The sequence below is a fragment of the Sphingomonas sp. CARO-RG-8B-R24-01 genome, from assembly GCF_022662295.1.
Classification (GTDB): domain Bacteria; phylum Pseudomonadota; class Alphaproteobacteria; order Sphingomonadales; family Sphingomonadaceae; genus Sphingomonas.
Genome location: NZ_JAKNQI010000002.1, coordinates 172,716 through 227,301, shown reverse-complemented (window position 1 = coordinate 227,301; position 54,586 = coordinate 172,716). Strand labels below are relative to the sequence as shown.

The 54,586-nt window shown below is 64.0% G+C and carries 62 protein-coding genes and 2 tRNA genes (2 of these 64 only partly in view); 37 read left to right on the top strand and 27 right to left on the bottom strand.

What is annotated here, in order from left to right; all coding sequences use genetic code 11:
• Positions 1 to 151 carry the 5' portion of a BrnT family toxin gene (locus L8G49_RS05815; protein ID WP_242183184.1) on the bottom strand. Its footprint begins 107 nt before the window's first position, so 151 of the gene's 258 nt are visible here — the first part of the coding sequence; it begins with the start codon at positions 149 to 151; its stop codon lies off the left edge, out of view.
• 220 nt (positions 152 to 371) lie between these two features.
• Here L8G49_RS05815 and L8G49_RS05810 point away from each other — a divergent pair, with 220 nt between their 5' ends.
• Complete coding sequence (locus L8G49_RS05810) at positions 372 to 1,178, top strand: DNA adenine methylase (RefSeq protein WP_242183759.1); 807 nt, start codon at positions 372 to 374, stop codon at positions 1,176 to 1,178.
• Here the strand turns inward: L8G49_RS05810 and L8G49_RS05805 are convergent.
• Positions 1,168 to 1,365, bottom strand: coding sequence for a helix-turn-helix transcriptional regulator (locus L8G49_RS05805; RefSeq protein ID WP_242183182.1), 198 nt, complete (start codon positions 1,363 to 1,365; stop codon positions 1,168 to 1,170). The two genes, L8G49_RS05810 and L8G49_RS05805, sit on opposite strands and share 11 nt — an antisense overlap.
• 376 nt (positions 1,366 to 1,741) lie before the next feature.
• On the opposite strand from L8G49_RS05805, the gene L8G49_RS05800 reads away from it, so the two are divergent.
• Both L8G49_RS05800 and L8G49_RS05795 read left to right on the top strand, forming a co-directional pair.
• On the top strand, positions 1,742 to 2,488 hold the full coding sequence (locus tag L8G49_RS05800; RefSeq protein WP_242183180.1) for a hypothetical protein: 747 nt from the start codon (positions 1,742 to 1,744) through the stop codon (positions 2,486 to 2,488).
• Positions 2,485 to 3,015 carry a hypothetical protein gene (locus tag L8G49_RS05795; protein ID WP_242183178.1) on the top strand — a complete coding sequence of 177 codons (531 nt, stop codon included), beginning with the start codon at positions 2,485 to 2,487 and terminating at the stop codon, positions 3,013 to 3,015. The genes L8G49_RS05800 and L8G49_RS05795 overlap by 4 nt, the downstream gene beginning before the upstream one ends.
• Positions 3,016 to 3,066: 51 nt before the next feature.
• Here L8G49_RS05795 and L8G49_RS05790 read toward each other — a convergent pair whose 3' ends face one another.
• The 9 genes from L8G49_RS05790 to L8G49_RS05750 form a co-directional block, all read right to left on the bottom strand.
• Positions 3,067 to 4,749 (bottom strand): DEAD/DEAH box helicase, encoded by a 1,683-nt coding sequence (locus L8G49_RS05790; protein WP_242183177.1) that lies wholly within the window; start codon positions 4,747 to 4,749, stop codon positions 3,067 to 3,069.
• Positions 4,746 to 5,093 (bottom strand): hypothetical protein, encoded by a 348-nt coding sequence (locus tag L8G49_RS05785; protein ID WP_242183175.1) that lies wholly within the window; start codon positions 5,091 to 5,093, stop codon positions 4,746 to 4,748. Before L8G49_RS05785 ends, L8G49_RS05790 begins: the two co-directional genes overlap by 4 nt.
• Positions 5,090 to 5,536: a hypothetical protein gene (locus L8G49_RS05780; RefSeq protein ID WP_242183173.1), complete on the bottom strand. Its 447-nt coding sequence runs from the start codon at positions 5,534 to 5,536 to the stop codon at positions 5,090 to 5,092. The genes L8G49_RS05785 and L8G49_RS05780 overlap by 4 nt, the downstream gene beginning before the upstream one ends.
• Positions 5,533 to 6,309, bottom strand: a complete 777-nt coding sequence (locus L8G49_RS05775; protein ID WP_242183171.1) for a PGDYG domain-containing protein — start codon at positions 6,307 to 6,309, stop codon at positions 5,533 to 5,535. The genes L8G49_RS05780 and L8G49_RS05775 overlap by 4 nt, the downstream gene beginning before the upstream one ends.
• Complete coding sequence (locus tag L8G49_RS05770) at positions 6,306 to 6,554, bottom strand: hypothetical protein (RefSeq protein ID WP_242183169.1); 249 nt, start codon at positions 6,552 to 6,554, stop codon at positions 6,306 to 6,308. The genes L8G49_RS05775 and L8G49_RS05770 overlap by 4 nt, the downstream gene beginning before the upstream one ends.
• Complete coding sequence (locus L8G49_RS05765; protein ID WP_242183167.1) at positions 6,551 to 7,294, bottom strand: hypothetical protein; 744 nt, start codon at positions 7,292 to 7,294, stop codon at positions 6,551 to 6,553. The genes L8G49_RS05770 and L8G49_RS05765 overlap by 4 nt, the downstream gene beginning before the upstream one ends.
• Complete coding sequence (locus L8G49_RS05760; protein ID WP_242183165.1) at positions 7,291 to 8,055, bottom strand: hypothetical protein; 765 nt, start codon at positions 8,053 to 8,055, stop codon at positions 7,291 to 7,293. Before L8G49_RS05760 ends, L8G49_RS05765 begins: the two co-directional genes overlap by 4 nt.
• Before the next feature lie 274 nt (positions 8,056 to 8,329).
• The gene (locus tag L8G49_RS05755) at positions 8,330 to 9,598 is read right to left on the bottom strand and encodes an integrase arm-type DNA-binding domain-containing protein (RefSeq protein ID WP_242183163.1); all 1,269 of its coding nucleotides are present in this window, start codon (positions 9,596 to 9,598) and stop codon (positions 8,330 to 8,332) included.
• A gap of 169 nt (positions 9,599 to 9,767) precedes the next feature.
• Positions 9,768 to 9,853 (bottom strand) — tRNA-Tyr (locus L8G49_RS05750).
• A gap of 188 nt (positions 9,854 to 10,041) precedes the next feature.
• Between L8G49_RS05750 and L8G49_RS05745 the strand changes: the two genes are divergently transcribed.
• Together L8G49_RS05745 and rlmB are read left to right on the top strand one after the other, a co-directional pair.
• Positions 10,042 to 11,652 (top strand): M20/M25/M40 family metallo-hydrolase, encoded by a 1,611-nt coding sequence (locus tag L8G49_RS05745; protein ID WP_242183161.1) that lies wholly within the window; start codon positions 10,042 to 10,044, stop codon positions 11,650 to 11,652.
• A gap of 42 nt (positions 11,653 to 11,694) precedes the next feature.
• On the top strand, positions 11,695 to 12,441 hold the full coding sequence (rlmB, locus tag L8G49_RS05740; RefSeq protein ID WP_242183159.1) for a 23S rRNA (guanosine(2251)-2'-O)-methyltransferase RlmB: 747 nt from the start codon (positions 11,695 to 11,697) through the stop codon (positions 12,439 to 12,441).
• Between the two features lie 155 nt (positions 12,442 to 12,596).
• Here the strand turns inward: rlmB and L8G49_RS05735 are convergent, their stop codons facing one another.
• Positions 12,597 to 12,914 carry a 2Fe-2S iron-sulfur cluster-binding protein gene (locus tag L8G49_RS05735; protein ID WP_242139418.1) on the bottom strand — a complete coding sequence of 106 codons (318 nt, stop codon included), beginning with the start codon at positions 12,912 to 12,914 and terminating at the stop codon, positions 12,597 to 12,599.
• Positions 12,915 to 12,995: 81 nt separating this feature from the next.
• On the opposite strand from L8G49_RS05735, the gene L8G49_RS05730 reads away from it, so the two are divergent.
• Genes L8G49_RS05730 through mtnP form a run of 3 tightly spaced genes read left to right on the top strand, consistent with a single transcriptional unit; the run spans position 12,996 to position 14,838 of the window.
• Positions 12,996 to 13,619, top strand: coding sequence for a DNA-3-methyladenine glycosylase 2 family protein (locus tag L8G49_RS05730; RefSeq protein ID WP_242183157.1), 624 nt, complete (start codon positions 12,996 to 12,998; stop codon positions 13,617 to 13,619).
• A complete protein-coding gene (locus L8G49_RS05725) occupies positions 13,619 to 13,972 on the top strand; it encodes a hypothetical protein (protein WP_242183155.1) in 354 nt (117 codons plus the stop codon). The genes L8G49_RS05730 and L8G49_RS05725 overlap by 1 nt, the downstream gene beginning before the upstream one ends.
• Positions 13,969 to 14,838 carry an S-methyl-5'-thioadenosine phosphorylase gene (mtnP, locus tag L8G49_RS05720; RefSeq protein WP_242183153.1) on the top strand — a complete coding sequence of 290 codons (870 nt, stop codon included), beginning with the start codon at positions 13,969 to 13,971 and terminating at the stop codon, positions 14,836 to 14,838. The genes L8G49_RS05725 and mtnP overlap by 4 nt, the downstream gene beginning before the upstream one ends.
• A gap of 167 nt (positions 14,839 to 15,005) precedes the next feature.
• Here the strand turns inward: mtnP and L8G49_RS05715 are convergent, their stop codons facing one another.
• The 3 genes from L8G49_RS05715 to L8G49_RS05705 form a co-directional block, all read right to left on the bottom strand.
• On the bottom strand, positions 15,006 to 15,845 hold the full coding sequence (locus tag L8G49_RS05715; protein WP_242183150.1) for a CoA ester lyase: 840 nt from the start codon (positions 15,843 to 15,845) through the stop codon (positions 15,006 to 15,008).
• Complete coding sequence (locus L8G49_RS05710) at positions 15,842 to 16,099, bottom strand: hypothetical protein (protein WP_242183149.1); 258 nt, start codon at positions 16,097 to 16,099, stop codon at positions 15,842 to 15,844. The genes L8G49_RS05715 and L8G49_RS05710 overlap by 4 nt, the downstream gene beginning before the upstream one ends.
• A 307-nt stretch (positions 16,100 to 16,406) precedes the next feature.
• Positions 16,407 to 17,657 (bottom strand): amidohydrolase family protein, encoded by a 1,251-nt coding sequence (locus tag L8G49_RS05705; RefSeq protein WP_242183147.1) that lies wholly within the window; start codon positions 17,655 to 17,657, stop codon positions 16,407 to 16,409.
• 52 nt (positions 17,658 to 17,709) lie between these two features.
• Between L8G49_RS05705 and L8G49_RS05700 the strand changes: the two genes are divergently transcribed.
• The 4 genes from L8G49_RS05700 to L8G49_RS05685 all read left to right on the top strand — a co-directional run bounded on the left by L8G49_RS05700 (position 17,710) and on the right by L8G49_RS05685 (position 25,887).
• Positions 17,710 to 19,926 carry a penicillin acylase family protein gene (locus tag L8G49_RS05700; protein WP_242183757.1) on the top strand — a complete coding sequence of 739 codons (2,217 nt, stop codon included), beginning with the start codon at positions 17,710 to 17,712 and terminating at the stop codon, positions 19,924 to 19,926.
• 241 nt (positions 19,927 to 20,167) lie between these two features.
• Complete coding sequence (locus tag L8G49_RS05695; RefSeq protein ID WP_242139612.1) at positions 20,168 to 21,352, top strand: efflux RND transporter periplasmic adaptor subunit; 1,185 nt, start codon at positions 20,168 to 20,170, stop codon at positions 21,350 to 21,352.
• Positions 21,353 to 21,356: 4 nt separating this feature from the next.
• The gene (locus tag L8G49_RS05690) at positions 21,357 to 24,524 is read left to right on the top strand and encodes an efflux RND transporter permease subunit (protein ID WP_242139411.1); all 3,168 of its coding nucleotides are present in this window, start codon (positions 21,357 to 21,359) and stop codon (positions 24,522 to 24,524) included.
• Positions 24,525 to 24,612: 88 nt separating this feature from the next.
• Entirely contained in the window at positions 24,613 to 25,887 is a 1,275-nt protein-coding gene (locus tag L8G49_RS05685) for a DUF445 domain-containing protein (protein ID WP_242183145.1), read from the top strand.
• A 46-nt stretch (positions 25,888 to 25,933) separates the two neighbouring features.
• On the opposite strand, the gene L8G49_RS05680 is transcribed toward L8G49_RS05685, so the two are convergent.
• Entirely contained in the window at positions 25,934 to 26,605 is a 672-nt protein-coding gene (locus tag L8G49_RS05680) for an HAD-IB family phosphatase (protein ID WP_242183143.1), read from the bottom strand.
• A 62-nt stretch (positions 26,606 to 26,667) separates the two neighbouring features.
• Between L8G49_RS05680 and L8G49_RS05675 the strand changes: the two genes are divergently transcribed.
• From L8G49_RS05675 to L8G49_RS05660, 4 genes are read left to right on the top strand one after another with little or no spacing between them, the layout of a single operon-like run.
• Positions 26,668 to 27,765, top strand: coding sequence for an ABC transporter permease (locus L8G49_RS05675; RefSeq protein ID WP_242139408.1), 1,098 nt, complete (start codon positions 26,668 to 26,670; stop codon positions 27,763 to 27,765).
• Positions 27,765 to 28,598: an ABC transporter ATP-binding protein gene (locus tag L8G49_RS05670; RefSeq protein WP_242139407.1), complete on the top strand. Its 834-nt coding sequence runs from the start codon at positions 27,765 to 27,767 to the stop codon at positions 28,596 to 28,598. The genes L8G49_RS05675 and L8G49_RS05670 overlap by 1 nt, the downstream gene beginning before the upstream one ends.
• A gap of 3 nt (positions 28,599 to 28,601) precedes the next feature.
• Positions 28,602 to 29,573 (top strand): MlaD family protein, encoded by a 972-nt coding sequence (locus L8G49_RS05665; protein WP_242139406.1) that lies wholly within the window; start codon positions 28,602 to 28,604, stop codon positions 29,571 to 29,573.
• Positions 29,570 to 30,169 (top strand): ABC-type transport auxiliary lipoprotein family protein, encoded by a 600-nt coding sequence (locus tag L8G49_RS05660; RefSeq protein ID WP_242139405.1) that lies wholly within the window; start codon positions 29,570 to 29,572, stop codon positions 30,167 to 30,169. The genes L8G49_RS05665 and L8G49_RS05660 overlap by 4 nt, the downstream gene beginning before the upstream one ends.
• A 53-nt stretch (positions 30,170 to 30,222) precedes the next feature.
• Here the strand turns inward: L8G49_RS05660 and L8G49_RS05655 are convergent, their stop codons facing one another.
• Positions 30,223 to 31,122 carry a peptidylprolyl isomerase gene (locus tag L8G49_RS05655; RefSeq protein ID WP_242183141.1) on the bottom strand — a complete coding sequence of 300 codons (900 nt, stop codon included), beginning with the start codon at positions 31,120 to 31,122 and terminating at the stop codon, positions 30,223 to 30,225.
• A 112-nt stretch (positions 31,123 to 31,234) separates the two neighbouring features.
• On the opposite strand from L8G49_RS05655, the gene L8G49_RS05650 reads away from it, so the two are divergent.
• Positions 31,235 to 31,325 (top strand) — tRNA-Ser (locus L8G49_RS05650).
• A gap of 147 nt (positions 31,326 to 31,472) precedes the next feature.
• Positions 31,473 to 32,852 carry an integrase arm-type DNA-binding domain-containing protein gene (locus L8G49_RS05645; RefSeq protein ID WP_347272042.1) on the top strand — a complete coding sequence of 460 codons (1,380 nt, stop codon included), beginning with the start codon at positions 31,473 to 31,475 and terminating at the stop codon, positions 32,850 to 32,852.
• Here L8G49_RS05645 and L8G49_RS05640 read toward each other — a convergent pair.
• The 10 genes from L8G49_RS05640 to L8G49_RS05595 form a co-directional block, all read right to left on the bottom strand.
• Positions 32,830 to 33,099, bottom strand: coding sequence for an AlpA family phage regulatory protein (locus L8G49_RS05640; RefSeq protein ID WP_242183139.1), 270 nt, complete (start codon positions 33,097 to 33,099; stop codon positions 32,830 to 32,832). The two genes, L8G49_RS05645 and L8G49_RS05640, sit on opposite strands and share 23 nt — an antisense overlap.
• Positions 33,092 to 33,346 (bottom strand): hypothetical protein, encoded by a 255-nt coding sequence (locus L8G49_RS05635; protein ID WP_242183137.1) that lies wholly within the window; start codon positions 33,344 to 33,346, stop codon positions 33,092 to 33,094. The genes L8G49_RS05640 and L8G49_RS05635 overlap by 8 nt, the downstream gene beginning before the upstream one ends.
• On the bottom strand, positions 33,343 to 33,525 hold the full coding sequence (locus L8G49_RS05630; protein ID WP_242183135.1) for a hypothetical protein: 183 nt from the start codon (positions 33,523 to 33,525) through the stop codon (positions 33,343 to 33,345). The genes L8G49_RS05635 and L8G49_RS05630 overlap by 4 nt, the downstream gene beginning before the upstream one ends.
• Positions 33,522 to 33,845 (bottom strand): hypothetical protein, encoded by a 324-nt coding sequence (locus tag L8G49_RS05625; protein WP_242183133.1) that lies wholly within the window; start codon positions 33,843 to 33,845, stop codon positions 33,522 to 33,524. The genes L8G49_RS05630 and L8G49_RS05625 overlap by 4 nt, the downstream gene beginning before the upstream one ends.
• A 276-nt stretch (positions 33,846 to 34,121) precedes the next feature.
• Complete coding sequence (locus tag L8G49_RS05620; RefSeq protein ID WP_242183131.1) at positions 34,122 to 35,108, bottom strand: hypothetical protein; 987 nt, start codon at positions 35,106 to 35,108, stop codon at positions 34,122 to 34,124.
• Positions 35,105 to 35,383, bottom strand: coding sequence for a hypothetical protein (locus tag L8G49_RS05615; RefSeq protein ID WP_242183129.1), 279 nt, complete (start codon positions 35,381 to 35,383; stop codon positions 35,105 to 35,107). Before L8G49_RS05615 ends, L8G49_RS05620 begins: the two co-directional genes overlap by 4 nt.
• Positions 35,380 to 36,330, bottom strand: coding sequence for a hypothetical protein (locus L8G49_RS05610; RefSeq protein WP_242183127.1), 951 nt, complete (start codon positions 36,328 to 36,330; stop codon positions 35,380 to 35,382). Before L8G49_RS05610 ends, L8G49_RS05615 begins: the two co-directional genes overlap by 4 nt.
• Positions 36,327 to 37,115, bottom strand: coding sequence for a hypothetical protein (locus L8G49_RS05605; protein WP_242183126.1), 789 nt, complete (start codon positions 37,113 to 37,115; stop codon positions 36,327 to 36,329). The genes L8G49_RS05610 and L8G49_RS05605 overlap by 4 nt, the downstream gene beginning before the upstream one ends.
• The gene (locus tag L8G49_RS05600; protein WP_242183124.1) at positions 37,112 to 37,441 is read right to left on the bottom strand and encodes a hypothetical protein; all 330 of its coding nucleotides are present in this window, start codon (positions 37,439 to 37,441) and stop codon (positions 37,112 to 37,114) included. The genes L8G49_RS05605 and L8G49_RS05600 overlap by 4 nt, the downstream gene beginning before the upstream one ends.
• Positions 37,442 to 37,648: 207 nt before the next feature.
• Entirely contained in the window at positions 37,649 to 38,335 is a 687-nt protein-coding gene (locus L8G49_RS05595; protein WP_242183122.1) for a S24 family peptidase, read from the bottom strand.
• A 320-nt stretch (positions 38,336 to 38,655) separates the two neighbouring features.
• Here L8G49_RS05595 and L8G49_RS05590 point away from each other — a divergent pair, with 320 nt between their 5' ends.
• The 19 genes from L8G49_RS05590 to L8G49_RS05500 form a co-directional block, all read left to right on the top strand.
• On the top strand, positions 38,656 to 39,654 hold the full coding sequence (locus L8G49_RS05590; RefSeq protein ID WP_242183120.1) for a CHC2 zinc finger domain-containing protein: 999 nt from the start codon (positions 38,656 to 38,658) through the stop codon (positions 39,652 to 39,654).
• Positions 39,651 to 41,177 (top strand): YfjI family protein, encoded by a 1,527-nt coding sequence (locus L8G49_RS05585; protein ID WP_242183118.1) that lies wholly within the window; start codon positions 39,651 to 39,653, stop codon positions 41,175 to 41,177. The genes L8G49_RS05590 and L8G49_RS05585 overlap by 4 nt, the downstream gene beginning before the upstream one ends.
• Positions 41,178 to 41,482: 305 nt before the next feature.
• Entirely contained in the window at positions 41,483 to 41,920 is a 438-nt protein-coding gene (locus L8G49_RS05580; RefSeq protein WP_242183116.1) for a hypothetical protein, read from the top strand.
• A 322-nt stretch (positions 41,921 to 42,242) separates the two neighbouring features.
• Positions 42,243 to 42,896: a hypothetical protein gene (locus tag L8G49_RS05575; protein WP_242183114.1), complete on the top strand. Its 654-nt coding sequence runs from the start codon at positions 42,243 to 42,245 to the stop codon at positions 42,894 to 42,896.
• Between the two features lie 235 nt (positions 42,897 to 43,131).
• A complete protein-coding gene (locus L8G49_RS05570; protein ID WP_242183112.1) occupies positions 43,132 to 43,818 on the top strand; it encodes a hypothetical protein in 687 nt (228 codons plus the stop codon).
• Between the two features lie 8 nt (positions 43,819 to 43,826).
• Entirely contained in the window at positions 43,827 to 44,006 is a 180-nt protein-coding gene (locus tag L8G49_RS05565; RefSeq protein WP_242183110.1) for a hypothetical protein, read from the top strand.
• A 95-nt stretch (positions 44,007 to 44,101) separates the two neighbouring features.
• Entirely contained in the window at positions 44,102 to 44,695 is a 594-nt protein-coding gene (locus L8G49_RS05560) for a hypothetical protein (protein WP_242183108.1), read from the top strand.
• Positions 44,676 to 46,703: a phage terminase large subunit family protein gene (locus L8G49_RS05555; RefSeq protein WP_242183106.1), complete on the top strand. Its 2,028-nt coding sequence runs from the start codon at positions 44,676 to 44,678 to the stop codon at positions 46,701 to 46,703. Before L8G49_RS05560 ends, L8G49_RS05555 begins: the two co-directional genes overlap by 20 nt.
• Positions 46,700 to 46,945, top strand: a complete 246-nt coding sequence (gene gpW / locus L8G49_RS05550) for a gpW family head-tail joining protein (protein WP_242183104.1) — start codon at positions 46,700 to 46,702, stop codon at positions 46,943 to 46,945. The genes L8G49_RS05555 and gpW overlap by 4 nt, the downstream gene beginning before the upstream one ends.
• The gene (locus tag L8G49_RS05545) at positions 46,942 to 48,597 is read left to right on the top strand and encodes a phage portal protein (protein ID WP_242183103.1); all 1,656 of its coding nucleotides are present in this window, start codon (positions 46,942 to 46,944) and stop codon (positions 48,595 to 48,597) included. The genes gpW and L8G49_RS05545 overlap by 4 nt, the downstream gene beginning before the upstream one ends.
• Positions 48,597 to 49,499 (top strand): S49 family peptidase, encoded by a 903-nt coding sequence (locus L8G49_RS05540; RefSeq protein WP_242183101.1) that lies wholly within the window; start codon positions 48,597 to 48,599, stop codon positions 49,497 to 49,499. The genes L8G49_RS05545 and L8G49_RS05540 overlap by 1 nt, the downstream gene beginning before the upstream one ends.
• A 19-nt stretch (positions 49,500 to 49,518) precedes the next feature.
• The gene (locus tag L8G49_RS05535) at positions 49,519 to 50,148 is read left to right on the top strand and encodes a hypothetical protein (RefSeq protein WP_242183099.1); all 630 of its coding nucleotides are present in this window, start codon (positions 49,519 to 49,521) and stop codon (positions 50,146 to 50,148) included.
• Between the two features lie 25 nt (positions 50,149 to 50,173).
• Positions 50,174 to 50,599, top strand: coding sequence for a head decoration protein (locus tag L8G49_RS05530; protein ID WP_242183097.1), 426 nt, complete (start codon positions 50,174 to 50,176; stop codon positions 50,597 to 50,599).
• 75 nt (positions 50,600 to 50,674) lie between these two features.
• Positions 50,675 to 51,748 (top strand): major capsid protein, encoded by a 1,074-nt coding sequence (locus tag L8G49_RS05525; RefSeq protein WP_242183095.1) that lies wholly within the window; start codon positions 50,675 to 50,677, stop codon positions 51,746 to 51,748.
• Positions 51,749 to 51,804: 56 nt separating this feature from the next.
• Positions 51,805 to 52,113 carry a hypothetical protein gene (locus L8G49_RS05520; protein ID WP_242183094.1) on the top strand — a complete coding sequence of 103 codons (309 nt, stop codon included), beginning with the start codon at positions 51,805 to 51,807 and terminating at the stop codon, positions 52,111 to 52,113.
• 3 nt (positions 52,114 to 52,116) lie between these two features.
• Positions 52,117 to 52,470, top strand: a complete 354-nt coding sequence (locus L8G49_RS05515; RefSeq protein WP_242183092.1) for a hypothetical protein — start codon at positions 52,117 to 52,119, stop codon at positions 52,468 to 52,470.
• On the top strand, positions 52,467 to 53,018 hold the full coding sequence (locus tag L8G49_RS05510) for a hypothetical protein (protein WP_242183090.1): 552 nt from the start codon (positions 52,467 to 52,469) through the stop codon (positions 53,016 to 53,018). The genes L8G49_RS05515 and L8G49_RS05510 overlap by 4 nt, the downstream gene beginning before the upstream one ends.
• A gap of 9 nt (positions 53,019 to 53,027) precedes the next feature.
• Entirely contained in the window at positions 53,028 to 53,234 is a 207-nt protein-coding gene (locus tag L8G49_RS05505) for a DUF2635 domain-containing protein (protein WP_242183088.1), read from the top strand.
• A protein-coding gene (locus tag L8G49_RS05500) for a phage tail sheath subtilisin-like domain-containing protein (RefSeq protein ID WP_242183086.1) crosses the window boundary here: on the top strand, positions 53,234 to 54,586 show its 5' portion. Its footprint extends 138 nt past the window's final position; 1,353 of the gene's 1,491 nt are visible here — the first part of the coding sequence; its start codon is at positions 53,234 to 53,236; its stop codon lies off the right edge, out of view. The genes L8G49_RS05505 and L8G49_RS05500 overlap by 1 nt, the downstream gene beginning before the upstream one ends.

Here is a 54,586-nt window from a genome sequence, read left to right as displayed (position 1 = left end):
GACCGCGAGCCTGATAGCGAGTTTCGCCGTATTCGAACCGATCGTCGACGACGATATTTGGTTCGTCGTCGAACCCGGTGAATTCTCCTAGCGACACACCGTGCTTCGAGCGGTTCGCTGCGTCTTTCGCCGGATCAAACTCGTTTGCCATGCAGTTTATGTAACTACATAAACCCATCCCGTCAAATGGTTTTTGTAGTTACAAGAAGAACACGTCCGCTTCCGCGATGGCTCAACCATCTGCGGGCAAGCGGGGGTGCCGTGTGTCACCACGGCAACCGACGGACCTCAGATCCGTCACGCGCGGCCAGCTTCGCCGCAACGCCCCGCACCTGCGCAACAGGCCGGGCTTCTCTGGAACCGAAAACCTTATGGAATCGTCAACGACTGCAATTCGTCCCGTCACTCCGCCTGCACCGTACATCGGCGGCAAGCGCAATCTTTCCAAGCGCCTTTGCGCTTTGATCGATGCGACACCGCACGACACCTATGTCGAGCCGTTCGTCGGCATGGGCGGGGTCTTCCTGAAGCGCACGCGCCAGCCCCGGGCCGAGGTGATCAACGATATCTCCGCAGACGTCACCACCCTCTTCCGGATCCTTCAACGGCACTATCCCCAGTTCATGGACGTGCTGAAATGGCAAATCACCAGCCGGGCCGAGTTTGACCGGCTGCGCGCGGCCGCTCCGGATACGCTGACCGACCTCGAGCGGGCGGCACGCTTCCTCTACCTCCAGCGGCTCTCATTTGGCGGAAAAGTCGATGGGCGTAATTTTGGCGTGAAGCGCGAAGCCTCAGCTCGGTTCGACGTGACCAAGCTCGGACCAATGCTCGACGAGCTCCACACGCGCCTGACCGGTGTCGTGATCGAGCGCCTGCCCTATGCCGACCTGATCCGCCGCTATGACGCCCCGAGCACGCTGTTCTTCCTCGATCCTCCCTACTGGGGCTGCGAGGGTGACTATGGCCCGGGCGTATTCGAGCGAGCCGACTTCGAACTCCTAGCCGAGCAGCTGTCGACGATCACCGGGCAGTTCATCTTGACGATCAACGCCACTGGCGGAGCGCGAGACGTCTTCCGGCGGTTCTCGATTGACGAGGTGGACACGACGTACTCAATCGGCGCGTCTGCGGCGGGCGTAGGCAAAGCGGTCAAAGAGTTCATCGTCAGGAACTAGCGCCGGCGCGTTCTCGGCCGCCTACCAGTTCCAGATACCGAGCCGCGAGCTCGGTCCGCTTCTCCAGCGGCGCATCCCCGCGCTCCATCATCCCGACGAACTTTGCGGTCAATCCGAGGGCATCGGCAAACGCCGCTTGGCTCATCCCCAGAGTCTTGCGGATCGCTTTGAGTTCGGAACCTTGCATCGCTGTCACCCCTGCCGTATCTCTCACCCTATCCCCGCCCCGGTTTGCAGACCGGGGCGGGGGGCTTCTAGGCTCGGATCGTGAACTCGAAGGTCACTTTCCAAATCCGAAGCCGGATTGTGAGGTTCATGCTCACTTTCCTTTCGGGTTGTCAGCGGGCTGGGTGGGATACCGTCGCCATCTGACAAGGCCATTAATAGGGAACTCACTTCCCTTAGTCAAGCGATTTTGGGAAGTGAGTTCTTTTACCCGAGGAAGCTTTTCGCTGATTTTATTTGCTAAACTGTCGATTATTAAGCTCTTCCGCTGCACCCTTGCCGCATATAGGGTGCGATAGTCGCAAGGTCGCGGCGGAGGTGAACGCGAGGAGGCAGCCGTGAAGCCGGTCGAATATGTCTTCCGCATCGACGTCTTCCAGCCCGAAACAATGCCGATGGCGCGTCTTGCCGAGTATATGGCGGCGCTTGCGAAGATGTTTGGCCATACCGAGCACACACACTTCGTAGGCGTCGAGAAGGGCAGTGCCAAGCTGCGCACCGCAGTCGATCCGGTCGATGCACCTAAGGTCGAGGCGCGCCTCAACGGCGTGCGTATCGGCGACGCGCCCAAGGACGCGATCGCTGGCAAACTCGCGCTCGAAGACCTGTTGGCCAACGACAACGCGGTCGCCACGCTGACCGAGGGTGACACTGATCGCGTCGTCATACCGTTCATCGGTCGCAACCGACCGAAGGCGCTGACCTTCCCCCCGTTCCGGGAGGACACGTCGATCGACGGCGTTCTGGTCAAGATTGGCGGCAAGGACCCGAGCGCCCACGCCACGTTACAAGACGGGGACTTATTCCACGTCGGGGTGACCATGCGTCGTGAGATCGCACGCGAACTCGCCCCGCTGCTCTATGGACCAACTGTCCGCATGTTCGGCAACGGGCGGTTCGAGCGCCTGGCGGACGGGGTATGGAGAATGAGCGACTTTCGGGTCGATCGCTATGAACGGCTCGATGAGCGGCCCATCGGCGAGGCGCTCGCCGTTATGCGCGCGGTGCCTGGTAACCGCTTGATGGACGCCGATAGCTACCGCGATGTCGCTGCCATGCGTAACGAGGACGGCGCAGTAGAATGATATTGGCAGTCGACAGTTCGGCTCTAGCGCTGCTCATAAACCCAGCTGCCAATCCGCCAGACGACCCGAAGACCGGTGCTCCCGTCGACCGCGCCCGTGAACGCGTTGAACACTTCATCGCGGAACTATCGTCAACCGACAGCATGATCATCCCGACACCAGTGTTGGCCGAGGTTCTGGTCCGAGCAGATGAAGGTGGGCCGGGTCTGCTGGCTGCGCTTGGGGGCCTTGCCCGCATGAAGGTCCGGCCGTTTGGCGAGCGGGCCGCAGTCGAGACCGCGCATATGACACGCGAAGCAATCTTCTTGGGCGACAAGAAAGGCGGTTCCACCGAGGCCTGGCAGAAAGTGAAGGTCGATCGCCAAGTAATAGCGGTCGCGCGAGTGGAGGGTGCAACGCGCATTTACGCCGACGACCACGGATTGATTTCGTTCGCGCAGCGGCTCGGCATGGACGTTATCAGCACTTGGGATCTACCGTATCCGCCACCCCAGCAGCGGACTCTCTTCAGCGAAGAGCAGCCCTGACGCCTCCCTGTTGGATTGCCCCGCGCAATAGGCGGGGGAGACTTCGCGGCGTCACGCGGCAAGACACAATGCACCGCCCGGGGCTGTGGCGAGCACATGCTGCGCCAGGCGCTTGATCCGGCTGTCGTCTGACACCTTCGCCGCCTGCACGACGCCGGGATCGTTGATACCGCGCGACTGGTCGGACTTGATCCCGAGCGTCTCGAGCAAGACCGGATCGCTGCCCTCGTTGGTGTGGAGATAGTGGGCGGTGACCTGATCCAGCTGCCCCGGGCGGCGCAGACGGCCGACGACCTGATAGTGGACCTGCGGCGACCAATCGAGTTCGCCGAACACGACATCGCGGCAATGCTGCTGGAGCCCGTCGAGGCCCGCGCCGGACCGCAGCGAGATCATCATCACCCGGCTGCTGCCGGTGGTAAACGCCTCCTTGCTGCGCTCCTTCCCTGCCCCGCTCTCCGATCCGGTATAGAGGACAGGCTCGAATTCGCGCAGCTCCTCCTTCCAGATCTCGTAGACCTCGCGGTGCCATCCCGCGAGCAGCACCCGCGGCGACTCGCGCAGCAGCAGCTTGACGTAGGCGGCGACCGACCGCGCCTTGGCGATGCCGGTCATCTGCCGCATCTTGAGATCGAGCTCGCGAGCGGCGGCGCCCGCCTCGACAAAGCTGCCGCGCAGCACGGTCATCGCCAGCGTCCGGGTCAACGCCTCCTCGTCGGCTACCGCGCCAGCATCCCACTTGACCTGCCAGTCGATGATGTTCGGTGGCGGCATCGATGCGTCGACGGTGGCATCGTCTTCCGTCCGGCGGAGGAAATATCCGCTCTCGCGCAGAAAGGACCCCAAGGCGTCGGGGTTCTTGACGATTTTGTCCCCTCCGCACCATTCGCGGGTGAACTCCTCGACGCGGCCGAGCAGGTTCGGTCGGACGTATTCCATCACCTGATGGATCTCGCTGCCGTAGTTGTAGATCGGGGTAGCGGTCAGCCCGAGCCGCAACTCGGCGCGGCCGGACAGGATCGAGGCCGCCCGGCCCTTGTCCGTCGCGACGCCATGCCGAAGCTCCTGCACCTCGTCATAGACGACAGTCTTGAACAGGCCGTCCTTGATCACGTCGACCCAGCCCGCGACGTTCGAATAGCGGAACAGGTACACGTCGGCGGCCGGGAGGTCGTACGGCTTGGTCCCGGCAATGATATGCACTCGGAGGTTGGTGAAGCGCTCGAGCTGCTTGCGCCACTGCGCGGTCAGGTGGGCCTGCACCACGACGGCGGCGGGCAACGGCGCGCCCATCGTCAGTGTCGCGGCAGCGGAGATCGTCTTGCCCAGCCCGACGTCGTCGCCGATCAGCAGCCCGCCATTGTTGATCGCGATGCGCGCAGCCTGCGCTTGATAGAGATAGGGCTGCATTCCGATTCGGAAGCCCGGGACTTCGCCTGGCTGCCAGCTGGGCAACAGGATGGCATCGCGTTCGGCGATCCGGTCGATCACGCGTTGCGCCCCCTCATCGATCGCGCGCTGCTGGTCGTGCGCGAGCGGGTAGCGAAGCATGAACCATTGCAGGTCCGAGCGGATCTCGTCGGTGTCGCTCAGGTGTAAGGTGGTGGCCGTCGTCGGCACGCGCGGGAACAGGCGCTTGAACGCGATCGCGACATGCGGCGCGAGATCGTCGATCGACCACCGCGGCGTGCCGTAGGGATCGATTCCGAGGGTCAGGGTGCCATAGGTCTTCACAGCGATGCTCTCCCCGTGGATACGAGATAGACCGGCTTACCGCCGATCGTGGGCGGCAGGCCCATAGCGGTTCCGGTGACTAGGATCAGCGCGCTGATCGCGTCGTGCGCGGCGTAGCGCTCCAGCTGGCGGTAGATGACGCGCTTGTTGCAGCGGGTCTTCGCCTCGAGTCCGACCGAACCGAGCAGGAAGTCGATCCGGTCGGCGGCGCTCAGCCGATGCTCGCGCTCGAAGCCCGCGCCGACGGCGGTCAGCGCCTCCTCGATCGAGAGTTGCAGCGCGGCCTCTTCACCCACCCGCAGCCGCGTCCGGCGCAGCAGCGTGACGATCTCTACAGGCGTCATGCGGCACGCCGATCGCGGCGGCCGCGCAGCTTGACCGGATGCCCATCCCGATCGACGTAGCGCCGCTCCGAATAATCCTCATCGAACCCCTCTGGCTCGTTGAAATTGAGGATCAGCCCCCGATCATCGACGGTGTATGTCCCGGCCGGGGGCTCGTCGAAGATGGCGGTGCGGAGATACGAGCCCGCGCCGAACGCCTCGGACCGCTTGCCCTGCCGCTTCCACAGCATAATGCAGCGCCAGAACGGCGATCCCTCCGGCGGGTACGGGTTCTCCCTGATCTCGCCATTCCCGTTCGTCAGGCTGGAGCCGAACTGATCGCTCCAGTCGAACAGCCAAACCCGATCGCCAACGGTGATCCGGTAATCGTGGGCATCGCTGAAGGTGGATATGATGGCCCCGCTGCGCGCGAGGCTGCTGTTCCCGATGTGAATGCAGGTCATGCCGCCCCCGGCACAGACGCGGCGGCGGCCAGCGCAGCGTCCTTCGCATCAAGCCGGAAAGGCAGAAGCGCGCGGGCCCGCTGGGCAAGCGGCTCATACCGACAGGTGCAGCCCATGCCGCATGTGGCCTCATGACGCATCAGCGACCACATGCCTTCCATGACGTCGACGAGTTCCGCAACCCGCTCGACATCCTCATTCCCGGCGTCGGGGCGGGCGGTATTGGCTATGTACCGGGCAAATACGTGATACTGGACCCAGCTTTCAGGTGCGGCGATCCACACGTCGATATTCGCATAATTCGGTTTAACTCCGAGGTGTGCGCAGCGTTCATCCTCCACGCGCTCAAACGCCCAGCGCGGAATTTGCGTAGGTCGCGGCGTCCCGGCGTCGGGGCGGGCGGTGTGGGCGAGGCGGTGGCGGGCAGTGTGCCGATGGTTGTGCGAAGCGTTGGGATCGATCGCATCCCCGAACGGCATTACCTCATTGGCCGGCTCATAGGTCGCGGCGAACACGTCTGGCTTGATGCACCAATGCTCGCCTTTCACACCTGTAGCGATCCAGTCGCCGGGCTGCACGATGTTGCCGCCTTCCAACGTGTCGAGGAACGGTAGCGGCGTCTCGTCGGTCGCGCCGGTCACATCGCTGGCCATCACAACGGCAGGATGATCGCCGTCCTTGAACCACTGGCTTGCCTCAATCAGCGCCGTCTTACGGAACTTGCGAGCCTGCGTAACATCCTCGCGCATCGGCGCGGCTTTGGCGGGGGTCATGCGGGGTCCTTTTGGTTGGATGCTTGGGCGTTTAGCCGGTCGGCGCTATCGTTCGGCCAATCGCCGTCAGGATCTTCGCACTGCCGGTCCCACATCGGATGACACGGCGCGACAGGGCGGACGCGGTTGGGTTCGTGACCCTCATACCATTCGTCGATGTCGATCAGGACGCCGTTGACGCATTCGACATCTTGGCCAAACCGCCCGTCGAGGAACCCGTTGCGGCAATGTTTACACACGCTCACGCCGCCCCCTCCCGTCCGGAAGCAATCGCCGCGGGGGCGAGGGCTGCGCGAACAACCTGCCACTGGCTCGCGAACAGCCAGATGCCTTCGGTATTACCGTGGCGCTTGGCCCGCTCGATCGCTTGGTCAATCCACCGGACAATGCGCGCGCTCTCCGCGCTATCCTCCCCCTGCGGTGCGGCGGGGTGGGCGAGCGTCAACTCACCTTCCGCAAAAGGTTCGTGCGACCACTTGCGAATGTTGCCGTTATCAGCCCACCAGACGTAGATTTGGCGCGGCTCTTCTGCGGCGGGGTGGGCGAGCGGGAGGGCGGTCGAGCTGGCTTTGCGCGTGTAGCCGATGATGTCGCCGCCAGAACCGGTATGGTCCCAGCGATAGACACCCATGACTGTGCCTAGACCGCCATCCCGGAACACGATGGCAGCATCGTCGGCAAGATCCCCCGGCGCTTCATCCCCGCCGAACCACGGCACCATCCCCCGCTCCAGTGCGAGATAGACGAAATCGTAGCGCGGGACTTCGAGGCGTATCGCTTCGAGGACATCCCAGACTTTGATGTCTTGAGCAGCGTAGGGGGCCGACCACATGCGGCTATGACCGTCTAAGTCATCGCCCGAACATGGCCAAACCATCACGCCCTCTGACAACCAGCGTGGCTTGCCATCCGTCAGCGCGATCTCATCACCCCAACGCACCCCGCCAACTTCGATCGCAGCGCCAAACTCGGGGGGCGCGGTCATAATGCAGCCTTCCGAACAACGATCAGCCGAGTTGCCACGGACGTTCCAGACTCCCGGAAAGCTCCGGCCGGAATGCGCTCAATGTAAGCGTCGAGATCGTTCAGCCAGTTGCGCCATTCGACGCACTCGCGCTCGTTGCCGAGGAAGCTGTGTTCACTGACGATCGCCGCCAAGCGGCCGCCAGGCGTGAGGCAATTGAATGCGTGACGGACGTGTCGGATATCTTGGTTGCGGGTAAACGGGGGGTTCATAGCGATCGCCGTAGCTGTCAAACCGTCAGGTGCTTGCTGCAGGAAGTCGTCGACGATGACCGTCACCGGGTACTCGCACCCCCTCAACTTGCTCGCGTTGTCGCTGTCGATCTCGACCGCGATGATGGCTCCCGGCGAACGTTCGACCATGGCGTGAACAATGCGGCCAAGACCGGCACTTGGCTCGAGGCAAATGTCGCTCGGCCCAACATCGATGAGATCGCAAAGCCGATCGGCGAGGCTGGCCGGGGTCTCGAACAGCTGCAGGGTCTGTTGCCGAGACACCACCTTACCCCCGCCCAACGCGTCGGCGATCTTGGGGGTCGGATCAAATGGGAAGTTATGCCCCCCTGCCCGCCGATCCCATTTCCCGCCAAGCGCCTTCAGCACCTTGTCAGTCGACGCATACAGCGTTCGATCGAGCTGACCGTCCGGAAGCTTGAGGAGCGTTCCAACGATGGTCGACCGTGCGAGAACGTCCGCGACACCCGGTGATATCTGAACTGCCATGATTGCCTCCGTAGCGTATATACGCTATCTATATCGTATATACGCAACTGAGATCAAGCGAGTATATACGAATTGGCACAAGCAGCTCGCACGGCTACAGCCCCGCCGATGGGACGGAAGCCACTCGGCGGTGATGGTGAGAAGACAGTAATGGTGCCCATGCGATGGGCACCCGCGCTGCTCGCGCGCGTCGACGAGGCCCGCGACGACATGGCTCGGTCCGCCTTCATCCGTGAGGCAGTCGAACGCGAGCTACAGCGTCGCGGGAAGTAACCTAGTTCCTCGGCCCCTCAAGCAGCGACGATGCCGGCGGCATTCCATCCATGATCATATCCGCCCAGATCTGGGCGAGTTCTCGGCGGCGCTCTGAATGAGCGGCTCGGTTGTAAGCCCCCTCGACCTTGTCCTCGACGACGTGCGCCAGCATAAGGTTGATCACCTCGCGATCATCCGGTCTTCCGTCCCGGCGTCGCCATTCGTTCATGAGGGTGGCGAACGAGGACCGCCAGCCATGCGGGCAGTGCCGATAGTGGTAGATGCCGCCCGCGGCGCGAATGATCAACGACCGCACAGCATTCTCCGACATCGGCCGGTGCGCGTGGCGGTCGTTCGGGAATAGATACGGAAGATGCCCAGTCAGGTCGCGCATGGCCTCGATCGCCTCGACCGCCTGAGTCGACAGCGGCACGATATGCTCGAACTGGATGTCGTCTTTCAGCTTCAGCTTGAGTTTCATCGCCGCCGGCGGGATGCGCCAGACCGGCGATGCACCCTCGAGCTCCATTTCGGTCCACTTCGCCTGGCGTTGCACGGCGGACCGCACGGCGGTCAGGGCGAGCAGTCGGTGCGCCAGCTTGGTGATCGGACTCGCAGCTTCGGCTTCGACGTCCCGCAACATCTGGCGGACTTCCGCAAGCGTGGTCAGCGCTGGTTGTTTCGACGAGATCGGCTTCGGCTTGAGCAGCGACTTCACAACCGCAGCAGGATCACCGGTGCGCAGTCCGGCCGCGGCTGCATAGGCGAAGACGCCGCTCGCGCGCTGGCGGATCCGGTGCGCCGTCTCGATCGCGCCTCGGTTCTCGATTTTGCGGAGAGCGTCGAGCAGCAGCGCCTCGGTCACGTCTCGAATCGGCATAGCGCCGATGTGCGGGAAAAGGTCGGCGTCGAGACTGTCGATCACGTTCCCGGCGTGGACCTCGCCCCAGCGCGGCTTGTTCAATTCGTGCCAGCTGCGTGCGCAGGCCTCGAAGGTGTTGCTGGCGCTGATCGCGCGGGCGGCAGCGGCCTGTTTCTTCTCCGCGCCCGGATCGCGCCCGGCGCGCAGCGCTGCCTTGGCGGTGTCCCGCGCCGCGCGCGCGGCGATCAGCGACACGTCGGGATAGGTCCCGATCGTCAGCAGCTTCTCCTTGCTGGCGTAGCGATACTTGAGCCGCCACGACCGATTGCCAGTAGTCGAGACCAGCAGGAACAGCCCGCCTGAATCGGCGAGCTTGTACGGCTTCTCCGCTGCTTTCGCTTTACGTGCCTGGGTGTCGGTCAACATCGTCTCGCCCCTCGGTTGGGGGTATCGGCGCGGTGTCGTTTCGCCGGGTACCCCGCGGCTACCCCCAAACGTCGGCGATTTGCCCGGAATCTACCGGACGCGCTCGGACGATCAAGTTGGCCTGCTAAGGGGGTAAATAGACGTTCTCGGACGTTTCCGGAAGAACATATGGTGGACAGGGCTGGATTCGAACCAGCGTACGCTTGCACGGGCAGATTTACAGTCTGCTGCCTTTAACCACTCGGCCACCTGTCCCCAGGTTCGCATCCTCGAAGGATGGTCGCTCCGAAAAGCGAGGGCGTCCAATGCCGACCACTTGCCGTGCTGTCAACGCCCCCGAAGCGCGAAATTCTGCATTCGGGTCGGGGTTGCACCTGTTGCCCGTGCCGCATACCGGTAAATGGTCGTCGCATCGGACGATGCTCAACAACCGGGGGGTTATCATGCGTCGCGTTCTGCTGCTTTCTACCGCCATCGTATTTGCCACGGCGCCCGCGCTGGCGCAGACCGTCGATCGCGCGCAGGTTGCCCGCCTCATCGACGAGGGATCGACCCATAGCGACGTGATGCCGATCGCCGCGCATCTTGCCGACGTTATCGGCCCGCGGATGACCAACTCCCCGGCGATGCGTCAGGCCGAAGCCTGGACTCAGGCGAAGTTCACCGAATGGGGCCTGCGCAACGTCCACAAGGAAGGGTTCGACTTCGGACGCGGCTGGTACATCGTCAACTCCAGCGTCCGTATGCTTACACCGCGCCCGGTCGCGCTGACCGCAATCCCGATTGCCTGGACGCCCGCGACCAACGGCCCGATCAGCGCACCGATCGTCATCGCCCCGATGAAACGCGAACGGGATTTTGCCAAATGGCATGGGCAACTGGCCGGCAAGATCGTGCTCGTCACCCTCCCCGATACCGGCTCGGAGCCCAAGGAAGCGGCATTCCAGCGGTACAGCGCGGAGGAGCTCCGGAAGCTCGATCAGTATCAGCAGCCGAGCTACGATCCCGCCGCCGCCGATCGCCGGGTGAAGCGGCTCGATTACGCAAAGAAGCTCGATGCGTTCCTGAAAGCCGAAGGCGCGGTTGCGATGGCGACCATGGCATATCGCGACGGCAAGCTCGTCAGTGGCGAAGGCTATACGTTCGGCGTCGGCGACACCCCTGCCCTGCCAGCGGTCCAGATTTCGGCGGAAGACTATCGTCGACTCGCGCGCCTGGCAAAACTCGGCCCCGCCCCCACGCTCGAGATCAACAGCGACGTACGCTTCGATGATAGTGATCCACAAGCGTATGACGTGATCGCCGAGATTCCCGGCACCGACCCGAAGGCTGGCTATGTCATGGCCGGGGCGCATCTCGATTCATGGGTGGCGGGCGATGGCGCCGCGGACAATGGCGCGGGTTCGGCGATGGTGATGGAGGCCGCGCGGATCATCGCCAAGACGGGCGTTCGGCCAAAACGGACGATCCGCTTCGCGCTTTGGGCGGGCGAGGAACAGGGGCTGCTCGGTTCGCTATCCTATGTCGAGAATCACCTCGCCACGCGCGGCAGCCCGAGCGAACCGAAACTCACTGGACTGAAGCTGTATACCGGCTGGTCCAACCGCTGGCCGATCACGCCCAGGCCCGGCTGGGGCGATCTCGCTGCCTATTTCAACCTCGACAACGGCTCGGGCAAGATCCGCGGCATCTATGCCGAGAACAATCCGGCAGTGGTGCCGATCTTCCGCGACTGGCTCGCGCCGTTCGCCTCAATGGGGGCGACCGATGTCGTGATCCGCAAGACCGGCGGGACCGATCACGTGTTCATGCAGTCGGTCGGCGTGCCGGGGTTCCAGTTCATCCAGGATCCGCTCGACTATGACAGCCGGGTGCATCATTCGAGCATCGACACGTTCGATCACCTGAAGGGCGACGACATGCGGCAGGGCGCGACGATCCTCGCATCGTTCCTGGTCAATGCGGCAAATGCGGACAAGGCCTTGCCTCGCCCGCCACTACCGACCAAGCCGGTCGCGACCGACCCGTTCGCTTATTCCGACGAGGAAGAATGACACCGTGACCCTAGTGCGTATGATGAAGTTGGAGCAGCGTTGATGGCAGCACGTCGTGGACATCGTCCGTCCCAGGCCCCCGCGGGCCGCCCGCGGTTCTGGGGGCGGCACGCCGTCGCCGCCGCGTTCGAGAACCCCGAGCGTGTCGTCCGCAAGATTTGGGCGACGCGGGAGGCAAGCGCCGCGCTCGACATCCCCTCTGACGTGCCGATCGTCTATGCCGAAGTGACCGACCTCGCGCGGCTGGTGCCGGGCGATGCGCCGCATCAGGGGATCGTGATCGAGGTCGATCCGCTCGAGGACATGTGGCTCGCCGACCTGTTGCAGCAGGGGCAGGACGACAAGCGCCCGCTGATCGTGCTCGACCAGGTTACCGATCCGCATAATGTCGGCGCGATCATGCGCTCGGCGGCGGCGTTCGATGCGCTCGGCATCGTCACGCCGGATCGTCACGCGCCCCCCGAATCGGGAACGATTGCACGTGCGGCGTCTGGCGCGCTCGAGATCGTGCCGTGGGTTCGCGTGGTCAATCTCGCGCGCGCGCTCGACGAGATCGCGGAAGCGGGGTTCTGGCGCGTCGGGCTGACCGGCGAGGCGACGCAGACGCTCAACCAGGCAATGGGCACGCAGCGCGTCGCGCTTGTGCTGGGGGCCGAGGGCGAAGGCATGCGGCAGAATACCGCGTCGCATTGCGATGAACTCGCCCGCCTGCCGATTTCGCCGAAGATGGAGAGCCTCAACGTCTCCAACGCCGCCGCGATCGCGCTGTATGCGGCGGCGAGCCGGTAGGGGCTCCCCTTGACCCCCTCCCCGGCGAAGGCCGGGGCCCAGTAGTGATGGCCGATGTAATAAAGCGCAGCGCGCGGATTACGATCGGCTCGCTCCTGGGCCCCGGCCTTCGCCGGGGAAGGGGTTATGAATTTAAGCGCCTGAGGGAATGCGGCTCAATCCTCGGCGGCGATCGTCACCTTCAGGCCGTCAAGCGCATCGGTAAATTCGACCTGGCACGACAGCCGCGATGTCGCATTGCGATCCGCCGACGAGTCGAGCAGATCGTCCTCGTCCGCGCTCATCTTGGGAAGTTTGGCGGCAAAAGCCGGGTCGACATGGACATGGCAGGTCGCGCACGAGCAGCAACCACCGCACAAGGCGAGCAACTCGTCGATGCCGGCGTCGCGAATGACCTCCATTACGGATAGGCCGGCCTCACCCATGATCTCGCGTTCTTCTCCCTCACGAGTCACGACGATAAGCTTGGGCATGCGTGCATCCTTGTATCAATGGGTCGATCTTGCCATGCCCAGCCCCACGCCGCGACGCAAGCGGCAAGCATGGGATGCCGCATGGGCCTGACGACCGAACAATTGACGACCGCCATGGACGTCCTCGCCGCACGCGAGCCCGCATTCGCGACGGCGCTCGGCCGGGTCGGCTACCCCCCGCCGCGGATCAGTGCGCGCGGCTTCGCAACGTTGCTCCGCACGATCATCGGGCAGCAAGTCAGCACGACCTCCGCGCAATCCACCTGGAACAAGCTGGAAGCGATCGTCGGCGACCTGAACGATCCGGACGCCATCACCCGCGCCACCGACGAACAGCTCCGCGCGGCCGGCCTGTCCCGCCAGAAAGCAAGCTATGCCCGCAGCCTGTCGGCGCTGGTGAGCAGCGGCGAGCTCGATCTCGCCAACCTGCCCGAGGATGACGAGGAAGCGATCGCCAAACTGGTCGCCGTGAAAGGCATCGGCCGCTGGTCCGCCGAAATCTACCTCCTCTTTGCGGAGGGGCGGACCGACATCTGGCCGGCAGGGGACCTGGCGGTGCAGATCGAGATCGGGCGGCTGCTCGGCCATGAGACGCGGCCGAGCGAGAAGCTGGTACGCGAACTCGCCGAAGCCTGGCGGCCGCATCGCGGCGCGGCGGCGATCTTCGCCTGGTATCACTATCAGAGCGACATGAAGGTCGTTTGATGGCACGCGCCGACCGCCTCGCTCGAATCGATGCGGATCGCATCGCCCATGAAACCGACTATCGTGCCGCGTTGATCGCCGCGCTGGAAACAACTGCCAAGGGACGCTGGGGCCTGTTCGGGCATCAGGGCAAGAAGGGCGAAACATCTGCGTCGGTCGCCACCGTCGCGGCATTGATCTCTCTGGGGGAAACGATCGACGACCTGCGCGCTACGCTGGGCTTGGAGCCGTTCGCCTTGCATGCCGCGTTCGTCGCGGCGCGCGGCCCGGTCCGTTCGGACGCGGTAGGGGAGCCGAAACAGGCGCAGGCCTGGCTCGACCGGTTGAATCAGCAAAAGACGGAGACCTTGTGAGCACAGGCTGGAAGATCGGGATCATCGGCGGCTCCGGGCTGTACGCGATAGACGAACTCGAGAATGCGCAGTGGCGCGGCGTCGACACGCCATGGGGCGCGCCGTCGGACGATCTGCTGTGCGGCAATATCGGTTCGGTCGAGCTGGTCTTCCTGCCGCGTCACGGGCGCGGCCATCGGATCAGCCCGTCCGAGCTCAACGCGCGCGCCAATATCGATGCGCTCAAACGGGCTGGCTGCACGGATATCGTCGCGATCTCCTCGATCGGATCGCTCCGGGAGGAACTCGAGCCGGGGCGCTTCGTGGTCGTCGACCAGTTCATCGACCGGACGACGCAACGCACGCCGAGCTTCTTCGGGACCGGCATGGTGGCGCACGTGTCGATGGCCGAACCGGTCTGTCCCCGCCTGTCCGCCTTCGCTGCCGAAGCAGTGACGAGCGCTGGGGGCAAGGTGACCAAGGGGGCGACCTATCTCGCGATGGAGGGACCGCAATTCTCGACCCGCGCGGAAAGCCTGATGTACCGCCAGTGGGGCGCCGACGTGATCGGCATGACCGCGATGCCCGAGGCGAAACTCGCGCGCGAGGCGGAGCTTCCCTATGCGCTGATCGGCATGGTCACCGACTATGATTGCTGGCGCGAAGAAGCCGCGTTCGTCGAGGTGAGCGAGGTGATCCGCCAAATGGGCGCGAACGGCGCCATCGCGCGTCCGACGGTTGCGGCACTGGTCGCGGCGCTGCCCCCCGAGCGCACGCCCTCGCCCCTCGATACGGTGCTCGACCATGCGCTGATCACGGCACCCGCGGCGCGTGATCCCGGGGTGCTCGCGAAGCTGGATGCGGTAGCCGGGCGGGTGCTGCGCTAGAGGGCGTGCCACGGGCGTTCTGCATGCTTTGTGCGAGACGCTTTTGCTGCCGAAAAGGCGCAAAGCCTCCAAAGGACGAGAAGAGAAACGGCGGCCTCCTGCCCTCGTTTCCTGGGGGCTGCGCGCCTTTACGTGAGCGATTCTCGTATCGCACAAAGCCTCAACGGCTACGCGGGAAGCCCTGCGGAACCCGCACCCGCGACGATCTGCTCCGCCTGCGCCAGATGCAACCGTTCGACCATCGCGCCATCGACCCGGATCGCCCCGAGCCGCGCATTCTCCGGCAGTGCAAACGCGGCGATCACCGCCTCGGCCCAGCGCAACTGCTCGGCGGTAGGGGCGAATGCGCGGTTCGCCAGGGCGATCTGCACCGGATGGATAAGGGTCTTGCCGTCGAACCCGAACCCCGCCCCCTGCGCGCATTCCGCCGCCAGTTCCGGCGTATCCGCCAGCACGTTCGACACCCCGTCCAGGGCGATCAGTCGGTGGGCGCGCGCCGCCGTCACGATCGCGACGAGGTGCGGCAGCAGCGGCAGGCGATCGACACCCGGCGTGCACCGCATTTCCTTGGCGAGATCGTTCGTCCCCGCGACGAGACAGGCCAATCCTGGCGCCGCGGCGATCGCCTGCAAGGCGAGCATCGCCGCGCAAGTCTCGATCATGGCCCACAACGGCACCGCCCCGAGCGTGGCGCGCGCCAGCGCAAGGTCGTCCGGATGCGAGACCTTCGGCAACAGCACTGCATCGAACCCGACTCCGTGCGCGGCGGCCAGATCCGCCTCGCCCCATTCGGTATCCAGCGCATTGACGCGCAGGACCAGCAGCCGGTCGCCGAAGCCCCCAGCGCGCGCGGCCGCCAGGGCCTGTGCCCGCGCCGCGACCTTGCCATCGGGCGCAACCGCATCTTCCAGATCGAGGATCACTGCGTCGCACGCCAATCCGCGCGCCTTGTCGATGGCACGGATATTCGACGCCGGCATGAAGAGCGCGCTGCGGATCCGCATCATGGTTGACTGACCCGCGCGCGGCGGAGCGACCCACGCTTGATGGTCTGGTCGGCGAGACGACCCGAGAGCGTAGGTCCCGGCGAATAGGTGAAAGCGCTGCGCTTGAACCGCTGGCCGCTGCACGGTGCGTGGGGTCCGATCGCAGCGACCGACTGGATCTTGGGATAGAGGGCGGCGATGATGCTCCGGGTTGTGTCGGTAGCGGGCGTCTCGCCTGGAAGCAGGTCGACATCCTGGATTGCTTCGAGTTGCAACGGTATGACGGCTCTGATCCGCGGTAATGCGATGGAACCCGCTACGGTGCCGCCAACCACCGGGCGCAAGCGGCGCAAGAACGAACTGGTCAACGTCTGATCCCCGTTTTGCGCAAACGCTCAGCCGCCCTCGCCATTGCCGGCGTTCCCGGCGGCGACCCGCGGCTTTTCGAGATGAACGTGCGGGTACGGATGCTGCTTTGCAAGAGGCGTTGGCATACACGCAGCACGCATTTTCCAAACTCCTTATCAGTATTGTGATTCCAGCTATCCGCCGTCGTCGCTCAGTGTCGTCGCCCGTCCTTGGTCAGGGCCGGACGACCCTGCCCCCCTTCATGACCCAGTCGACCCGACCCACGGCAGCGATATCCTTCAACGGATTCCCATGCATCGCGATCATATCCGCGAGCATGCCGGCTTTGACGCTCCCACGGTCGGAAAGGTGAAAGGCGCGCGCGTTGCCGGACGTGGCAGCCAAAAGAACCTGCGCGACCGGCATCCCGGCTTCGACCATCAGCGTCATTTCCCGTGCGTTGTCACCGTGCGCGAACACCCCCACGTCCCCGCCCATGCAGATCGGCACGCCCGCCGACCGCGCGAGGGCGAAGGCCGCCCGATTCTCGACAACCGCCGCCGGCACGGGATTTCCGCCGGTCCATCCGCGATAGCGCGACACCGCGTCCGATGCCGCCAACGTCGGGCAAAGCGCGATTCCCCGCGCCGCCATGGCACGAAAGATCTCAACCGTTCCGCCATAGCCATGCTCGATCGTATCTGCGCCAGCAGCGATCGCACGGCGCATGCCTTCCGGGGTCGAGGTATGCACCGCTACGATCCGTCCGGCATCGTGCGCGGCGGATACGGCGGCGGTCATTTCTGCTTGCGAGAAGGTCGCCCGGCTCGGCTCGCCCGGCCCCCAACGATAGTCGCCGTAAAGTTTCACCACGTCCGCCCCGGCGGCGATCTGGCTGCGAACGACCCGTACCACATCGTCGACCCCACTCGCTTCCTCGGCTCCTTGCGGGACGGGCGTGCCGGGTTCGAAGCCTTTCGGGCCATAGGCACCCTTGGCGACGATGGCGCGCGTTGCGACCAGCATGCGGGGACCGGGCACGATATCCTGCGCGATGGCGAGCTTCAGCCCGACATCGGCATAGCCCGCCCCTTCGGTTCCGAGGTCCCGTTCCGTCGTGAATCCGGCAAGCAATGTGGCACGCGCGCTGACCGTGGCGCGCGCGGTGCGCAAGGCGAGCGGTTCGTGCAACACCTGATCGTCCCACGACGCCTCATTATACGGATGAAGGAACAGGTGGCCGTGCCCCTCGATCATCCCTGGCATCAAGGTCTCGCCCGGGAGATCGATCGTCTCGGCATTTGCCGGGACCGTCAGCATCGGCCCGACCGCCACGATCCGTTCGCCCGTGACCAGCACCTGCCAGCCCGGATGCGCGACGGGATCGATCCCGTCGAAAACCGCGGCAGGCCGCAGGAGGACGGTGCCCGTCGGCGCGGGCGCCGCGCCGATCGCCAGCAATGCGATCCCGACCAGCCATTTCATTCCGTGCTCCCAATGGTTGTCGCGGGCGGAGATGCCCGATAGCCTTACCGACATGGATACCCCCGCCCCCGCCCTGCGCAAGTGCGCCGCCGCGCTCCTGCTGATCACCCTGCTCTCCACCGCCACGGCACCTGCCCTAGCCGCCACGGAGCGCAGCCGGCTGACCGCCGCCGCCGCGCGGGTGACGATCACGCGCGACACGTGGGGCATCGCGCATGTCAGTGGCATCACCGATGCCGACGCGGTATTCGGCGCGATCTACGCTCAGGCCGAGGATGATTTCGCCCGGATCGAGGCGAACTATCTGACCGCGCTCGGCCGCACCGCCGAGGCGGAAGGCCAGACCGCACTGTGGGCGGACTTGCGTCAGCGGCTCTATGTCGACCCGCTGGATCTGCAAACCCGCTATGCCGAAAGCCCAGCGTACCTGCAGGCGCTGATGCGCGCCTGGGCGGACGGGCTCAATTACTATCTCGCGACGCATCCGCGGACGCATCCCAAAGTGCTCAAGCACTTCGAACCGTGGATGGCGCTCTCTTTCACCGAAGGCAGCATCGGCGGCGATATCGAGCGGATCTCGCTCACTGACCTCGCCGCCTTCTACGGGGGCGAGCGCATCGCGGTCGCGGCAGAAGAGTCAGGGCCGGTTCCTCGCGAACCGCGCGGATCGAACGGCATCGCCATCGCGCCGCGCAATACCGTCAACGGGCATGCATTGTTGCTGATCAATCCGCACACCAGCTTCTATTTCCGGTCGGAGTTGCAGATGACGAGTCGCCAGGGGCTCAACGCCTATGGCGCGTCGACCTGGGGCCAGTTCTTCATCTATCAGGGTTTCAACGAAAAGACCGGGTGGATGCACACCTCTTCGGGCGTCGACAATGTCGATTCCTTTGCCGAAACGATCACCAGGTCCGGGGGCACGATCACGTATCGCTACGGCACCGGACAACGGCCGATCACGACCCGGCCAATCACGCTGTCGTACCGCAAGGCCGATGGCAGTCTGGCGACGCGCAGGTTCACGACGTACGCCTCGCACCATGGCCCGATCGTCGCGAGCCAAGGCGGCAAATGGATCGCCGTGGCCATGATGTGGAAGCCCGTGCCGGCGCTCGAGCAAAGCTGGTCGCGGACGAAAACGCGGGATCTGGCCAGCTACATGCAGGTCGCCGAACGCAAGGCGAATTCGTCGAATGATACGCTGTTCGCCGATGCCAGCGGCGAGATCGCCTATCTTCATCCGCAGTTCGTGCCGATCCGCAATGATGCGTTCGACTATACCAAGCCCGTGGACGGCGCCGACCCCGCGACCGACTGGAAAGACCTGCATTCCGTCGCGTCGCTCCCCAACGCGATCAACCCGGGTGTCGGCTGGGCGCGCAACACGAATGACTGGCCGTGGAGCGCGGCCGGTTCGGATAGTCCCAAGGCCAAGGACTACCCGCGGTATATGGACCAGTTCGGAGAAAATCCGCGCGGCGTCCATGCCGATCTGTTGCTCACGGGACGCCACGACTTCACCCCGGAGCGGCTGATCGCGGCGGCTTATGACAGCTATCTGCCCGCGTTCGCCCGGCTCATCCCACCGCTGGTCAAGGCGTACGACGCCCTTCCCGACAAGGACCCGCGCCGGGCCCGGCTCGCGGGACCGATCGGCGTGCTGAAGGCATGGGACTATCGTTGGGGCGCCGATTCCGTGGCGACGTCGCTCGGCGTTCTGTGGGGCGGCAAGATGTGGCGCGAGGCGGGGACCTTCGTTCAGGCCGAGCAGATCAATGTCCCCGACTATATCGCCACGCGCATCCCCGACGTCCGCAAGCTGGACGCCCTGGGGGAAGCCGCCGATCAGTTGACCCGCGATTTCGGGACCTGGCAGGTCGGCTGGGGCCAGATCAACCGCTTCCAGCGGCTCGACGACTCGATCCAGCCGCATTTCGATGACAGCCTTCCAAGCATCCCGGTGCCCTTCACCTCCGCACAATGGGGCAGCCTCGCCTCGTTCGGCGCGCGGCCCTATTCCAATACCCGCAAACTCTATGGATCGAGCGGCAACAGTTTCGTGGCAGTGGTCGAATTTGGGCCTAAGGTTCGTGCCTGGGCGGTGACGGCCGGGGGCGAAAGCGGAGATCCTGCGTCGCCGCATTTCAGGGATCAGGCCGACCGTTATGCCGGCGGAAAGCTGCGCCCCGTATGGTTCTACCCGGCCGACATCTCCGCGCATGCCAGCCGGCGATATCGGCCAGGCGCCACGAACAAGAAGCACTGAACTGCGGCTTCGGTCCGGGCGATGTCAGGCGACGCAATGACCTCGACCTACAATTCCACTAGTTCGACTGCATGCTTACCTTGCAGCGCACCTCAATACGCGGCATGTTGCGCATGATAATTACCCCTCTTGAGGTTGGTGGTTTATTCCGATAACACAGTGCTGCGTGCACGGTGGTCGTTTCCGGACGGCACGGGCGGGGGATTGGGTCGCGAGACCCACATGATCTGGAATGGCTCAGATGAATTACGAGACGCGCACGATCGGCAATGAGGAGATACGCGGGCTCCCTTCCCCGGACGCGCCACGCCGCAGCCGGGCAGGTCTGATCGGTATCGCCATAGTCGTCGTGGCGATCGTTGCCGCCGTGGCGTATTTCGCGTTTGGCCGGGCAAAGCCGGTCACCAAGTCGGTCGAACAGCTGCCGCTCGTTTCAGTCGTGGTACCCGGACGATCGAGCGTCTCGCGCGTGGTATCCGCCACGGGATCGCTGGCCGCGCGCCGCGAGATGCCGGTGGGCGTCGCCGGTGATGGCGGCATGGTGACGCGCGTACTGGTGGAACCCGGCCAATGGGTCGCCAAGGGCCAGGTTCTGGCACTCGTCGACCGCTCGGTACAAACCCAGACGGCCGCCTCGTTGAGTGCGCAGATTGCGGTCGCCCGATCGGATGCCGCAATCGCACAATCCGAGCTGGACCGCGCACAGGCGCTGGTGACACGGGGGTTCCTGTCGAAGGCGGATCTCGAGCGCAAGGCTGCGACGCGGGATGCGGCGCTGGCACGCGTGCGGGTCGCTCAGGCGACGCTGGGTGAAGCGAATGCGCGGACCAACCGCCTCGATATCCGTGCGCCGGCCGCCGGCCTGGTCCTGACCCGCGCCGTCGAGCCCGGCCAGATCGTCGGCCCAGGGACCGGTACGCTGTTCCGTCTGGCCGAGGGCGGCCAGATGGAAATGCGTGCGCAGGTCAGCGAATCCGAATTGCGCGGCGTCAGGATCGGCGCCCACGCCGACGTCACCCCCGTTGGCGGCAGTCAGAGCTTTGCCGGCCAGGTCTGGCAGGTTTCGCCGGTGATCGACCCGCAAAGCCGCCAGGGCATTGCGCGCATTGCACTGACGTACGATCCCGCGCTCCGGCCCGGCGGCTTCGCCTCCGCCGCCGTGGTCGCCGGCGAGACCAACGTTCCGCAGTTGCCCAACTCGGCGATCCAAAGCGACGACAAGGGCAATTTCGTGTACGTGATGGGCAATGGCGACAAGATTGTTCGACGCGCGATCAAGGTCGGCGAAGTGTCCGATCGTGGTGTGGCGATCGTCGACGGACTGAACGGGACCGAACAGGTCGTGCTTTCGGCCGGCGCGTTCCTGACGCCGGACCAGAAGGTCAAACCGACGCGGGTCACTGCACCGACGACAAACCAGAGGTAAGGCGATGAACTTCCGGAACATCTCGGCCTGGTCGATCCGCAACCCGGTCCCGTCGCTGGTCCTGTTCTTCATGCTGACGCTGGCGGGCATCGTCAGCTTCACGCGGCTGGACGTGAACAACCAGCCCGACATCGATTTTCCGGTCGTCATCGTCGATATCAGCCAGCCCGGCGCCGCACCGACCGAACTCGAAACCCAGGTGACGCAGCGCGTCGAGGCGGCATTGCGCAGCCTGCAGGGAATCGATGAGATCGATTCGACCGTGACCGAAGGCGATTCCCAAACCGTCGTCCAGCTTGCGATCGGCACGCCGATCGATCGCGCGGTCGAGGACGTCCGCTCGGCGGTCGCCCAGATCCGCAGCAACCTGCCCGAGGGCATTCTCGAACCGCAGATCATGCGCGCCAACACGACCGGGAACGATCTCGCGAGCTATGCCGCGATCAGCACCGACATGACGGTCGAGCAGCTCAGCTGGTACATCGACAACAACGTCGCCAAGGAACTGCTGTCGGTCCCAGGACTTGCCGGGGTCACCCGCAATGGCGGCGTGGACCGCGAGATCCGCGTGATCCTCAACCCCGCCAAATTGTCCGCGCACGGGCTGACCGCGTCGCAGGTCAACCAGCAGCTGCGGCAGGTCAACCTCAACGCCGCCGGCGGACGGGCGCAACTTGCCGGGTCGGAACAGTCGGTTCGCGTGCTTGGCAATGCGCAAAGCGCTTATCAGCTCGGTCAGACGCAGATCGCGACCGGTCTTGGCCAGACGCTGAAGCTCGCCGATCTTGGGCGGGTCGAGGATCTGTATGCGGAACAGCGGTCCTCCTCCGCGCTCAATGGCCAGCAGGTGCTGTCGTTCGACTTCCAGCGCGCCAAGGGTGCATCCGACGTCACCGTCTTCGAGGAGGCCGAAAAGAAGCTCGCGGCGCTCGAAGCCCGTAATCCGAAGGTGCATTTCAAGCGCATCTCGGACAGCGTGAAATACACCAAGCAGCAATATGACTCGGCAATGGAGGCGATGGTCGAAGGCGCCGCGCTGGCGGTCGTCATCGTGTTCATCTTCCTGCGCGACTGGCGCTCGACGATCATCTCGGCGCTCGCCATCCCGCTCTCCGCGATCCCGACCTTCTGGATCATGGATCTGCTCGGCTTCACGCTCAACAACATGACCTTGATGGCGTTGAGTCTCGTGGCAGGCGTGCTCGTCGACGATGCGATCGTCGAAATCGAAAACATCGTCCGTCACATGCGCATGGGCAAATCGGCCTATCAGGCGGCGATCGACGCCGCCGATGAAATCGGGCTCGCCGTGCTGGCAACCACCATGGCAATCGTCGCGGTGTTCCTCCCCGTCGGCCTCATGCCGGGAATTTCGGGCCAGTTCTTCAAGAACTTCGGCCTGACGGTCGTTGCCTCGGTGCTGATGAGTCTTGCCGTTGCGCGCCTGATCACCCCGATGCTCGCCGCCTACTTCCTGAAGGCGCATGGTTCGGCTTCGCATGGCGAAGGCTGGATCATGGACCGCTATATGGCAGTCCTGCGGTGGACCCTGCTGCATCGCTGGTCCGCGATCCTGGGCGGCGCCGTCGCCTTCGGTGCGACCATCTACCTGTTCATGTCGATCCCGGCGACGTTCCAGCCGTTGCGCGACAGCGACTCGAGTACCGCCAACGTCGAGATGGTGCCGGGCACCACGCTGGCGGAGACCAAGGCCGTCGTGGCGCAGGTTGCGGACATTCTGCAGAAGCAGCCGAGCGTCGAATCGGTCTATTCCCGCGCATTCGTCGGAAACGGTCGCGTCACCGCGATCTTCAAGCCCAAACGCGACCGCGCGATGAAGAGCTATGAGTTCGAGCGCGCGCTGGCCCCCACGCTCCAGACGATCCCCGACGCGCGCGTTTCGTTCCGCTCGTCCAGTGGCTGGGGGAGCGGGGGGCGTGCGCTGACGATCACGCTCGGCAGCGATGATCCCAAACTGCTGGCCGAAACCGGCGCCAAGCTGGTCGAGCAGATGAGCCGCTTGCCCGATCTGGTCGCCCCGCGAATCAGCGGCGATCTGAAGCGCCCCGAGATCGTCATCACGCCGCATATGGATCTTGCCGCGAGCATGGGTGTGACGACGGCGGCGATGTCCAATGCGATCCGCATCGCCACCCTCGGCGACATCGATCAGAACAGCGCGAAATTTTCGTTGTCGGATCGCCAGATCCCGATCCGCGTCGCGCTCGACCAGGATTCGCGCCAACGGTTGTCGACGATCCAGAACCTGCCGGTGCAGACGGCGGCCGGTGGATCGGTCCCGCTGAGCGTCGTCGCCGACATCGGCTTCGGCGCCGGGCCGACCAAGATCGAACGCGTCGCGCAGCAACGCCAGCTGACCGTCGGCGCCGATCTTTCGCCGGGTGTCGTGAGCGGTACGGCGCAGAAGGAAATCCACGACCTGCCGATCATGAAGACGCTGCCGATCGGCGTTAAGGAGCTCGTTCTCGGCGAATCCAAATGGCAGCAAGAGCTGATCCAGAACTTCATCATCGCGCTGGTGGCGGGCATCTTCCTCCTCTTCGCGGTGCTGGTGCTGCTGTATCGTCGTCTGCTGCCACCCTTCATCAACATCATGTCGCTGCTGGTCGCGCCGCTGGGCGGTCTGATCGGTCTGGCCGTCACCGGAACGCCGATCTCCATGCCTGTCTATATCGGGTTGATCATGCTGCTCGGGATCGTGGCGAAGAACTCGATCCTGTTGATCGACTTCGCGTTGGAGGAAATGAACAAGGGCGTCGACGTCGTGACCGCGATCATCGATGCGGGGCACAAGCGTGCGCAACCGATCGTGATGACGACGGTTGCGATGGTGATGGGGATGATGCCGACCGCGCTTGCGCTGACCGGCGATGGATCATCGCGCGTTCCCATGGGCATTACCGTGATCGGTGGCCTCACCATGTCCACCGTGCTGACGCTGCTGATCGTACCTGCGAGCTTCAGCCTGGCCGTCGGCATCGAGAGCCGCGTCGCGCCGGTCCTGCGACGGCGGTTGCTGACGTACCGGCCGGGTGACGAAGGCGGCCCGCTGATCGAACACAAGCCGCCGACGCAACCCCAGCTCGGCCCGGGGGAACCACCGCGCATCCATTACAAGCCGGGTGACGACAAGCCGCAACCTGCGGAATAATCGGCCCGATCCCGTTCCCGGCGGAAAAAAGGGGCCCCGCCGGGACATGCCCCTTGAACAATCGCGGGGTTCGGGGATTGGTCCCGCAATGCGACGTTCAAGCTCGACCCGTGCCTTCGAAGCGCCTCCGGCAGGGCTGGTGCGTATGCGCTGGATTGCCGGTGGGCTGCTCATTGCGATGGCGATCATCTTTTTCGTCGCGCGCGCCTATGCCGACCCGCGGCATCCCTTCGGCTATGCGATGGGCTTTGTTCGCGCCTTTGCGGAGGCGGCAATGGTCGGCGGGCTGGCCGACTGGTTCGCGGTGACGGCGTTGTTTCGCCACCCCTTCGGGCTGCCCGTTCCCCATACTGCGATCATCCCGCGCAACAAGGATCGCATCGGCACCACCCTGGCGGCCTTCCTGCGTGACAATTTCCTGACGCCGCGCGTCGTGGCACGACGGATGAACGGTCTCGACGTCGCGGGCGCAGTGGGGCGCTGGCTTGCCAATCCCCCCGGGGGCGACGGCCGGCTGCGACGCGGCGCATCGCGGCTCGCCGCGAACATGCTGGAGGCCTTCGATCAGCAGCGGCTCGGCGGGATGGTCAAGGCCGGGATCGGCCAGCGGCTGCGCGCGCTGGACGTGGCCCCGCTGCTAGGGCAGGCATTGACGGCCGCCATTGCAGAGGACCGGCATCTGCCGCTGCTCGACGGGATCGTGCGCTGGGCAGCGCGCGTCCTGGAAGCGAACGAGCATATCGTCCGGGCGATGGTCAGCGAACGTTCGGGATCGGTCATGCGCTGGACGGGGCTCGACGAAACGCTCGCCAACAAGATCATCGATGGCTTGAACGGGATGCTGACCGGCATTGCCGACGACCCCGACCATCCCTTGCGGGAAAAGGCCGAGGAAGGACTGGCAACCCTCGCCCACGATCTGGTCCATGACCCGCGCATGCGGGAGCGGGTCGCGGCGGTGAAAGCCGAGATCATCGACAATCCTGCAATGCAGCGATGGCTCGATGGGCTGTGGGAACAGGCACGAACCGGCATGCTGAAAATTGCCCGCGATCCGGACCGGTTGCTGGCTGGTCCCGTGGGGGATGCGTTGCGGCAGCTCGGCGGAACGCTGCAGACCGATCCCAAGCTGCGGCGCACGATCAACCGGTTCGTTCGTCGCGCGGTGGTCGGCCTGGCGGCCGACTATGGCGACGGTATCGTGCGGCTGGTGTCCGAAACGGTACAAGGCTGGGATGCCGACACCATTACGCGGCGACTGGAAAATGCGGTGGGGCGCGACCTGCAATATATCCGCGTCAACGGGACCCTGGTCGGCGGGTTGGTCGGACTGGCGATCCATGCGGTGGACGTGGCGCTGTAACCGGCACTACGCCACACCCTGCGGCAGGTCGGCGGTAAGCCCATGCCTACCGTGCCCAATCCTCGACCGCCCAGCCGCGCAACGCCGCCATGGTACGAAGCGGCGGGTGCGGATTGACCGCAATCCCGACATCCGCCCATTCGAGCGTCGGGGCGTCCGAAGCATGATCCGAATAGAAGCGCACCACCGAATCGGTCCGGGCCATGCCATGGTCCGCCAGCCACGCCTCGATCATCGTCAGCTTGGCCGGCCCGTAGCAATTCTCGCCCGCGATCTTCGCCCGAATCGTGCCGCCTTCCCGGACGACACCGGTTGCGATCACGTCATCGAAACCAAGGCGTGCGGCAATCGCCTCGGCATAGAAGCCGTAGGATGCGGTCGCCATGACGATCCGATAACCGGCCGCGCGGTCCGCGGCGATCTGATCCCGCGCGCCGCGATAGATACCGGATCGGTCGAGCTGTTCGGCGAATCGTGCCGCCGCGCGCGTCGCCGTCGCTTCCGGCATGCGCCCGCCCAGGAGCAGCCGCTGCGCAATTTCCTTCAGTCGCGGCCGACTGACCACGCGCAGCCCATAGCCGACCCCGGCGATCGCCGCGACCGGCAGGAACAACAGCCGCCAAGGCGATTCCGCACGCGCCGTAGCGACGAGGAACTTCGTCCAGGTCGGCGCGTATGTGATCGTCTTGTCCATATCGTAGACGGCAAGTTGGTGCATGGCTGCGTTCAGACCACAGCAACGCTTGCCGATCCAGTCCAATTGCAGCAAGGAAGGCGCGAATGACCGAACCGGCCGCCTTCTCCCAAGACAGCGACACGATACGCTTTACCGGCAGCCTGTCGCTCGCCCAGATCGGGGACCTGCCCGAGCGTCTCCGCGCCTTTGATGGAAAGGTCGCGCATGTCGATCTGGCCGGGATCGATCGCATCGATACCGTCGGCGCGTGGATCGTGCACCGCTTTGCTGCCCAGCATGATGCCGACATCCTCGGCCTAGATGCAGATGGTGAGCATCTGCTGCAACAGGTCTCCAATGCCGACCAGCCCGTCGCGATGCGCCCTGCCCCAGTCGGCAGCTTTACACGCGTCGTCGGAGAACTCGGCGATGCCGTCGTTTCGGCGGGGCAAACCCTGTACGGTCTGCTCGGATTCTTCGGCGCGACGCTGATCGCGTTCTGGAATGTCGCAACGCATCCAAAGCGGTTCCGCTTCAATGCGGTGGTACAGCGGTTCGAAGTCGTCGGCGTCACCGCGTTGGGGATCATCGGGCTGATGAGCTTCCTGATCGGGATCGTCATCGCGCAGCAGGGCTCGGTGCAGTTGCAACAATTCGGGTTCGAAGTGTTCACGATCAATCTGGTCGGCCGGATCACGCTGCGCGAACTCGGGGTTCTGATGACCGCCATCATGGTCGCCGGCCGTTCGGGATCGGCGTTCGCCGCGCAATTGGGCACGATGAAACTGACCGAGGAGATCGACGCGATGCGGACGATCGGCGTTTCGCCAATGGAAGCGCTGGTCTTGCCACGCGTGATCGCATCGGTCGTGATGATGCCGCTGCTCGGCATGTACGCCTCGATCATCGCCATCGTCGGCGGTGGCCTGTTGTGCTGGGTCTCGCTCGGCATTCCACCGGTAACGTTCGTCCAGCGCATCCGCGAAGTTGTGCCGGTCACCGATTTGTACGTCGGCTTGATCAAGGCCCCCTTTTTCGGGCTGATCATCGCCATGGCCGGTTGCTTCCAGGGCATGCTGGTCGAGGGCGATGCCGAACAGGTCGGCACCCGCACGACCGCCGCAGTGGTGCAGGCGATTTTCCTGGTGATCGTGCTCGATGCGTTCTTTGCAGTGTTCTTCACCTCGATCGGATGGGTGTGATGGAAACCGGCAACGCCAAGGGTAAAGAGAATGACGACGTCATCGTCGTCCGCGATCTGGTCAACGGGTTCGGGGAGCAGCTCGTCCATGACGGGGTGAACCTAACGGTCCGCCGCGGCGAGATCTTCGGCGTGGTCGGCGGATCGGGCACCGGCAAGTCCGTGCTGATGCGCTCCATCATCGGCCTGCAGACACCGATGTCGGGAACGATCGAAGTGTTCGGCGAGACCACCGTGGATCGCGAAGAGATTGAAATTACGGATCTCACTAAGCGGTGGGGCGTCCTGTTCCAGGGTGGCGCGCTGTTCTCCACGCTAACCGTGGCTGAGAACGTCCAGGTTCCGCTGCGCGAATTTTACCCCGAACTGGATCCGGCGCTGCTCGATGAGATCGCCGCCTATAAGGTGGTCATGAGCGGTTTGCCCGCCGACGCCGGACCAAAATTCCCGTCCGAGCTGTCCGGTGGCATGAAGAAGCGCGCGGGCCTGTCCCGCGCCCTCGCGCTCGACCCGGAACTGCTTTTTCTCGACGAACCCACCGCCGGACTGGACCCGATCGGCGCGGCCGCGTTCGACGAACTCACCCAGTCGTTGCAGAAGACGCTCGGGCTCACCGTGTTCCTGATTACCCATGATCTCGATACGCTGTATGCGATCTGCGACCGGATCGCGGTGCTGGCGGACAAGAAAGTGATCGCGGTCGGCACGATCGACGAGTTGCTGGCGCTGGATCATCCGTGGATCCAGGAATATTTCAAGGGGCCGCGCGGCCGCGCCGCGGTGGCGACGATCGAGCGTAACGAACATGCTGACGCTGCAGCGGAAGGGCAATAGCTGATGGAAACCCGCTCAAACCACGTGCTGGTCGGATCGGTCGTGCTCATCCTGCTGACGGTGATGCTGCTGTTCCTCGTCTGGATCCTGCGCTGGGGCACGGCCACGGACAAGGAATATGACATCTTCTTCAAGCAGTCGGTCGACGGCCTGGCGAAGGGATCGGCGGTCGCCTTCTCCGGTGTCGTGTCGGGACAGGTCAAGGAGATCGCGCTGTGGAAGCCCGATCCCTCGCTCGTGCGTGTCCGCATCAGCGTCAATCCCGATACGCCGATCCTGATCGGGACGACCGCATCGCTGCAGGGCAGCTTCACCGGCACCAGCACGGTGCAGCTCGACGGTGCCGTCAAGGGCGCCGCGCCGATCGCTTGCCCGACGGACAATCCGCTCGCGGAATGCCCCAACGGCGTTCCGACGATTCCGACCAAGCCCGGCGGCCTCGGTGCGCTGCTGAGCTCGGCCCCGCAGTTGCTCGAGCGCATCTCGACGCTGACCGAACGTCTGTCGGACATGCTTTCGGACAAGAACCAGCAGTCGATTCAGGGTATTCTCGCCAATACCAATCGCCTGAGCGCGGCACTGGCGGATCGTGGGCCCGAGATTGCCGCGACGCTCGCGGAGACGCGAGTCGCGATCCAGAAGGCAGGCGTCGCCGCGCAACAGATCGGCAGCCTCGCGGATACGACCAATGGCGTGCTGAAGGACGACGTCCGCCCGGTCATGGCCAATCTGAATAAGACGATCGCCTCTGCCCAGCATAGCGCCGAGACGCTCGATGCGGCGATCGGCGATGCCCGGCCGGGCCTGCAGGCCTTCTCCAAGCAGACCATTCCCGAGGTCGGCCAGCTCGTCCACGACTTGCGCCAGATGTCGATGGCGCTCACCTCGGTCGCCGAAAAGGTCGATCGTGGGGGCGCGGGGGCGCTGGTCGGCCAATCCAAGCTGCCTGATTACAAGCCCGGAAAGGGACAGTGACCATGATCCGTTCGACCAAATCGCTGCTCGCGCTGACCGCGCTGGCGTCGTTGTCCGGCTGCATCAGCTTTGCCGCGAAGCCGCCGCCCTCGCTGCTCACCCTGACCTCGGCCAATACGTTGCCGGTCAACCAGACGCAGTCGTCGAGCACCTCGCCGACGATCACGATCCAGGTTCCCGCGGTCGCACAGGCGCTGGCCGGGGTCCGGGTCCCGGTCCAGGCCAGCACCACCACGATCGCCTATGTTGCCAAGGCGCAATGGGTCGAGCCGCCATCACGGATGTTCGCCCGGCTGCTGTCGGACACGATTCCACCGCGCACCGGGCGGATCGTGCTGAGTAGCGCGCAATCCTTTTCCGATCCCGGGGCGGTCCTGTCCGGCGAGCTGCGCGCGTTCGGGGTCGATGCCGGCACCAACATGGCAGTCGTGGCGTTCGACGGATCCTTGATCCGCAGCACCGGCAAGGTCGTGGAAAAGCGTCGCTTCGAAGCGCGCGTACCCGTCAGCGCCATTGCCGCAGCGCCGGTTGGCGCCGCGCTGAACACCGCCGCGAACCAGGTCGCGGTCGAAGTAGCGGACTGGGTCGGCCGCTAGCCGCTCTACCTTCCGGCGATGGCCTCGACCGTCGCCGGGGCGCATGGCGCGACTTAGCCAGTGGGTGCCTTGCGCACCGGTACCATCAGATTGCACAGATCCGCGGTGCCCGCCGGCACCGTGAAAAACGGCAGCCCACGATTCGCGCGCGCCTCCAGCGTGAGGGCAAAGGCCGGAGCGTCGGGTCGCAGGTATTGATAGACCGGCCGTTCACCAGCCGGCATATCTGCCATGATCGCGATCCGTTTGATCGGCACGCGCATTTTTGGATCCTCATACAGGCCAAGCCCGCCCCCGGTCCCGCGCGGCAAGGCGGAGAGCGCCGCCATGCCGTCGATCACCCGCCCGACCAGCGCGATGTTGCGGTCGAGGTGGCGCGGCGCGTGGCCGATCACCGCATACAGGTCTCCGCCCGTCCCCGTATCTGGTGCGAGATCGCGCGCGACGCCGACCATGCCATAGCAATGCGGCAACCATTGTCGCCGCCCGTCCCCCGCGACGGCCCAGCCGGTCGGCGTAAATCCCGTCCGCGCGGCATAGGCGTCGCGATACGGGTTCGCGACGGCCTGGCCATGCGCGCCCCACGCCCACTCATATTCGGCCGGGGGGCGTCGGGTGATTCCGGCGGCGGGAGGCTTCTTTTCGGACGCGTCGCCCCATTGCGTGACGTAATCGTCCTGGACGCGATAAACGGTTGCATCCCCCCACCAGCCGCTGCGCGCGATCGTCCGGATGTTCGCGACATGCACCGGTGCGAAATCGGGCGCGAGCCAGATCACGCTGCGCTGCCCGTCGGCAAAGTCGATCACCAGCAGGTCTTCGGGCGCGATCGCGTTCCAGGCGGCGGCAGGCGCCGCGGCGGCAATCTGCGCAGCGGTTGCCTTCGCAGGAGGCGGCGTCGCGGAAACCACCTGAGCGGCGACGAGCGCAAGGATGAAGGGCATAAAGGTCATGGCGGGATGGTGCCATGCCGAGCCTAAAACATGCAATCCCCCCGGTCGGCATGTTGCGCGCTTGCACAGGCGCGCGCGACGCTCTAGGGCCAGCCTCCTGTCCAGGACATGCGGAGCGGTGGCCGAGTGGTCGAAGGCGCTCGCCTGGAAAGTGAGTATACGTCAAAAGCGTATCGAGGGTTCGAATCCCTCCCGCTCCGCCAATATACCACGCGCAAGCGTTCCCAGCCGTCCACTTCCCCTTGCAAAACCGCCGTTTTACCTCTTGGTGTGGCGGACGGTGTTCGCATCTGTTCTCAGTCGTTCACCGATCGTTGTGGTATATCGCGTGGTATCGAGACCTCGCGATCGTGGTATCGGAGACGGGCGTGCTCACGGATGCGAAGATCAAAGCCGCCAAGGCTGCGGACAAGGATTACAAGCTGGTCGATTCGGGTCGGCTTTTCCTCCATGTGACCAAGGCCGGCGGCAAGCACTGGCGGTGGAATTACGATTTCGGAAAGAACGCCAAGGGCGCGCCAGCGCAAAAGACGCTGACGTTCGGGTCGTATCCCGCGCTGACGCTGCTCGATGCCCGGGGCAAGCGTGACGAGGCGAAGAAGCTTCTACGCGATGGCAAGGATCCCGCGGTCGAGCGGCGCATCACGACGAAGACGCGAGCCGCCGAGACGGGCAACACGTTCGAGATCGTTGCGCGGCGTTGGTACGATCTGCGCAAGCCGACCTGGTCGGCAGTCCACGCGCAAGACGTGCTGACAAGCGTCGAGCGCGACGTCTTCCCCGCGATCGGCGACCTGCCGATCACCAGCATCGAATCGCCCAAGGTGCTCGAGCTCGTGAACGCGATCGTCCAGCGCGGCGCAGTCGAGACGGCTCATCGCGTGCGCCAGCGGATATCCGACATCTTCGTCTACGCGATCGCCGCCGGCATCGCGAAGGCGGACCCAGCCGCCAGCCTGGGCAAAGCCATCCCCAAGAAGCCTAGGTCCAAGAAACAGCCGTCGATCATAGATCGCGTCCGCGATCACGATGATCAGGTGAAAGCCGTTCAGTCGATGCTGGCAGCATGCGATGCCGAGCGTTGCCGCGCTGGCACCAAATTTGCGCTCCGGCTCCTCGCCCTGACCGCAGTGCGGCCGAACGAAGTGCAGAAGGCGGAATGGTCCGAGATAGAGGACCTGGACGGCGCCGAGCCAATCTGGCGTATCCCGGCGGCACGCATGAAGGGCGACCAAGATCGGAAGGCCGAGGACGGCGGCGACCATGTGGTGCCCCTGTCAACGCACGCGGTAGCCGTCATACAGGCGTTACGTCCACTCACCGGCGGGTTCAAACTGATGTTCCCGAGCGAGCGTCACGTGCATCGGCCGATCTCGGAAAACACGCTGCGCGCGCTGCTGATCCGCGCCGGGTATTACCAGCGCCATGTGCCGCATGGCTTTCGGGCTGCGTTCTCCACCATCATGAACGAGCGCCCAGATCGGATCGAAGGCGACCGCGCAGTGATCGACCTGATGCTGGCGCACGTTCCGAAGGATAAGGTCGAGGGAGCATACAACCGGGCGGGCTACATGCCCCGCCGCCGGGAGATTGCCCAAGCGTGGGGCGATCTGATCGTGAAGGGTTTGCCTGATCCCGAGGCGCATATCGGCCAGCCTATTCGCTGGGCCGACACATCGCCAAAGGGGCCGCGGCGGGAATCAGCGGTTACGCCTCTCGCGCTGCCATGACGTTCGCTTTCCAGTCCTTCACTTCGCGCTCGCTCCATCTGGTCGACGCGCCGCCCGGCTTGCAGCACCGTGGAAAGGTCCCCTCCCGCATCTTGCGATAGATCATCGTCTTGCCGATTCCCGCGATCTCCATGACGACACCAATCGGCAGGAGGCGGTCATCGAGGCCATAGTCGACCTGACGCTTTGCAAGGCGATCGGCGGCGCGGCCGGTGGCGGCCGGTGACTTGATCGGCAGTTTAGCCATCGGCCTTCCCCTCTTCTTTCAGCTTCACCCGCGCCCGCTCCTGCAGAATGACGAACGTCGATTCCGGATGGTGCTCGAGCAGGCGGACAGCCTCGGCCTCGGCGGCTTCGAACGTCGGATGACGAAAGCGCGGCGCTCGCGCCTGGCTGCGCACTCCGGGCTTGACGTTCTTGCCGCCGACTTTGCGATACAGAAGGTAGCCGCCGCTGAAGGATTTGGTGTCAGGTACGGTAGCAGTGGGGGTCATGATTGGGTCCTTGTGAGGGGCACGCCCGACCGGCTCGATCCGGTGCGTTCGCGAATTATCTCGGCGTTGATCTTGCGGGCCGTCTTGAAGACTGCCGCGGCGAACTGATCGCCGGGCAAAGGTTCGCCTCGCGCCAAGATCTCGACAAACTGGAAAGCCTGTTCGGCGGCGGGTGTCACCGGCGCTGACCTTTTAGGCGTGCCGGGTGGACTGGTGCCCAGACGATTGCGAAGCGGCCACTGACATTTTTGCGGCGGCTGCCGCTGTCGCGAACCTTCCCCAGCCGCGCCAACTCGGTAAGGCGTGGCCGGATCGACAGGATGGACAGGCCAAGCCGCCCGGCCACCTCGTCCGCGGTGAGGCCGTTCGACCGCTCCACGATTCCCAGTGCCCGGTCGCGAAGCATGCCAGCTGTCGGCGCGACGGCATCGGCGGCGGCGCGGGAGGTGTCGGTGGCTTGTGCACCTGGACCCGACGGATAGCTGAACAGGTCAGTCATGCGCTGCGCCTTCCGAACGGAACTACAGTGCTATCCGGTGCCGGCACTTCCTCGCCGCCATCTGGCCCCCCGACAACGTAATCAGGTTCCCAATCGCCGCAGCACCGCGACGCATGGGTGCGAGGGAAGAATGTGCCGTGGTAGAACCCGCCTTCCACGATCGACGGCGGGAAGCGCTCGCATGTCCCGATTGAAGGGTCCTCCGGGATAGCGCGCGTTGCGGCGGCGTTCTCTGGTGCGCCTTGGTTCCAGAAACCGCAGGTCGAGCAAGATGCTTCAAGCACGGTGGCCTCCTTTCACGCTGTAGGTTTTGCGCGCGAACCCGCCCGCGCCGGTCACGAAGGTCTGATTGACCCATGTGATCCGCGTCGCGTCGAGCCGACGAATATGACCGCGGCGCAGGTGCGAGCGGCGGGCGCTGGATGCGCCGCCCTCTGCCCCACTGCCCGATGCCATCGGACTATCGCCAAGGGTCAGGACGTGATGCGGCGGCAACGGGGCCTTCCCTGCCTTCAGACGCTGCCAGTTCAGCTTGTGCGGTGCGTCCTTTCGCTCGGCCGTAACGTTCCGGCAGCCGAGTGCGCAGCACAGGTCGAAATAGGCGTTCACCTCATCCATGAGGTCGGCCTGCAAGCTGTCGATAATGGTCGCTTCGCCCAACTGCTGCATGCCTAAGACCAGTGCCTCGGGAAGCATTGGGACCAGCATCCCCGCGACTGATCCAGCGGACATGACGCGCTTCGATATCCGGCCCGCCGCGATCATTGCGTCACGGAATGCCGAAGTCGGATGCTCATGAACGCGAGCGATATCGCCATAGGCGAAATGCAGGCCCGCCGAGACCGGCATCCAGATCGCTTCCGCATCGCTGTAGAACAGCGAAACTATGACGACACCTTCCGGCAAATCCGGCTTGCACATAGCCGCGAGCGGCGGCGGCAGATCGTTCTGCCAATCGAACGCAAGCGCGATACGCCGCGAAGCCTTGAGCGCGGTGTATGGCCCGTCGAATCGCCCACCTGGACCTATTGACGTATATTCTAGCGCGACGACTGGGAACGGCGGACGGTACATCTCGCCCGGAAGGTCTGGGCGTGGTGACGAACGGTCGAGCAGCGTGCCGTAATCTGGCAGCACGAAGATCTCCGCCTGTCTCAGCTTTTCCGCGATGTAGCTCATGCCGGCGGCGACGCCGGGGTTCGGCGGATCGAGCGCCTCAAGCGCCGCGATGGCCTTCGACGTGAAGTTGAGTGCCTGGGTCATGCCTTCACCCGGAAATCACCGCACACGTCGGTCGCGAACGTGGTGGGCCACCGGCTGGCGCGATTGAGCTCGATAGTGCCAATGATATCGTCAGGCACGTCGCCGCTACCCCAACTCGGCCGCTCAATCTGGGCGGCAACCAAGCTGTCGATGAGGACAGGCGGTTTCAGTCGACACGCACCAAAACCGAAGTCTTCGTCCGCCGGATCCCGAACCCTCATATCCTCAAGCCAGAAAACACAGCGGTTGCACCGGCTCGCTTTGACACGGCTCATATCGTCACCTTCTGTGCAGCTACGTGGCCGCAGATCAGGTGCTGATGAGTATCTTCGATCGCGTCGAGAACGGCCGCGACCCGCTCCTTTGCCAGCGCCTTCAATCCACCTGCGAGCAGCCTGTGGCATCGATCCTCGCGCTCCCGGTCGGCGGCGCTTTGTCCGCGCACTGCATTGAAGCTTTTGTAGAGCGCGCGGGTACCGTCCGGTTGATGAACAAGGCGGACGTCAATGCCTGCACGGTCGGCAGCGGAAAGCCAAAGTTCAGCATCGAAGTCTACGCGGCCGAGCGTAAGGAGGCAGCATCCAAGATCGGTGTCGGCAAGGTCACGATACGCGGCTTCCTGAGCGGCCTCGTCATCCGTGCCCAGACCAACCGCCAGAGCAGCAACAGAAATTTCATAGTCGCAAGTTTTCGTCGCACCATTATCGCCAAGAAGCGCGACATACTGTTTTAGCAAGACGTCGCCTGGCGTCGAACAGGGCTTTGCCATGAGTTCGACAACAGCCTTCCTTACTTTCGCGCAAAGGATAGTCGTCAAACCGTCATTGTTGAGATCGTCGTATCGGTTGACGCTTGCCGCATATGCGAGCCGCCATTTGAGGAACGCGTCGGCAAGTACCGGACTGACGCAAGGCCGCTGCAATTCGATCAGGTCTCGCTCGATCTGCGCCAGGTAGCGAGGGCGATCGTCACTCCAACCGTCATCGACGCCGCGCTCGCGCATGATACGGAGCTTCTCTCCCACTTCGGCTGGAGTATATGCAGGCATCGCAAGCACCGTTTCTAGCGTGGCATATTCGAGGTCGCCGGCGTCGATGGTCTCTCGAGCGGAGTCGGCGATATAGCGGTCGGCCTGTTCGGCGGCGCGATCATGCGCGGCATAAGCGCCTTCCCATGCTGCACGAGCGGTGGAGAAGGCCATGGTGGTGTGGAAGCGCATCATGCCTCTCCCTTGCTTTTCGGGCCCTTGGCCATGCCGATCAAGTGCTGGACATCGCGAGCCATCCACAGCGCGGCTACGCCGCCGAGATCCTCCGCCACGATAATCTCCAACTTGCGAAGGTATGCCGCCTGATCGGGGGCAAGCGTCTTCATGAGCTTGACCGCAGGATCCTCCCCGTCACTATGCTTCGCATTCGCAGCGATCAGTCGCTCGATGGCTGTCTCCAGATCGGCAACGAACTGGCTGACGCCACCGGTGGGGCGTTGACGCGCTGCTTCCTTATCGATCAGGTCCTCAATCTCTAGGGCGCGACCGAGAACGGTTTCGTTCCGCTCGTAGCTTTCAAGGTTGCGGTCCCACTCCAGATGAACGAGCGAATCGACGGCGTTCAACGTCATCTGCGCAGACCAATCGAGAGCTTTGCTGTGCGGGAGCAAGGCCCGGAAACCACTCTCGGCAAGGTCACGATCGACCCATCGATCCTGATCCGCCTGCGTCAGCATGAACAGCAATTGTGCAACAACGCCGGGAACGGTGGTCGCAAAGTTGCCGTGAATGAACTCTTCGCGCCGCAGCTGCATCTCGTCGCGCTCGGCGAACTCTTCGACAGTCGGATGCAGCGACTGGTGATAGTCGTCGAACTGGTACGTCCAGACCTTGTTTCGGCGAACCTCTTCGAACGCCGCCAGGATAGCGAGGTCGGGGCTCTCCGGGTCGTATGCTGGAATGGCCGCGACTGCGAATGGCGGGTAATCGAGGTCGGTGCGGAAGACCGGAGCGCTCATGACCGCACCTCCGAAGCTACCTTCGGCGTGCGACCGAACTGCACCGCGAAGTGGATGCCAAACCACTGGATCTCGACGTAGCGAACGCACCCTTCGCCGATAGCCTGCGGGAAGTCGTCGCTTCCCATGCGCATGCCCTGCATTCGCTCGATGTAGATTTCGCCCCAATTATACCAAGGCTCGACCGCGGCGAGGATCCGCTGCCACCGCGCAACTCGCGCGGCCTTCCGTTCGGCGTTCAAACGGGCGTCGATCACCGCACATGCGGCGGACATGTTCGTCTGTTCGCGCACCACTCGTGGCGCGCGCCTTGTTTCGGTGACCATTGGTCAAACCTCCTGTGAATTTATCAGGTCACAGGGTGGATTGGCGGAGGCTCGTCCCTATCGATGGCACCCGAGCACGACTTCCCAACCCTGTGGTTATCAGGGTCGGCTGGCCAAAGGCTGCACTCACCTGATGCCGTTAACTATGAGTGTGTTGTGGCACACTGTCAACGGGCATCGGTGTTTTTTGTCACACTTTGTTAACCGCTAGGTTTTGCGGCCAATGTAGATGACACGACCGGCAATATGGATATCCGAAGCGTCGACATCTTCGGGCGGCACAATTTCGTTGTCGGAAATGATGCGAACTCGGTTTGGTCCGATCGTTCGGAGACGTTTGATCATCCCCGCGCCGTGGAGGCTGAGGGCCCAGATCCGATCCTGAGCGTTGAGCTGCCGCTGGGTCGTGTCGATGATGACCTGATCCCCGTTTATCATCGTGGGGAACATGCTGTCGCCATCTCCTCTGGCGAGGTACAAATGTTCTGCAGAGGCACGAGTAAGAGTGCGCAGAAATCCGGGGTCAAAGAGTACGGGTAGCTCGTCCGGATAATCCTCGAGTTCCCTCCCTGTGCCCATGGCATATCCAATATCAACTGACCGGATAGCTATTGCTCCGTCGTCGCGTGACGCTGACACCACGCTGGGCTGGTCGGCTCGCTGCGCCGTGCCCAAGGCATCCGGCACCAAGTCCCCGACGCTCAGGTTCAGTGCCCTGGCGAGCTTCTCCACGGTGCCTAATTTCACGTCACCCGTCATGCCTTGAAGGATATCTCGGACGACGGTTTCGCCGAGCCCGGCGGTTCGAGCCAGAGCCTTAGGAGTGACGTTTCGAAACTCGATCGCTTTGGCCAGTCGCGTTCTGAGAATCTGGATCGTGGATTGGTCGGTCATGTTGCCCCTCATGTCACTCAGTTCGTCACTACGCTAGGTGGTGTTGCGGCACACCTTTACGCTAGACAATGTGCTACAGCACACTTTAGATATGGTTTATGACTGACCCATTCCGAGACGAAGTCGAGGTGTTTCTACGCCTCACCGGTATGAAACCGACCCAATTTAGCGCTCGCGCCACGAATGATCGGCACTTCGTTCGAACTCTTCGCAAGGGTCGCCGCGTTTGGCCCGAGACGGTCGAGCGGGTGCGTGCATTCATGCGATCCTATGATCCTGATGCCTCCCCGTCGCGCACTGGTCGGACCGGGTCATAGGCGATGGCACAAATCAATTCATCTTCCGGCGGTGGCCGTGGATCATTTGATCAGGCAGCGTTCCGCCGCGCCGTCGATGAGCTCAAATCTCAGGTGCCAATATCTGGCGTCGTCGGCCGCGCCATTGTGCTCAAGCGGGCGGGCAAGGAATGGAAAGGCTGCTGCCCCTTCCATAGCGAGAAGACGCCCAGCTTTACCGTAATCGATGCACTCGAGTTCGGGCATTGCTTTGGCTGCGGCTGGCATGGCGACATCATCAAGTTTGTCATGGACCGCGAAGGCTGCAGCTTCCGCGAAGCTTACCAGCGGTTGGCGAACGACGACTTGCCGAAATGGACGCCACAAGAGCGGGCTAAGGCGCAAGCCGAGGAGCGCCTCGAACGCCTTGCGTTCGAACAGGATGCCCGCAAGTTCTTCAAGGAGGGAGTGCCGTTAGCAGGCACCCCGGCCGCGACATATCTGCGCGCCCGCGGCATCACGATCACTGCCCCTGAATGCCTGCGCTTTGGCATGATCCCGTCGTGGCGAAACAAGGAGACCGGGGAATGGGGCAGGAAACGCCCTGCCCTGATCTGTGGTGCGGCGGACGGCACCGGTGCGGTCGTCGGCATCCAACGTATATTTTTCAAGAATGATGATCCAGCCACCGGCAAAGCCGACTGCAAGCTGAGCCTCGGCAGCATCAAAGGATCGGCGCTGCGCTTAGCGCCGGCGGGCGAGGCCGTTGTCTTGTGCGAAGGTCCCGAGGATGGGCTTTCCGTCATGCAGGAGGGGCCGGGACTGCCGGTTTGGGTGCCGTTCGGCACCAGCATGATGCCGTCGGTAGAGTTCCCGCCGATCGTCAGGCGCGTGATCATCGCGGGTCAGAACAATACCGCGGGCCGTGTGGCGGTGAACAAGGCCGCGATCGCCTTGGCCGATCGTGGCCTGATCCCGTCCTTCGCTTGGCCAGGCGCTCAATACGACGACTGGAACGACCAGCTGCGCGGCGGTGGCCTATGAGCGGCATGTTTGAAACCAACTTCGAAGAGGTTGAGCCCGCCGCCCTCCAGCCGCTCGACATCAAGGCAACCGTCATCGATGCCGTCGAGTATCCTCTCGACGCACTGCCGCCAATCTTGGCCGATGCGATCCGCGCGATCGTCGCGATTGCGCAGGTACCGGTCTCCCTGGCAGCCCAATCGGTCTTGTCGGCGGCGTCGCTCGCCGCGCAAGGCTTCATCAACGTGAAGACCATCACAGGCCAGTCGACACCAGTGTCACTGTTCTTTTTCACGATCGCGGCATCTGGAGACCGTAAATCGACGGCCGACCGCCTGGCGATCGAGCCGGTGAAACATCGCGAGGAGCAACTGGGCGTCGCATACGAGACGACCAAGCATCGCTACGCGATCGAGGACGCGGCGTTCAAGGCCGCAACCACGAAAGCAAAGAGCAAGGCAGGATCCCGACAAGATATCAGCGCTGCGCTGGAAGCGGTCGGCAGGCCACCCCTACCGCCGGTCCAGCCGCTTCTGACGTGTGACGAGCCAACCGGCCCCGGCCTGCAACGCCTCTTTGCGGAGGCAATGCCAGCCTTGGGGTTGTTCTCAGATGAAGGGGCCACCTTCCTCGGTGGCTGGGCGATGCAGGAAGAAAATCAGGCCGCCACCGGCGGCATGCTGTCGAAGCTGTGGGATGGTTCGCCGATCAAGCGGGTCAGGTCGGACAAGGACAATGCTGTTCAGATCCTCCACGGTCGGCGGCTGAGCGTGCATCTGATGGTGCAACCGGACATTGCCAACTCGCTGCTCGGCAACAAGGCGGTGCGTAATCAGGGCTTGTTGAGCCGCATTCTGGTCGCTGCCCCGAAAAGCCTAAAGGGCACTCGCTTCTGGAAGGAGCCGGGGCCCGAGGCCGCTGCCAACCTCCAGAAATACCACGAGCGGTTAGGCCGGTTGCTGTCGATGGACTTTGCCTACCGTGACGACACAAGCCGGGCGCTGGATCTCGGTCTGGTGCAGCTGCAGGAAGACGCGAGGATCCGGCTGACGGAGTTCAGCGACTATTGCGAACGATCTCTGGCACCCGGCGGCATTTATGGGGACATATCCGATTTCGCATCGAAGATGACCGAGAACGCGACACGGTTGGCCGCGGTCGTTTCGTATTTCACCGGTAGCGTGAACCTCATCTCGGAAGGCCTAAGTCTTCGCGCCGTAAATGCTGGCATCGCCTTGGTGGAGTTCTACGCCAGCGAAGCGGCACGTCTCTACGGCACGCCTGCGCTGGATGACGATTCGAACAACGCCGCGATCCTGATCGAGTGGATCCGCAAGCGTGATTTGCCCGCCGTCGGGGTCCGGTACCTCAACCGGAAAGGTCCGTCGCAAACCAGAAGTGCGACAGTGCTCAAGCGCGCGATTGAGGTTCTGGTAGAGCACCGGCACCTTGTAAAAATCACCGGCGGCGCGACGCTTGAGCTGGGCGGGGAACGCAGGTTCTACACCGACGCCTATACCGTCGTACCGGTGGACGTCGCATGACCGAGCCCGACCTTTTCAGCGCCGGTTTTGCGTGGGGTGACGAAGGTGTCGCAACGTCTGCGACACCTGTCGCGACACCGCGTGCGGCGGCTTCAGCGCCTTGCCAGCCCTCCGACACACCCCAGCGGAAGGCTAGTGTCGCAACTGTCGCAAGTGTCGCAGATAATGACGCCAAGGTCCCTGTGTCGCAATTTCCCGGGGTGGTGTCTGCGACACCCTATGCGACACCAAAAAGTGCAGTTTTCTGCGGTGTTGGGGGTGGTGCTGTCCCACCTGTCGCAGCTGTCGCTAGTGTCGCAAACTGGATGGACGGTATCGAAAAAATGCGCCGCGCCCGTCCGGCACCACCTCTCGTGCACGGCGTCTGGAAAATGATCATTCAGGACGCACTCTCGTTCGTCCGTCTGTGGGCCGACGACGCTATCGCAGCTGGGTGGAGCACGCTCGACGTGTTTGGGACCAATCCCAACCCCCGAGCACGCCGCATCGACCGTCTGGGTCTGGTCATGATGCTCGATGGGCGCCCAATCCAGTCGATCGAGCGCGGCAGCGCGCTGATCGGGCGGCACCCGAACGCAACAACCTTCCACCGGATCCTGCGCGGAACCGGTGCGATCGCAGCATGGGATTTGGTGGATTTGCTCGGCGCCGAAAATGGGGTGGGCGACGGGGTGGTATGGGGGGAGCGCGCTTGCAGCGCTACCCCCATCACCGCCCCCCTGTCAAGCGAAGGGGTATGTTGATGAGTGCGCGTTTTCAAATCTTCGGAGTGCCCGTGGTTGGCATGGAATTATGGCAGGACGACCAGCGTTTCATCGCCACCGCTGTCGAGCCGTATCAACGCCGTGACGGCGGGCAGTCGTTCCTTGTGACGTGGGGCACCAACTGCCCTGACTGCGGCGCCGAGTTTCAGTCCGGCACCGGGACCGGCGGCGCACCGCCCCGGCGGCGGTGCCCAGGCTGCCGCCTGCCACCGGCAAGACAGCGCCCCATAAGCGGCAACAAGCGAACCGCTATCCGAATCGAGATCCGATATCCCACTACGGCTGAAGGCAAGGAATGACGATGGAACGGAATAGCTTGTCTGGGTGGTGCATCCTTCGCACGTCCGGCGGCCGCACCCTCGCGCTGGCAACATCGCTGGCTGCCGCCGGGTATGAGGTCTGGTCTCCCGTGCGGACAATCAAGCGGCCTCACGGCAAGCGCGACCTAAAGGGGCAGCGGACCACGGTAGAGATCAACCTGCCGATCCTGCCGACCTTCGTGTTTGCACGGGCGGCATGCCTGCCGTCACTGGCGCACATCGCTGGTGACCCGGCGTATCAGCACCCGCCGTTCTCCATCTTCTCCCATGCGGGTCGGATCCCGATTATCTGCGATGCCTCGGTTGCAGGGTTGCGCGAGGAGGAGCGAGCTGCCGCCGAGCTGATCGAGCAGCTGCGGGCCGCTGAGACCAGGGAGGAACAGCGGCGGATCAAGAGCGCTGCCATGAATACGAAGCGCGAGCGGGAGAAGGCGCTGCGGTCCGAACGACATGACTTCGCTATCGGGTCACTGGTTTCGGTCGATGATCAGCAATCTTTGCTCGGGATGGCAGGCGTGGTTGAGCAGAGCAACGGCGCCAGCGCTGTCGTCGCGTTTGGCGGGACGTTGATCATGACGATTGAGGCTTGGCGTTTGAAACCACATGCTGTAAGCGGAGCTTCTACAGCCAGCTGATTGGCACCTCGGCGCAGACTATATTGAGCGAAGCTCAATGGCACGCCATCCACGGAAGCCCGACCGCGCTTCCGTGCTTGTCCTACGGCATGGGCAAAACGAGTTTCCCTGATTGGCCTGGCTGACCGTTCCCTCCCTGGCGGTCAGCACGCCACCTCACCCCAGCACGCGACGCAAGACATAGGTCAATGCTTCGGCACCTGCGATCGGCTGTCCGGCGGTGAGGAAAGTTCGCATGTTCGCTGTCAACATAAGAGCGGACCTCAAGCCGCTGCACCGCGCCTTCGTCGATCTCAAAGCCAAGCAGGCGCCATTCGCGACTGCGCTCGCGCTCACGACCCTGGCTAAGGGGGTGCAGGCTGCCGAGGACGCCGAGATCGCGAAGACGTTCAGCAAGTCGACACCGTTCACGCGCAACGCGATCGCAATTGTGCCGGCTACCAAATCGAAGCCGGTCGCGATCGTCTTTCCCAAGGACGTACAGGCAGCATACCTTGCCCCCTACGTCGTTGGCGGCAACAGATCGCTCGGGTCAAAGCAGGGCATGCTGGTCCCGATTGGTGCCGCGACGAACCAATACGGCAACCTGACCAAAGGCCAGTTGGCGCGACTTAAGGGCAAGCCCAACGTCTTCGTCGGATCAGTGACGTTCCGCAAGAATGGCAAGACAGTGAATGGTGTGTGGCAACGATCAGCAGTGCCGCGAGGAAAGCGGCGCGACGGTGAGCGGGGCACGCGCGGCGACAGCCAAGGCAAGATCTATGGGGTGCGTACGACGCTGAAGCTGCTGATCGAGTTCAGTGACACGACGCAGGTCAAGAAGCATCTGGACTTCTACGGCCGCGCCAATGCGTACCTCAAGGCCAATGCGGCGCGCGAGTTTGGAGCGGCCATGCAGCGTGCGCTTGCCACCTCGCGATAGGAGCGACCATGCAGAACGTCAGCGCGAACGACTTCATGACCGGAAGCGCCAAGCGGGCGATCAACGGTGCGATGCCGCAGGCCCGCGACCAGGCCGCGCCCGCTGCCCGGCTCCCGGCCCCGGACCGTGCCGAGGGCGCCCCGGCCGCGCCCGAGGCCCTGCCCGCGCCCGCGCGGCCCGCCCCATAGGCTTTTGGGTCCTTCCCCCGCCCTTTTTGAAGCGTGGGTATTGCGCGCCCCGACGTTTCCGCCGCTGAAAGGGGGCAAAAGTTGTCCGCACCCAAATGTCCGCACGGCTGAGCGTCCGCGAGTTCGCCAAGCGGGCCGGATGCGATGAGAAACAGGTCCGCCGGGCGCTCGAAAAAGGGCTGATTTCCAAGGGTGACGACGGTTTGCTCGATGCCGAGCAGGTTGGCGGCGCATGGCGCAAACCGAACCGCCGCGGAGTGGAGAAGTTGTCCGCACAACCGGTGCGGACAACTGCAAATGTCCGCACTCCTCGTCGTCGTGCGGACAACTCGGCCGCTGCGCCAAATGTCCGCACCGACGAGACGCCGGAGGAAGCGGCGGAGCGCATCGTTGCCCAAGCCGGGCTGCTATCGCTGAAGGACGCGCTGGAGCTCAAAGAGAACTACCTCGCGCGGCACCAGCAGCTATCCTACGATCTGAAAGCCGGCACCGTTGTGCTGATCGAGGAGGTCACGAAGACGGTCGGCGCCGAATATGCAGGCGTGCGCAAGAAGCTCCTTGCGATCCCCGCAGAACGCGCACCGGCAGTGCATCGGCTCAAAACGGTTGCCGAGGTCGAGGCCCTGTTGCGGAGCGTGATCGTGGAAGCGCTGGAGGGTTTGACCCGCGATGGATCACCTTCCGCCTGAAACATCAGTTTATGCCGATGGCACATTCCGCCTCGCAGATGCACTTGCAGATACCCGGCGACGGAACCTTCAACCTCCCCCGGCCCTGACGCTCAGTCAATGGGCAGCCCGGTACGCCGTGCTCTCCGCCGAAACTTCGGCGCAAACAGGTCGCTTCCGGGCATACGCCTATCAGGTCGGCATGATGGATGCGGTCACCGATCCGTCTGTCACCCGCGTCACGATCATGAAGTCGGCGCGCGTCGGCTACACGAAGATCCTCGACCACGTGGTCGGGTACTATATCCACCAGGATCCGAGCGCGATGCTTGTGGTCCAGCCCCGCGTGGAGGATGCGGAGGACTATAGCTCGACCGAGATCGAGCCGATGCTGCGCGACACGCCCGTGCTCGCCGAGGCAGTGGGCGACCTGAAAGGCAAAGACGCCAAGCAGAAGCTGCTCAAGCGCGTCTTCCGTAACGGGTCGTCGATCAGCTTCGTGGGCGCGAACAGTCCCGGAGGCTTCCGACGCGTTACCGTGCGGGTCGTCATGTTCGACGAAGTCGACGGATACCCGGTCCTAGGCGCCGGGGACGATGGTGACCAGATTCGGCTCGGCGAGCGCCGCGCGCAGACGTTCTGGAATCGCAAGATCATTCTTGGCTCGACCCCGCTGATCAAGGGCGAAAGCCGGATCGAGAAATCCTACCTGCGCAGCGATCAGCGCAAGTTCTTCGTGCCCTGCCCGCAATGCGGCGAGCATCAGGTGCTCGAGTGGGGCGGCCCGATGATGCCGTACGGCATGAAATGGGACCGGGACGCAGAAGGCAACGGCCTACCTGAAACGGCCTATTACCTCTGCCGCAATGGCTGCATCATCCGCGACGTCGACAAGCCGGAGATGCTCGATCGCGGCGAGTGGCGCGCGTCGGCGCCCTTCACCGGACACGCTGGGTTTCATATCTGGACCGGCTACAGCCTTGATCCGAACGCCAGTTGGCCCGCCCTGGTCGCCGAGTGGCTGGAGGTTGCCCACGATCCGCTAGAGCGGAAGACGTTTTTCAACCTCGTGCTGGGCGAGCCGTACGAGGAGCGCGGCGAGCGCGCCCTTTCCGAAGACAAGCTGCTCGAGCGATGCGAGGTGTGGGCATCCGAAGTGCCGGACGGCGTCGCCGTCATCACTTTCGGCGCCGACGTGCAGCCGGATCGTGTCGAGATCGAGCATGTCGGCTGGGGTCGTAACGAGGAATCGTGGTCGATCGCCTACAAGGTGTTCCGCGGCGATCCGAATGAGCCCGAGTTTTGGAACGACATCGATGCCTACCTGAAGCGTGAATGGTTGCGGTCAGATGGTCGTCCCTTCGTCGTTGCCGGCGGCTGTATCGATACCGGCGGCGCGAACACTCAGGCCGTCTACAACTTCGTGAAGCCGCGGTTCCGACGAAATATCTGGGGCATCAAGGGCGCCTCGGAAATCGGCGGTGTCCGCAAGCCGATCTGGCCCCCTACGCTGCAGCTTGCGAAGACCCGGGGGAAATATACGCCGGTGCAGGTCGGCACTACCTCGGCGAAGGATAGCATCCGTTCGCGGCTCCATCAGGAAAAGCCGGGTTCGGGGTACATGCACTTCCCAGCCGATCGCGATCGCAATTATTTCGCGCAGCTGACCGCCGAGCGACTGGTTGACAAGAAGGGTCGCGGTCGGACGTACAAGGTTTGGGAATGCCCGAAGAACCGGGCAAACGAAGCACTCGACTGCCGCGTCTATGCCTTCGCAGCGTTGGTAGCTCTGCAGCAGGGCGGCCTCGCGCTGAACCGGACTGCCGACCAGGTTGGCGCCGCCTACACGATCGTCGAGGTCAGCGTACCTGCCGAACCCATCGTCACGGTCGACAACGACACCGGCGAGTCAATTTCAATCGTACCAGACGATCCTACCACGATGCTGGTGAAGGTCGGCGAAGCACCAAAGCCGGCTGGGCCGCGGCGATCCCTCGGGAGCGCTCTTGCAGCGAGGATGAAACGATGAGCGTGTTCGACGGCATGAGCCAGGCGCAGCTCCGCGCCGCATTAGCCAGCGCGCAGGCCGCGCTGATCGACCTACAGATGGGAAGATCGATCGTCTCGCTCAGTTATGCGCAAGGTGACGGCAGCAAATCCGTCACGCGCAAGATGGGAACGGTTGGCGAATGCACCGCGCTGATCCTCCAGTTGCAACGGGCCCTCGGGATTGGCCGGCCGCGCCGCAGTATAGGGTTCGTTTTCCGTTGAAGGGCCAGAACCCAGTTCGCATCCTCGATGCGCGTGGAAATCCCATGGTTCGCGCTACCCCGAGCCGGTCGGCGCTGACCGCGCGCGGCAACATCCCCTACGATGCGGCCGACCGCACCGGAGCCTATACGGCGGATTGGAACCCTTACCTCTACTCGCCCGATGGCGAGATGAACCCATGGCGCGACACGATCGTCGCGCGCATGCGCGACCTCGTTCGCAACGACGGTTGGGCCTCGGGCGCAATCACCCGCGTGCTCGACAATGCGGTAGGCGCGAACTTCCGGCCGATCGCCAAGCCCGATTGGCAGGCGCTCGCCTATTACACCGGTATCAAGGGCTTCGATGCCACCTGGGCCTATGAATACGCCAAGGCGATGGACGCCAGTTACCGGACGTTCTCGAGCAGCGACGGCCGGTGGTGCGATGCGCAGCGCCGGCTGACTATCCCGCAGATGATCCGCGTTGCTTTCCGGCATCGCTTGATTGACGGCGACAACCTGATCCAGCCCCAGTGGCGTCCCGAGCGATGTGCTCCCGGCCGCGCGCGGTACGCGACGGCAATGCAGCTGCTCGACCCCGACCGGCTGTCGAACCCGATGATGGGTTTCGACCAGCATAATATGCGCGGTGGCGTTGAGATTGATGAAGACGGGGTTGCCGTTGCCTATCACATTCGCGCCGCGCACCAAGGTGACTGGTTCTCAGCCGGGAAGAGCCTGCACTGGGATCGGATCGAGCGGGAGACGGAGTGGGGCCGACCCACTATGATCCACGATTACGACAGTGACCGCGCCGACCAGCACCGCGGCGGCGTCGGCATTCTTGGGCCCGTTGTCGGTCGCCTGAAGATGCTGTTCCGCGCTGATACAGCGGAGGTCGACTCTACCATTCTCAACTCGATCTTCGGTGCCTGGCTGGAAAGCCCGATGGACCCGGAGTTCGCCGAAGAGACGTTCAATACTGGCGATAAGATTGGCGCATTTCAGGAAGCGCGCGCGGACTACCACGCCGACACGCGGCTGCGCATTCCCGGCGTCGGCCCAAACCTGCCGCAGCTCTTTCCGACCGAAACGCTGAAGCAACTCGACACGAAGCGGCCGAGCAGCGGCTATCCGGTGTTTCAGAAGGCATTCCTTCGCAACATAGCGCAGGCGGCGGGCATGTCGGCGCAGCAGGTTTCGAACGATTGGTCGGACGTAAATTATTCGAGCGCGCGTGGCGCGATGCTCGAGTTCTGGAAGACGATGACACGTCGGCGAGATGATTTCGCCAGTGGCACCTGCCAGCCCATTTTCCGGTGCTTCGTCGAAGAAGCGCATGAGGTCGATGACGTTCCCCTCCCCTCTGGAGCGCCGGAGTTCTTCGAGTTCCCCGAGGCCTATGCGCGGGCGAAGTGGGTCGGCCCCGGCCGGGGCTGGATTGACCCCGTCGCCGAGGTGAAGGGCGCGATCCTCGGCATGGACTCGGCGTTGATGGATTTCGATGAGATCTGCGCCGAGCAGGGTGTGGACGGCGACGACATGATCCAGGCGCGCGCGCAGACGATCAAGCGCTTCAAGGACGCGGGCCTTCAGCCGCCAAGCTGGGCCGGCATGGGGCTCAACGATGTCCCGGCCAACCAGACGATCAAAGACCCGGAGGCGCAGTGATGCAGTTCGCCCATCTGGCCACCCGGCTGTTCAATACGCCGATCGCGATCCACCCGCGCAAGGCCGAGATTGCCATGGCAGGCTTGGCCGAGCGCCTCGGCATCACCAGCATCATTGGTACCGATGGCCGATCGATCAAACCCGGCGCATGGTTTGATGACGACGACGACTTCACCTCGGCCAAGCCGACGCGCTCAGATCCCGGCTATGACGTGTTCAACGGCGTGGCCGTTCTCCCCGTCACCGGCACGCTGGTGCACAAGCTTGGCAGCGTCCGCCCCTACTCGGGTATGACCGGTTACGACGGCATCCGTCAGGCATGGCTCACCGCGCAGGACGATCCCGAGGTAAAGGCTATTGCCGAGGTGTACGACAGCGGCGGCGGTGAGGTCGCGGGCTGCGCGGATCTGTTCGAAACGAAGCTCGCCATGCGCGGCAACAAGCCGTGCTGGGCGATCCTTCAGGAAAGCGCATATTCCGCCGCCTACTGGCTCGCCTCGGCCGCCGATCGCATCGTGGTGCCCCGCACGGGCGGCACCGGCTCGATCGGCATCATCTGCATGCACGTCGACATGTCGGACGCGCTCTCGAAAGCGGGCCTAAAGGTCACCTTTATCACCTCGGCCGGCGCCGATCGCAAGACGGACGGCCATTCCGAAATTCCGCTCAGCGCCGATGCTCTCTCCGCCATCCAGGTCGAGATCGACGCCATGGGCGACATCTTCCACGACTCGGTGGCGCGCGGGCGCGGCCTGAGCGCGGACGCGGTGCGCGATATGAAGGCGGGGACCTTCATGGGGCAGCCAAGCAACGGGCAACCCAGCGCAATCGATGTCGGCTTGGCCGATGCCGTCATGTCCCCCGAGCAGGCGTTTGCCGCGCTGCTCGCCGAAGTTGCCTGAACCAACCGGAGAACCCACCATGTCGATCAATCCGTTCGCCGGCCTCATGGCCGGCTTCCGTGGCGCGAGCGCCGAAGACGAGAAGAGCAAGGACGACGACGCTGCACGGACCGCCCAGCGCTCGGCCGAAGACCAGACGCGTGAGGAGGAGGATGCCCGTCGCGCGGAAGAGGACGATCGCCGCCAGCAAGAAGACGCTCGTCGCGCCGAGGAAGACGGCGGCTCGCCGGACGAAAAAGCGAAGGGCGAGGATGACGAGCAGGACCCCGAAGCCGACGCGAACGACGATGAAGCCGATGCCGAGGAAGGCATGGACGATAAGGAGTCGAAGGCGTTCCGTCGCGGCTTGGCTGCTGGTCGCGTCCGGGAGAACACGCGTGCCGGTCGCATCTTCCTTGCGGCCGCTGCGATCGGGCGGCCCGACCTCGCAGCGACGCTGGCGTTCACCACGCGTAACTCCAGCGGCGAGGCGAGCCGCATCATGAATGCGGCCGGCGCCGCGCCGCGCCCGCGCGGTCGTCTCGACACCCGCATGGGCAATCGGCCCGAGCCGCGTCCCGGCGCCGGCGCTGGCATCGGCACCGGTGGGGCTTCCAAGACCACCTTCGCCGACCGCGTTGCAGCAGCTGTGAAGAAGGCTGGCCGCTGACCTTCCCCTCATTCGGAGACCCCCGATGACTTTGACCCCGACCAACCAGACGAACAACCCGTTCCAGCCCGGCGTCTCGCAGGACGCATTCATTCCCGACCAGCTGATCGGCGGCGACCTGAAGGTTGTCACCCATGCCGGACGGACGATCACCGGCGGCGCCTTTCGGCGTGGCACCGTGCTCGGCAAGATCACGTCCGGTCCCAAGACCGGGGCATTCACGATCGCGGTATCGACCGCAACGGACGGCTCCCAGGTGCCAACCAACCTGCTCGTCGACGACGTCGACGCCAGCGCAGGCGATGCGATCGGCGGGATCTATGCGATGGGCGAGTTCAATGAACGCGCCGTAATCCTCGACGCGAGCATGTCGCTTGCAACCGCCAAGGCAGCGCTCGAGACGCAGAACATTTACCTGAAGTCGTCGATCTCGGCGGCAGACCCCTCCTAACCCGCAACGTCAATCTGCCCGCGAAGATGCGGGTGACGCCCGCGCCTGCGCGGGCTTTTCTCATGGAGCCCGCACATGGCCGACAATCTGACCTATACCACCGCAGAGATCGTCGCGGTTGTCCCGAACCTCAAGATCAGCCAGAACTTCTTGCTCGATCGCTTCTTCGGAAACATCGTCGAGTACGATACCGAGGAAGTCGCGATCGATATCGACGTCGGCCTACGCCGCATGTCGCCGTTCGTCAGCCCGCTTGTCGAGGGAAAGCTGGTCGAGCAGCGCAAGTTCGTGACGAATAAGTACAAGCCGCCCTACATCAAGGACAAGCGCGCACCGGATCTGCGCAAGCCGATCCGGCGCGCAATCGGCGAGCGGATCGGTGGCGGCGACTTCACCGCCGAAGAGCGGATGATGGTCAACCTTGAAGCCGAAATGGCCGATCAGGTCGACATGGTGAACCGCCGCCTCGAATGGATGGCAGCTTCTGCGCTGACGACTGGAACGGTCACGATCGCAGGCGACGGTTTCCAGACTGCGATCATCGATTTCGGTCGTTCCGCGATCCTGACGATTGGCCTCACAGGCAACAACAAGTGGGGCAAGACCGTCAACGGTCAGGGCCGCGATACAAACATCGTTGCCCAGATCGACGCGTTCGGCGCGCGCATCCTCAAGGCATCTGGTGCGGTGGCAACGGATATTGTCTTCACCAATTCGGCGTGGGCGCTCTTCTTGACCGCCGAGGGCGTGCAAGGTGCCATCCAGTACCCGACGCTGGCAGTCGACGGGAACAGCCTCAACCCCGGCTCGCAGATGAAGAAGGGTGCGATCTACAAGGGGAAGTGGGGCCAGTACGACCTGTGGCTTTATAACGACTGGTATATCGATTCGGCGGGCGTCGAGCAGCCCATGCTGGCCGATGGTACGATCATCATGTCGGGTCCGGACCTTATGGGGACGCGCGCCTTCGGGATGATCATCGATCCTCGATTTGCGTACAAGGCGATGGCCTACGCGCCGAAAACATGGATCCAGGAGGATCCGGCACAGCAGCTTCTCATGATGCAGTCGGCTCCGCTCGTAATCCCGAGCCGCGTGAACGCCTGCCTTGCAGCCGTCGTATGCGACCCGATCGCGCCGACGTTCTGACCTCAGCGCGGGCGTTCGCGCCCGTGCTTTCTTTCTCATAATCTCAGGAGCCTCACATGGCCGACGAAACCAACACCGCTGCCGTCAAGCCGGCAGTCAGCCGTACCCCTGCCACCCCCGGCAGCACCACGATCACCGCCAAGACCGACGATGCCGTCACTGCCAGCAAGGGCACGTATACTGTAGCGCCTGGCCGCACTGTCGATGGCAAGGCGCCGGGCAAGACCGTCGAGCTGGACGATGGGGACGCCAAGCGCATGCTTGAGCTTGGTTTCATTCTCGATACCGATGGCTCGATCGTCGTTCGTGCGGACGGTCCGGCCGTCAACGTGGAAGATGGCGTTCAGGTCAAGACGTCGGCCTGATCCATGGCGATCAGCTGGGATTCCGAATTGCTCGGGCCAGTTATGGCCGTATTCGGCGAGGGGTCGGGAGACGACCCCTCGTCATGGCCGACCTATACCAACTTCGAGACGGGTTACTCATTCCCGCTCCGCGATGCGGTATTCGATGAGGAATATGACGACGTCAAAATGCTCGATGGCATTGCGGAATCGTCGAAACGGCCTGTTCTCGGCGTGCGGCTCTCGCTGTTCGCCTATTACCCGAAGCAGAACGATGTCGTGGCAATCCCGAGCGTCAACGGATCCTATATCGTCATTGACGTAAAGACAGATGGCCACGGACATGCGCTGCTGATGCTGCAGGGGCCCCTCCAGTGACCACATCGCAGGATCTTCTCTGCCTGACCGTCGCCGCGCTGAAAGGCGACGAGGTCGTTGCACCTACCGACGCGCGAGACCGAGTTTTCTCTCCTGGCGATTGGCCCACACAGTCGGATCAATATCCGCTCTTGAAGGTCCGTTTGCTGAGCGAGACGAAGCAGTCGCTTGGGAAGGGCGGGATCATGTTCCGCGTGACCGCGACGATCCGTATCCTTGCGGAAGTCTCGGAGCCGGTGCAGTTCGAAAACGCCGGCGCTACCGCCGCGGAGATCGCCATTTGGCGGCTTGTCCGCCAGTGCGAGTGCGGGGTTATCAACAGCTATCCGCTGACCGGCCTGCTCCAAGAGTTTCCGTCCATTCGCACCGAACTGGCATCAAGCTCTGAATCGGCGACGCACCTCGCGGGCGCGCAGATCGATATCGACATGGAGTTCATCCAGGACGCGAACGACTTCGCCCCCCTGCCCGTCTCCGATCTGACCGAGATCGAGTTCGATGACACGGCGCACCCCGGCGCCGGCCTTACCGTCCCCCTTTCGCAATAGGAGCCGAGCATGCTCGTAGATCCCTCCCCGGACGCGCTTGTTCGCGATCCGACATCTGGTCGCGCCATCGAGGCGGGGACCGAGATCGACCCCAACGACCCCTATTGGGCGCGCCTCATGACCGACGGTGATCTTGTCGCTTCGCCTGAGCGTGCGGCAGCGCGTACGTCGGCGCGCGGGAGCGCATCCACCTCCAGTGACGAGGGCTCGAACTGATGACCATTTCCTTCAAGCAGATCCCTTCGGGGCTTCGGCTGCCCGGCTTCTATGCCGAGCTCGACGCAAGCCAAGCGAACACCGCATCCGGAACGCAGCGGGCGCTTATCATCGGGCAGATCACCGGAGCCGCGACGCTCGCGCCGAACGTCCCCGTTCTGAGCACCAGCGCGAGCGAAGCGCGTGTTGCCGGCGGCGCCGGTTCGGTGCTGGCGGCCATGGTTGCCGCATACCGTGCGAACGACGCCTTCGGCGAAGTCTGGTACCTGCCGGTCTCTGACGACCCTGCTGCGATTGCGGCAACGGGATCGTTCACCTTTTCCGGGCCGTCGACCGCTGCCGGCGTTCTGAACCTGTATATTGCGGGACAGGTCGTCGCGGTCGCCGTCACCGCAGGCATGTCCGCCGCGCAGCTGGCGACCGCAGCGATCGGCGCGATCGGCGCGGCGGTCGATCTTCCCGTCACCGCGGTGGTTGACGGGGCTGTAGCGGCGAAGGTCAATCTGACCGCCAAGAATAAGGGTGCGGTCGGCAACGACATCGATCTGCGCATCAACTTCCTGGGGACGGCAGGCGGGCAGGTGCTACCGGCGGGAACGGGCGTGACCGTAGCGCCCATGGGCGGCGGCGCGACCAACCCGACGCTGACGACGGCGCTGGCAGCCCTCGGCACATTGCCATTCGACTTCATTGTCAGCCCGTTCACCGATGCCGCATCGATCGCTGCGGTTTCGGGTCTGCTGTCCGATGCAACTGGGCGCTGGTCGTGGCAAACCGAGATCTTCGGCCATTGCTTCATCGCGAAGCGCGGGACGCAAGGTGCTCTTGCCACCTTTGGGACCGGCCTCAACGACCAGCACCTCAGCTGCATGGGGTTCAACGACAGCCCGACGCCCAACTACGTGTGGGCGGCGGCCGTGGCGGGCGCTGTCGCTCCCAGCGTGCGTACCGATCCGGCTACGCCGTTGCAGACGCTGACCGTCGCCGGCGTGCTTGCCCCCCCGGTGCAGTCCCGCTTCCTGCCGAGCCAGCGCAACACGCTGCTGTATGACGGCATCTCGACCTTCCGGACCGACCCAGCTGGCGCGGTCCAGATCGAGAACCTGATCACGACCTATCAGGCGAACGCGCAGGGTCAGGCCGACAATGCCTACCTCGAGGCGGAGACGATGTTCAGCCTCATGGCGGTGCTGCGATCGTTCGCCGGCCTATTCTCGTCGAAGTTCGCGCGCGTCAAGCTCGGGACGGATGGAGTTCGCTACCCGGCTGGCTCGAACGTGGTGACGCCTTCGACGATCGCGGCGGAGATGGTCGCCCTGTACCGATCGCTCGAAGATGCCGGGCTGGTGCAG

Bases quoted from the DNA above. Each gene is read 5' to 3' on its own strand.
- L8G49_RS05515 (WP_242183092.1), top strand. From the start codon at position 52,117: ATGGCGATCAGCTGGGATTCCGAATTGCTCGGGCCAGTTATGGCCGTA.
- L8G49_RS05680 (WP_242183143.1), bottom strand. From the start codon at position 26,605: ATGCACCAACTTGCCGTCTACGATATGGACAAGACGATCACATACGCG.
- L8G49_RS05595 (WP_242183122.1), bottom strand. From the start codon at position 38,335: ATGACCGACCAATCCACGATCCAGATTCTCAGAACGCGACTGGCCAAA.
- L8G49_RS05700 (WP_242183757.1), top strand. From the start codon at position 17,710: ATGGATACCCCCGCCCCCGCCCTGCGCAAGTGCGCCGCCGCGCTCCTG.
- L8G49_RS05760 (WP_242183165.1), bottom strand. From the start codon at position 8,055: ATGGCAGTTCAGATATCACCGGGTGTCGCGGACGTTCTCGCACGGTCG.
- L8G49_RS05785 (WP_242183175.1), bottom strand. From the start codon at position 5,093: ATGACGCCTGTAGAGATCGTCACGCTGCTGCGCCGGACGCGGCTGCGG.
- L8G49_RS05625 (WP_242183133.1), bottom strand. From the start codon at position 33,845: ATGACTGACCTGTTCAGCTATCCGTCGGGTCCAGGTGCACAAGCCACC.
- L8G49_RS05570 (WP_242183112.1), top strand. From the start codon at position 43,132: ATGTTCGCTGTCAACATAAGAGCGGACCTCAAGCCGCTGCACCGCGCC.
- L8G49_RS05520 (WP_242183094.1), top strand. From the start codon at position 51,805: ATGGCCGACGAAACCAACACCGCTGCCGTCAAGCCGGCAGTCAGCCGT.
- L8G49_RS05695 (WP_242139612.1), top strand. From the start codon at position 20,168: ATGAATTACGAGACGCGCACGATCGGCAATGAGGAGATACGCGGGCTC.
- L8G49_RS05580 (WP_242183116.1), top strand. From the start codon at position 41,483: ATGGACGGTATCGAAAAAATGCGCCGCGCCCGTCCGGCACCACCTCTC.
- L8G49_RS05805 (WP_242183182.1), bottom strand. From the start codon at position 1,365: ATGCAAGGTTCCGAACTCAAAGCGATCCGCAAGACTCTGGGGATGAGC.
- L8G49_RS05685 (WP_242183145.1), top strand. From the start codon at position 24,613: ATGCGACGTTCAAGCTCGACCCGTGCCTTCGAAGCGCCTCCGGCAGGG.
- L8G49_RS05715 (WP_242183150.1), bottom strand. From the start codon at position 15,845: ATGATGCGGATCCGCAGCGCGCTCTTCATGCCGGCGTCGAATATCCGT.
- L8G49_RS05690 (WP_242139411.1), top strand. From the start codon at position 21,357: ATGAACTTCCGGAACATCTCGGCCTGGTCGATCCGCAACCCGGTCCCG.
- L8G49_RS05605 (WP_242183126.1), bottom strand. From the start codon at position 37,115: ATGAGCGCTCCGGTCTTCCGCACCGACCTCGATTACCCGCCATTCGCA.
- L8G49_RS05585 (WP_242183118.1), top strand. From the start codon at position 39,651: ATGAGCGGCATGTTTGAAACCAACTTCGAAGAGGTTGAGCCCGCCGCC.
- L8G49_RS05755 (WP_242183163.1), bottom strand. From the start codon at position 9,598: ATGTTGACCGACACCCAGGCACGTAAAGCGAAAGCAGCGGAGAAGCCG.
- L8G49_RS05670 (WP_242139407.1), top strand. From the start codon at position 27,765: ATGGAAACCGGCAACGCCAAGGGTAAAGAGAATGACGACGTCATCGTC.
- L8G49_RS05505 (WP_242183088.1), top strand. From the start codon at position 53,028: ATGCTCGTAGATCCCTCCCCGGACGCGCTTGTTCGCGATCCGACATCT.
- L8G49_RS05635 (WP_242183137.1), bottom strand. From the start codon at position 33,346: ATGACCCCCACTGCTACCGTACCTGACACCAAATCCTTCAGCGGCGGC.
- L8G49_RS05735 (WP_242139418.1), bottom strand. From the start codon at position 12,914: ATGCCCAAGCTTATCGTCGTGACTCGTGAGGGAGAAGAACGCGAGATC.
- rlmB (WP_242183159.1), top strand. From the start codon at position 11,695: ATGGCAGCACGTCGTGGACATCGTCCGTCCCAGGCCCCCGCGGGCCGC.
- L8G49_RS05780 (WP_242183173.1), bottom strand. From the start codon at position 5,536: ATGACCTGCATTCACATCGGGAACAGCAGCCTCGCGCGCAGCGGGGCC.
- gpW (WP_242183104.1), top strand. From the start codon at position 46,700: ATGAGCGTGTTCGACGGCATGAGCCAGGCGCAGCTCCGCGCCGCATTA.
- L8G49_RS05560 (WP_242183108.1), top strand. From the start codon at position 44,102: ATGTCCGCACGGCTGAGCGTCCGCGAGTTCGCCAAGCGGGCCGGATGC.
- L8G49_RS05765 (WP_242183167.1), bottom strand. From the start codon at position 7,294: ATGACCGCGCCCCCCGAGTTTGGCGCTGCGATCGAAGTTGGCGGGGTG.
- L8G49_RS05535 (WP_242183099.1), top strand. From the start codon at position 49,519: ATGTCGATCAATCCGTTCGCCGGCCTCATGGCCGGCTTCCGTGGCGCG.
- L8G49_RS05725 (WP_242183155.1), top strand. From the start codon at position 13,619: ATGGCACGCGCCGACCGCCTCGCTCGAATCGATGCGGATCGCATCGCC.
- L8G49_RS05675 (WP_242139408.1), top strand. From the start codon at position 26,668: ATGACCGAACCGGCCGCCTTCTCCCAAGACAGCGACACGATACGCTTT.
- L8G49_RS05540 (WP_242183101.1), top strand. From the start codon at position 48,597: ATGCAGTTCGCCCATCTGGCCACCCGGCTGTTCAATACGCCGATCGCG.
- L8G49_RS05730 (WP_242183157.1), top strand. From the start codon at position 12,996: ATGGGCCTGACGACCGAACAATTGACGACCGCCATGGACGTCCTCGCC.
- L8G49_RS05530 (WP_242183097.1), top strand. From the start codon at position 50,174: ATGACTTTGACCCCGACCAACCAGACGAACAACCCGTTCCAGCCCGGC.
- L8G49_RS05615 (WP_242183129.1), bottom strand. From the start codon at position 35,383: ATGAGCCGTGTCAAAGCGAGCCGGTGCAACCGCTGTGTTTTCTGGCTT.
- L8G49_RS05655 (WP_242183141.1), bottom strand. From the start codon at position 31,122: ATGACCTTTATGCCCTTCATCCTTGCGCTCGTCGCCGCTCAGGTGGTT.
- L8G49_RS05600 (WP_242183124.1), bottom strand. From the start codon at position 37,441: ATGGTCACCGAAACAAGGCGCGCGCCACGAGTGGTGCGCGAACAGACG.
- L8G49_RS05795 (WP_242183178.1), top strand. From the start codon at position 2,485: ATGATATTGGCAGTCGACAGTTCGGCTCTAGCGCTGCTCATAAACCCA.
- L8G49_RS05525 (WP_242183095.1), top strand. From the start codon at position 50,675: ATGGCCGACAATCTGACCTATACCACCGCAGAGATCGTCGCGGTTGTC.
- L8G49_RS05665 (WP_242139406.1), top strand. From the start codon at position 28,602: ATGGAAACCCGCTCAAACCACGTGCTGGTCGGATCGGTCGTGCTCATC.
- L8G49_RS05705 (WP_242183147.1), bottom strand. From the start codon at position 17,657: ATGAAATGGCTGGTCGGGATCGCATTGCTGGCGATCGGCGCGGCGCCC.
- L8G49_RS05555 (WP_242183106.1), top strand. From the start codon at position 44,676: ATGGATCACCTTCCGCCTGAAACATCAGTTTATGCCGATGGCACATTC.
- L8G49_RS05590 (WP_242183120.1), top strand. From the start codon at position 38,656: ATGGCACAAATCAATTCATCTTCCGGCGGTGGCCGTGGATCATTTGAT.
- L8G49_RS05810 (WP_242183759.1), top strand. From the start codon at position 372: ATGGAATCGTCAACGACTGCAATTCGTCCCGTCACTCCGCCTGCACCG.
- L8G49_RS05775 (WP_242183171.1), bottom strand. From the start codon at position 6,309: ATGACCCCCGCCAAAGCCGCGCCGATGCGCGAGGATGTTACGCAGGCT.
- L8G49_RS05610 (WP_242183127.1), bottom strand. From the start codon at position 36,330: ATGATGCGCTTCCACACCACCATGGCCTTCTCCACCGCTCGTGCAGCA.
- L8G49_RS05640 (WP_242183139.1), bottom strand. From the start codon at position 33,099: ATGGCTAAACTGCCGATCAAGTCACCGGCCGCCACCGGCCGCGCCGCC.
- L8G49_RS05620 (WP_242183131.1), bottom strand. From the start codon at position 35,108: ATGACCCAGGCACTCAACTTCACGTCGAAGGCCATCGCGGCGCTTGAG.
- L8G49_RS05745 (WP_242183161.1), top strand. From the start codon at position 10,042: ATGCGTCGCGTTCTGCTGCTTTCTACCGCCATCGTATTTGCCACGGCG.
- L8G49_RS05575 (WP_242183114.1), top strand. From the start codon at position 42,243: ATGGAACGGAATAGCTTGTCTGGGTGGTGCATCCTTCGCACGTCCGGC.
- L8G49_RS05565 (WP_242183110.1), top strand. From the start codon at position 43,827: ATGCAGAACGTCAGCGCGAACGACTTCATGACCGGAAGCGCCAAGCGG.